Below are 45,443 nucleotides of genomic sequence, written 5' to 3'. Positions count from 1 at the left end.
CACGGGTTCAACTCCCGTCCTCGCTACTTAGAAGCTCCTAAATTGGGGCTTCTTTTCTTTGTATGTTCACCGTCTACGTACTTTATTCCTTCTCGGCCGATAGGCTGTACATCGGAATGACTTCCGACTTAATCACCCGATTCAAGTTCCATAACTACAAAGCTACAAAAGGCTTCACCACCATGTTTAGGCCTTGGTTCTGCATAGTGGTAGAGACATACCAATCCAAACATCTCGCTCGCAACAGAGAAAAATTCCTCAAATCCGGTAATGGTTGGTATAAAAGTAAAAGAGCCCTATCTCAAGGGCTCTTTTAACTATTAATAAGTAAGTCTGTGCGAAACTTACTTCACTTTTTCAACTACAGCTTTAAATGCGTCGGGATGGTTCATGGCAAGATCTGCCAACACCTTACGGTTTAACTCAATCTCGGCCTTTTTTAATAATCCCATCAATTGTGAATAGGAAACACCGTGCAATCTAGCACCGGCATTGATACGCTGAATCCAAAGCTTACGAAACTCACGTTTCTTAACTTTACGATCCCTGTATGCGTATTGTAATCCTTTTTCGTACTTGTTTTTGGCTACGGTCCAAACGTTTTTACCTCTTCCAAAGTAACCTTTGGTTGCCTTTAGCACTTTTTTTCTTCTAGCTCTAGAAGCTACTGCATTTACTGATCTTGGCATAATTTTTTAATTTTTGATACATGGTGCCTTTCGGACTTGCAAAACCAGGCATCCGGTGAAATAAATAACCTTTGTTAAATTTTGGATAATTAGATTCTCAGCATATCTCGCACTCGGCCTTCATCTGAGGCATGTACAAAGCCCATCTTCGTCAGGTTTTTCTTCCTTTTAGTGGACTTTTTAGTCAGGATATGGCTCTTGTAAGCATGCTTCCTTCTAATTTTCCCGGTTCCTGTTAAGGTAAACCGCTTTTTCGCACTTGATTTTGTTTTTACTTTTGGCATTACTCTATCTGTTAGTTGAAATTATTTCTTACCTGCTTTTGGGGCAACAAATATGTTCATCCGTTTCCCCTCCATTTTGGGAAGCTGTTCGACTTGTCCGTATTCCTCCAGTGCCTGGGCAAACTTCAGCAACAACATCTCTCCACGCTCTTTGAAGACAATGGTACGTCCTACGAAATGTACGTAGGCTTTTACCTTTGCTCCCTCCTTGAGAAAGTTAATGGCATGCTTCAGTTTGAAGTCAAAGTCATGGTCATCCGTATTGGGACCAAACCTGATTTCTTTCACTACCGTCTTTGCCGCATTGGATTTGATTTCCTTCTGCTTCTTTTTCTGTTCGTATTTAAACTTGGCGTAGTCAATCACCTTGCAAACAGGCGGTACTGCGGAAGGAGAAATTTCAACGAGATCAAGCCCATTTTCCTCAGCCAGTTTGATAGCTTTATCCGTTGGCATTACAGCGTTTCCGCCTTCCACGAAATCACCGACTACCCTTACTTCCCTGGCCCTGATTTTGGAATTAACTTTGTATGGCTCTTCTTGTCTCGGAGTGTAAGTTCTTTTTCCTCTCAAAATGTTTATGGTTGTTTTTAGATTTAAGCTGCAAATATCGAATAAATTTTGAATTATAAAAAATCCAACATTTTTTTTATCCCTTCTTTATTTGCTGAGTGAAGCATTGATAATGTCCTGAAAGTACGACACAAACTCCTCCGGAGTGAAGCTTCCCTGATCTCCGGCACCATGTTTTCTGAGTGAAAGCTTACGCTCTTCCTGCTCTTTTTCGCCCACAATTATCATGAACGGAATCTTCTTGACTTCCGCGTCACGAATTTTGCGGCCTATTTTCTCATCCCGGTTGTCAATAGTGCCCGTGATACCTTGCTCATCCAAATGCAGTTTAATCTCCTCGGCATAGTCCACGTATTTTTCGGAAATAGGCAGGATGATTACCTGCTCCGGTGCTAGCCATAGGGGGAAATTACCCGCACAGTGCTCAATCAGCACCGCCACAAAGCGCTCTAATGATCCAAAGGGAGCCCGGTGTATCATCACCGGCCTGTGCCGCTGATTATCCGCCCCCACATACTCCAGTTCAAAGCGGTTTGGCAACTGATAATCCACCTGAATTGTGCCCAATTGCCAGCTTCTTCCCAGCGCATCCTTTACCATAAAATCCAGCTTGGGTCCATAAAAAGCTGCCTCACCCAACTCTGTCACAGTAACTAGGCCACGCTCGTTCGCCGCTTCAATAATCGCCTGTTCGGCCATATTCCAAGCCTCATCCTCTCCGATATATTTTTGCTTATCAGCGGGATCTCTGAGCGAAATCTGTGCCGTAAAGTCATCAAATCCAAGTGCCTTGAACACATACAAAACCAAATCGATAACCTTTATAAACTCCTCCTTGACCTGATCTTGTCGACAGAAGATATGCGCATCATCCTGCGTGAAGCCCCTTACCCTGGTGAGCCCGTGCAATTCTCCACTTTGCTCGTACCTATAGACTGTACCAAATTCCGCATAACGCACCGGAAGCTCCTTGTACGACCTGGGCTTGCTCTTATAAATCTCACAGTGGTGGGGGCAATTCATGGGTTTCAGCAAAAACGACTCTCCCTCATTGGGAGTGGTGATGGGCTGAAAGGAATCTTTGCCGTATTTCTCGTAATGACCGGATGTCTCATATAAGGCCCTATGGCCAATGTGGGGCGTGATGACTTGCTGATAGCCAGACCTATCCTGTTCTTTCTTCAAAAAATTAACCAGCCGCTCCCGCAGTAGCGTACCTTTTGGAAGCCAAAGCGGCAACCCCATTCCTACTTTTTCAGAAAATGTAAACAACTCCAGCTCTCTACCGAGCTTTCTATGGTCACGCTTTTTGGCCTCCTCCAGCAGGGTAAGGTATTCTTGTAACTCTTTGGCCTTGGGAAAAGTAATACCATAAATACGGGTAAGCATCTTGTTCTTTTCATCCCCACGCCAGTACGCACCAGCAATGTTCAGGAGCTTGATCGCCTTGATAAAACCCGTGTGGGGGATATGGGGACCGCGGCAGAGATCTACAAAGTTTCCCTGCTCGTAAAAGGTGATGGTGCCATCTTCCAAGCCTTCTAGCAGATCCAGCTTATATTCATCACCCTTGTTTTTGAAGTATTCAACTGCCGCTGGCTTCGCAACGTCCTTTCGGACGTATTCGCTTTTCTGCTTGGCCAACTCAGCCATCTTGGCTTCGATTTTTTCTAGCTCGGCTCCGTCAAGAGGTTTATCTCCGAAGTCCACATCGTAATAGAAGCCGTTTTCAATCGGAGGCCCTATGCCAAACTTAATACCTGGATAGAGTGCTTCCAAGGCCTCCGCCATCAGGTGTGCAGAAGAGTGCCAAAAAGTGGACTTTCCCTCCCGATCATTCCAGGTTAGTAGTTCGATGGATGCATCATCTTGCAAAGGACGGGTAGCATCCCACACTTCCCCGTTCACTTTTGCTGCGAGCACGTTTCTTGCCAGCCCCTCGCTGATACTGGAAGCTATTTGTAAGCCGGTACTCCCTTTTTCAAATTCCCGAACGGAACCATCGGGAAAGGTAATCTTGATTTCTTGATCAGACATCTAACTTTTTGTTTTGGTAATAGCGTCCTTTACAAACAGGCGCCTTGAATCTTCCTGCAAAGATGGCAATTGCCTGCGGCTTTTAAAAGTAAACCCTACATCCCGGGATGGATAATACTGCTATTTCGGCGTTTCATTTGATCCAAAAAAGCTTTTCCGGTGTATTTGGGCATTCTTAACAATCTCCTGATACCAATGGTACCTCAATAACTGCTTTTCCGATTCCTCCAAAAAGAACCCTTCCGGTAATCTTCCTCTTAGTTTGGACAAAAAATCATACAGAAAAATTGATGCCGTAACAGAAATATTAAAACTCTCAGTAAATCCGTACATGGGAATGTGAATAAGCCCATCGGCTTCTTTAATCACTTCCTCGCTGACCCCTTCGTGTTCGTTGCCGAAGACCAACGCCGTTTTTCTATCAGGGAAATAATCCTGGATAGAAAGGCTCTCACTTCGTGGGCTGGTAGCCATAATTTGATATCCCTGGCTCCGAAGGTGCTCAAAACAGACACTGACCGCCGACCCGGCGGGCTCGGCATATCGGTGGATATTCACCCACTGGGCTGCACCCCGTGTCACGTAAGGGTTGACCTTATACCTATTAGCCTTCTCGATCACATGCACGTCTTGAATGCCAAAACAATCCGCAGTGCGTAATACAGCAGATGCATTGTGGGGCTTATAGATATCCTCCAAGACAACGGTAAAATACCGGGTTCGGGATGCCAGTACCTCCTCTATTCTACTTAGCTTGTGGGGCGTAATGTATTGCTTCAGGTATTCTGAAAACTGGGATTCTTTGGCGTCCATGATAATGCTGTGTCCGTCTATTAAAGCACAAAATTGGCAATTTTATGCCGATTTTGGCAGCTATAGCCCTGAAAATGGCAGCCAAAAGCACGTCAAACCTCCGTAAATCTGGCCAAAAATCATTTGCAACTGCTGGAAAAGAACAAGTTACATCCATCCGATAAACCCTGGACAAATTACCCTAATGTCCGGGAAAACGCATCTAAAAACCTGGATGGAGGCTATCAATCTATTGACTATACACGAATCGTTACCAGGCCTACTTGCCCGCTTGTTCGCCCGCACACGTCTACCAAAGAAAGTGCGTAAGTACACCCAACCGACATCTGGGCTAGGGGAATCGTGATCGTCAAGCCGGTACCGTCGCCGGAGGGAACCGGTGCGATTGTAGCCAAGGTACAGGACGCCCCGCCTGATTGGGGCAGAAATCGAGCCTCTCTGTACCAATTTAGGCCTATTCCTTCCAGAACAATCTCAGGATTGCCTGCCTCGCTGTATGAAAAGAATCGCTGCGTAAAGGTACGGACAGAAAGATCCGGAAATGAAGACACCGGATAGGAGTATTTTTCAGAGCTCTTCGTGGTACCCTCGACCACGGCCACAAAGTCCATCATATTGGAAAAACGCCCCGTACGAATCGGATCCGGGTCGCAACTCCCGTCTGCAAATTCAATCGGAATAACAAATTTATAGCTGCTGGCGCAATTCGTGGGACCGGTGGATTCTACCTTTGTCAGCGGCAAAAAGACTCCATTGACAAACAGCTTTACTTTTTCGTCTATTCCGGAACTGGCACCATACAGTCCAATACCAGGAATACTGATTTGATTCTCCAGTGCCTTTCCTGGTATCAAGCCAGCACCTTTAAATCCAGAATTGCTGTAGCACATATCGCTGATGTAGGGAATACCTAACAATTTAACTCGTTCTGAAACGGCTGTTCTCCCACCCACTGTCACACTGACCATCGGGTTGATTACGCCACAGGCTCTATTGTTGGAGGTTTCTGACGCGGGCTTATAAGGGACCTTGACCGTAAGCGAAGTATCCGTTGCTCTCAATACTGTGGCCTTTCGCCATCCGGTAGAGTCTGTTCGGTTATCGGAAGGACAACTTCCCAAGGAAGCAGTTTCGCTTTTTAGCCACACAAAATTATCCTCTAACTTACTGCTAAACCCTTTTCCGGTAAGTGTGAGCTCATCGCCCCAAAAGATAAATTCAGGAGAAGTAGTCGAAATTTCCAGGGCAGGTGTGGGAACCGGGTTACCTGGAGTATTGGGATTATTGGGGTTCGTGGGCGTAGTTGGATTATTGTTGGTCGGATTTTGATCCTGCTCTTCGGAACAAGACACCAAAGCTCCAACTAAACCCAAAATGATGACCACGGAAAGAAAACGACCGGCGACACCCCTTTTGGGAGTCAAGAAATAGATCGCATTGCAGCGCATTATACCAGGAAAAAGCATGTAGCAGAGATTTAGAAATTAGGGAATTTTTGCCTTGCGTAGCATGAAGACCACGCTCATTCTCCACTACCCTCAATGTACGAAATATACGAAAAATCATTTGTTTTGAATATACCGTCAAAAACAATTTTCTACCTAAAAAAACAAAAAAATAACCTCTATCTTATTCCAAAAAACGACCCATTAAAAATAAAAAACGCTGAGCGGGCAAACGTCTCCCACTCGGCGTAAATCCCCTCAGGCTTTGTTTCAAGAGTTAGAAAAGACCCAACTGATCATCGGTATCATCTTCTTCGTCTTTCTTGATTTTAAAATCCAAGGTTGAACCAACTTCCAATTCTTCATCCGCTTCTTCCGCGGCATCTTCCGAAGTGCTGCTGAGTAAAACTACGTCGTCCACCGGGTAAGAAGACAGTTTGTTTCCAATAGCCTTCCAGCCTTTTACGTCAATCAAGATATCCAGGTCATATTCCTGTTCCTCTACTTCTTTGCCTTTCTTCAAGACCACCTTAACCTGCGGCTGCTTATCGGTAGAAACAAGCTTTAGGTAAGACTGACGATGGTCAGAAACCACATTAAACTTCTTATTCATGGTGCTCGTTTCGATAAGGAAACGCTTCACGTAGAATGCCTTTGATGCACCATCATAATAAACCGCTGATATCACCTTGGCGGGATCAAATTTCTCGATCAGTAACACCTGTGCTGATTCATAGCGATTGGTAAGTTCAAAAGACGTAAGCTCATAATCTCCGTTCTTATAGAAAACCAGGATTTTATCCTCTCCCAGGAAATTACCGATCTTTTTACCGCGCTGATCGGTATTCAGGCGTCCAATTGACGCATCGTAAAAGATATCCAAGCCTCCTAAGGTGGATGCTCCCTGCATCTTGAATTGAATTTTCCGTACTGGGTACCTGGTAAGGATATTGCCACCGGCACCCCTACCCTTGATCTCAATGGTACTGAAGTCAAAGTCAAATACTTTCACCCGGGCCTTGGACCCTTGCGTCAGGCTTACGGTAACTATCTCCGCCTCCCCGTTTGGATTGGCGGTAAGGTACATCACTTTGGAGCCTTTCGTCCCCTTGGTGAGATCGTATTCACGGTCACGGGTCACCGCCAAAACCTGAAACCGTTTTACCATGCTCCTTCCGGAGGCACCATCCAAGTAAATCAGGTTATAAACCATGCGTTCATCTCCCTTGCGGAATATCCCTACATGGATAATGTCCTTTCCAACAAAGCCCTTTTCCTGAATTCGGGTCACCACGCATACCCCATCCCTCCGGATGACGACCACATCATCCAAATCGGAACAGTCGCACACAAATTCGTCTTTTTTGAGCCCATACCCAACAAATCCATCCGTGCGGTTGACGTATAGCTTGGCATTATTGGCAGCAACCACGGTGGCCTCTATGGTGTCAAACGCCCTGATTTCAGTCTTTCGCTCACGCCCTTTCCCGTATTTCTGAAGCAGGTTACGGTAGTAACTGACGGCATAATCTGTGAGATGGTTCAGGTGATGGTTTACTTCTGCCAATTCCTCCTGCAGCCGTCTCATCAGTTCATCTGCCTTGAAGGCGTCAAACTTCGAAATACGCTTGATCTTGATCTCTGTAAGCCGAACAATATCCTCCGTTGTGATCTCCCTGTAAAAATCGGGCTTGTAAGGGTCTAGTCCCCGATCAATCGTTTCCAAAACAGATTCCCACGTGGTACATTCTTCGATGTCCCTGTAAATCCGGTTTTCGATAAATATCTTTTCGAGGGAAGAAAACAGCAACTTTTCCATCAACTCCCCCTTCCGGATCTCCAATTCTCTACGTAGTAATTCTTTGGTTAACCGGGTATTGTAAGCGAGCATGTCGTTTACCGAAAGAAAAACGGGCTTTTCTTCAACAATCACACAGGCATTGGGTGAAATGCTCACCTCGCAGTCTGTAAATGCGTAGAGCGCATCAATGGTCATATCCGGAGACTGACCGGGTGCCAATTGAATCTGTATTTCTACATCTTTGGCCGTATTATCCACTACTTTCTTGATCTTGATTTTCCCTTTGTCGTTTGCACGTATGATGGAATCAATCAGGGAATTGGTAGTGGTCCCGTAGGGGATATCTTTGATAAGCAATGTCTTATTGTCCTCCTCTTCAATGCGGGCTCTGACTTTCACCCTACCTCCACGAAGGCCCTCGTTGTATTCCGAGAAATCCGCCAGCCCCCCGGTGGGAAAATCGGGCAAAATATTGGTTTTCTCTCCGCGCAAGCTTTTGATAGACCCTTCGATCAGCTCACAAAAATTATGGGGCAATATCTTGGTGGAAAGACCAACTGCAATTCCTTCTACTCCCTGTGCCAAAAGCAAGGGGAATTTGACCGGTAATGTCACCGGTTCCCGCTTCCGGCCATCGTAAGACAGCTGCCAATCAGTCGTTTGTGGATTAAATACGACCTCCAGCGCAAACTTGGAAAGCCGGGCTTCAATGTATCGGGCAGCAGCAGCACCATCTCCCGTGCGAACATCCCCCCAGTTGCCTTGGGTTTCAATTAATAGGTCTTTTTGTCCCAGATTCACGATAGCGTCGCCGATCGAGGCATCACCATGGGGGTGATACTGCATGGATTGGCCGATGATATTGGCTACTTTATTGAAGCGCCCATCGTCCATTTCCTTCATCGCATGAAGGATACGGCGCTGTACGGGCTTCAATCCATCCTCAATCGCAGGCACCGCTCGCTCTAAGATGACATAGGAGGCATAATCCAAAAACCAATCTTTGTACATGCCGGTGACCGGCACAGAATCGTGTAGACTCTCTCCTCCCTTGCCTTCTAGCTCATTTTGCTCTTCACTCATGTATATTTTCCAGTTTTGATGTAAGACGTAGGTCAGCCAGACCAAACGTACCTAAGTCCTATGCATTATCAATAAATTGCCTTCGGGATTGTGTATCTTCCCCACCCAACTTCGTCGTTGAAAGGTCTAGGCCGCTTCGCTGTCCTCTTCTCCCTGCACCTTCCTCGGGTCATCCAAGGCCAGATCTTTTTCTACTCTCAAGTTGTCTATGATGAAAGTCTGCCGATTGGGGGTGTTTTTGCCCATGTAAAAACTAAGCAATTCACTGATCTTGGTCTCCTTATTGAGAATAATAGGATCTAGCCTAATCTCTTCCCCTATAAAGGTACCGAACTCTTCCGGCGATATTTCACCAAGTCCTTTGAAACGGGTGATCTCTGCGCTTTTTCCCAACTTGTGGATGGCCCTCTGCCGTTCTTCATCGGTGTAGCAATAGATTGTCTCTTTTTTATTTCTGACCCGAAAAAGCGGTGTATCCAGGATGAATAGGTGGCCGTTTCGGACCAAGTCGGGAAAAAACTGCAAGAAATACGTCATGATCAAAAGCCGAATATGCATGCCATCTACATCCGCATCCGTCGCAATCACAATTTTTCGATACCGAAGTCCTTCTATCCCGTCCTCTATATTCAACGCGTGCTGAAGGAGGTTAAATTCTTCGTTTTCATAGACCACCTTTTTGGTCATCCCGAAGCAGTTTAACGGCTTACCTCGTAGCGAAAAAACGGCCTGCGTCTGTACATTTCGGGACTTGGTGATAGAACCGGAGGCTGAATCCCCCTCGGTAATGAACAGCATGGTGTTATTTCGCAGTTCTTCGTCGGCCTTCAGGTCATCGTAGTGCGCCCTGCAATCCCGTAGCTTTTTATTATGTAAATTAGCTTTCTTTGCCCGCTCGTTGGCCAGTTTTTTAATACCGGATATTTCCTTGCGTTCCCGCTCTGACTGAAGAATACGCTTTAGGAGTGCATCGGCCACCGAGGGATTTTTATGCAGGTAGTTGTCCAGCTCTGTTTTCACAAAATCGTTGACGAAGGTCCGTAGCGTCGGACCATCCGGACCCACGCTTTGTGAGCCTAATTTGGTCTTGGTTTGGGATTCGAAAACAGGCTCCTGAACCCTTACTGCCACTGCGGCAACCACCGATTGTCGGATATCAGAAGCATCGTAATCTTTCTTATAAAATTCCCGCAACGTCTTGACGATTGCCTCCCGAAAGGCAGCCAAGTGAGTGCCTCCCTGAGTGGTAAACTGTCCGTTTACAAATGAATAATATTCCTCGCCGTATTGATTGCTGTGGGTGATGGCCATTTCGATATCCCTCCCCTTCAAGTGGATCACGGGGTACCGAATCTGATCCTCATCCACCTTTCGCATCAACAGGTCATAGAGCCCCCGCTCCGAAAAGAACTTTTTCCCATTGTAATGAATGGTGAGGCCTGCGTTAAGGAAGGCATAGTTCCATATCTGGTTTTCGAGATACTCGGGTATGAAATGATAATTTTTGAACACAGTGGAGTCCGGGGTAAATACCACCTTGGTTCCATTTCGCTCGGACGTCTTTTCCAATGGGCGGTCTTCTTTCAGAATGCCTTTTTCAAATTCAGCAACCTTGGTTTCACCCTCCCGGAAGGATTGCACCCTAAAATACTCCGACAGAGCGTTTACCGCTTTGGTACCCACACCATTGAGACCTACAGACTTCTGAAAAGCTCCAGAATCGTATTTACCTCCCGTATTGATCTTGGACACACAGTCGATGACCTTCCCCAGTGGAATTCCCCTGCCGTAATCCCGTACTTCTACGAGGTGCTCAGAAATTTTTATGTCAATCGTACGCCCATACCCCATCATGTGTTCGTCGATACTGTTATCCAGCACCTCTTTGACCAAAACATAAATGCCATCGTCCTGCGCACTTCCGTCTCCCAACTTGCCGATGTACATGCCCGGACGGAGCCGGATATGTTCCCGCCAATCTAGGGATTTGATGCTATCTTCTGTATATTTTACATTTTCTGCCATTGCTGTTAGTTTTTTCTAGGATAATGCGGATCCAGACCTGACCTGCTTGATCTTGGCGGCCAATAGAACGAAGAGTGCCACAATCCAAGCGACAAATAAGAGCGGAACCAGGTAAAAAAAGACATTAAATTCCTCGCTTTTGATTTCATGTTGATTGGTGATACTGTGTAGGTAAAAAACAAATACCACGGTAGAAATATTTACAATCGCTGTAAAAGAGTAAATCCACGATAAAACCTGGTCCCTAAATGGATCCCCTTTCGGGAAAACCCGCTTCAACGCCAAGGTATATTGGGTCTCAACCAATTTTGCCGGAAGGATCAACAGGACGTTGGATACCAAAAACAGCGCTACCGTGAGGTAAAAGAAGGTATCCTTGCTGATTTGCTTCAGGGGCAATCCCCGATCTGACAGCTCATACGTGACAAACTCCGGTGAGGCGGAATACATATACAAAAAGGCAATCAGAAAGAATACGACACTGAGAAAGTAAAATGCCTTGGCTAATCTTGCGTACATAGTTTGAGGAATTAAGCCGCTAATATAAATATTAATACGTTTCCATGCGGCCCCCTTTGCCAAAGCTTCCACCAGGTGGCGCATTACCAGTGGTTTAGCGTCTGTATTTTTTTACCTAAAAGAAAGCACCCGGTCCTCCTGCTTGCCGATCCCCCTAATCTCAAGGCGATCAGCATATACATCCACCACTGCTCCCAACGCATCTGTAGGGGACTCCACCATCCCATAAAACGTCAAATGGTGCACCCCATCTGCCAAGATATAATTGCCTCCGTGGTGGTGCCCAGAAAAATAGGCAACCACTCCGGGAGAGTCTGAAATCAGCCGCAGCACTTCGTTATGATTGAGTAGCTGCAAGCCATTTTCCGGCAAAACAGGATAATGGCAAAACACGACAGTCTTCCATCCGTTCTTTTCACCCGATTTCAACACTTTTCTAAACCAGTTGAATTGCTTGGATCCGATGCCCCCGTTCCAAGGCTTGGCATTATTGGCACCGGCGGCATTCATATCTGCCAGAATAGCTTCTGCATGGGCATACCCCTTGGACCCCTCGCGGTGACCGTCCAAACTGATGTCCATCCCGTTCAGTACGACAAATTGTATATTACCCTTCGTAAATGCATGGTATCCCTTGGGATTTCCCAACAGTGTCGGTACCTTTTCCTTGTGTTCGTCCGCAATGCTGTAATCGTGGTTACCAAACACATGGTACAGCTTGGCTCGACTTTTCTCAAGCAACGCCATGGGTTTGTCATAACTCGCAAAATCTTCGTCAATAAGGTCGCCCAAGTTGACCGTAAAGGACAACTCATGCTTGTTGAGTTCGGTTACGGTGTTTTCTAGGGTGATCAGGGATCCTCGGTAATTGCGTAACCCCACTTGATTCTTGTCTGCATACTGAATATCTGTAATTACGCCAAAAGAAAACTGTGGAGATTCTGCCTGCTGGGTATACGCGGAAGGGCTCAAAACGACCATACTGACTAGCATGAAAATAATGGAAAGGAATTTCATCGGCTCAATTTTATCATTTGTTTGGCGTATCGCTTGCCCAATTTCAGCTGGCTTTTCGTATCAAAATGAACTTCATCGAACGTTTTCGTCCCCTTGGAAGAAGCTACTGCGGTATGACTGACCAAATCCGGTAACCTTCGGATCAGTTGATTAAATGTCTCTCTACCTGCTTGGTCTTCGGCTATTTCACCGGCTACGAAGGGTAGCTCGGGCAAACCCAAATCTGCTCGGATGTGAGCTATCAAGGTTTCTAAACTACCCAGATAGGTATCGAGCTTGCCTAGATCCGACTCTCCCTGATGCCAAATCACACCTTTGATAACGCCAAATGTGGATGCCTCCTGAGCCTTTTGTATCAGGTCACGATAAAAAGGTGTACCCGGCATCCATTCGGCAATTGCACTCCCACCCCGGGCATTTACTACCAATCCCAACTTTGTGTCAGCCTTCTTTGCCATACTACGTGCAAAGGAATAGGCCGGACTCAACCGCTGCATACTCTCCTCTTTCCTGATGGAAGAATACAGGTTGAGAGGATTTTTGGCAGGTAACCAAGGAGTCATATCATCCCCGGTAAACAGGAAAACTCCGGGCATTTCTCCTGTCAGCTTAGCTGGAATTTCGGCGCGTCCTGCCATATTGGATTGGCCGATTGCCAAATAAATATCCATAGACTGCTGAGCAATGCCCGTAATGACAGGCCCTAGAAGCAAGCAGATGACGCAAAGTGCCTTCAAAGTTCGCATGAATCGAAACCGTGTTTTTTTGAAAGATAGGTATATGCCTGTATATTTAAAAGAATTTTTCAAATCAGGTCTGTTATGAACCGTCCGCTGGCACTATTCCTTTCACGTATAGCCCACCCCCTAGTCATCCTGACGTTTTTTGTGTTTTACAGTAACCTGAGGCTCCAAGAATTAGATGCTGCGCTCTGGACCATCACCGCCATGTTGGCGATAACCATTGTCCCATTAATCGTTTGGAACTGGCTCAAATGGAAGCAGGGTGTGTATTCGAATTTCGACGTGTCCGTTCGGGAGCAGCGCTTTTCGATGTTTGGCTTTGTTTTTGTCCTGGCTGCAATTTTGATAGCTTTCTTGTTCCTAAGCAATCAACCACAGGAAATCCTCTTTGGCTCCCTTATCCTCATTCAAGTGATACTGATCACATTTTTGCTCAACTTTCGGCTAAAGTCTTCCTTACATCTCGCCGTATGCACCTACATAGCGATGGGCATGGTCCCATTGAATGGTCCAATGGCGTTGGGACTGATGTTGCTTACCCCATTGCTGGCTTGGGCAAGGGTGAGTTTAGGCCGGCACCAGTGGAATGAGGTCATCACAGGAAGTATGCTAGGAACAGGCTCTGGAATCCAGTTGCTCTACCTAACCGACTACCTGTGAGAGCTCGCTATTTTGCGTAGGCATCAAAATGTTTCGCAATTTCAGCCTGAATATGGTCCCCGCTATGTACCAACACACGGTATTTCAATTTGATTACCTCTCCTTTTGACAGGCGGGTCTCTTTATCATTTTCAGGCCAATACATCGGCGTGGGAGAGAAAAACCCGTAGTCTCTGGTAAACCAAGGGGATGGATACCATGCATTCGACGGGTGCTGCATAATCGCCATGCCTTCTATCCCGTTGCCTCGCTTACCATAAAAATCCATCCACGCGGATGGCTTCCCAAAGGTTTCCTTTTCGCCACTTTCTCCCTCCGCATTGAGGAGGGTTCCTCCGTTGGTAACAGCCAAGTCAGGGTCCATGCGGCCGCTAAAAAGCGAATGGTTTGTCTTCTCAATGATGACGTCTTCGAGCATCTCCATTTCTACCTCAAAGTCAATCTGAAATACTGAAGATGAGGGGCTGCTGATGGTGATCTTTCGCAAATCTTTGATGGGCGCATTCGCTCCCGGTCTGGTCCAGATAGTTTCATTGTGAATGACCACGTGATCATCCGTCTTTTGGTCAATTTCTGCCCGCAGGGTCACAATTTGCCCCCTATCCAGCCCTTCCTGCCAATAATTGCCCCCATTGACTTTGTCACAACCGAAAAAAAGCGAACTGTGGTGGGGATAGGTACCGTTGCGCTTGGAGGTCACGGATGCGCCTGAAGGACCATTTACAGGATAGAAAAAAGGATATTTCTCGTTGGAGGCAAAATGATAACTGGTAAAGAATAAATTACCAATATGAATGTCTATTCTGTCACCAATTTTCTCTGCCCTGACTTTTTGCTGGGAGAAGGAGGGCGAAATAGCGACAAAAAGAGCGAATAGAAGCAGATGAAGTTTTTTCATGGGTAGATTGGGATTTAATAAGCCGCCCAAAAATAACAATTATTGCATGGGGAGAAAACCTGATTGAAAAAAAATCCCTAGATGTGCCTGGCTTCAAAACATACGGCGAATGAATCCCACAGCGCACATTTCCCCAAAACAAGCTTTCGCTGAAATACGACTGCCCAAACCCTGAAGCTTAAGAACATTATTTGGTTTAAAAACTAACCTATTTTTTACAAAAAGATACTTTTTTGAAAAAAATAGGTTTAAAAAAAGGGCACAAAAAAAGGAATCTCTGTCAAGATTCCTTTAGGCTGGGTTTATTATAACTGACTAACAGCTATTATTATTTCGTTATTATTGATTTTATTATTCGTTTTGAAGACTAAAATCGCTTAAACATAGTAAAAATATGGCACTATACAATAATATCGGATAAATATTTCTCCAAGTTTGGTTTTTGATTTAGACAACGAATCTCGTAGTTCTTTATATTTTTTTTCATCTCATGAAGTAGCATATTTTGCATAATCCGGTAATTTTATGGCCCTAAACTTTCAGGTTTCCGTTTGTACTTAGAAAATACACCAAACCGCTCATGAGCCTTCCAAATTTTACCCGCCCATACCATCATCCTGGTTGCAAAATGATTTACGTGGGTCTTTTTCTTACCATAATCCTTTTTTTCTCTAGTTTCAAACAAAACCAAGCACAAACGGATATTAGCGGAAGCTGGGAGGGAACCTTAGACTTGGGATTTCAAAAACTACCCTTGCTGTTTCATTTTAATAGAGAGTCCGGAGACTGGCAGGGAAAAATGGACAGTCCAAGTCAAGGCGCGCAGGGAATTGAGGTGTCCAAGCTCTTGTTTGACGGCATGATGCTACTTCTTGAAATCGATGCATTAAACGTCTCGTTTGAGGGCTTGTTGCAAGAGGGGGTTTTTCAGGGTCAGTTTACGCAGGGAGGATTCAAGCTTCCGCTTAATCTATCAAGGAGCAGCGGGGAATCGGTAAAGTCCATGACCTCGGATCGACCGCAAGAACCCAAACCTCCCTTTCCCTATGAATCCATGGAGGTAACATTCCTTTCTGGACCCGAAAAAACAGCCCTGAAAGGCACGATTACCAAGCCTTCCGGAAGTGGTCCCTTCCCTGCTGTCGTATTGGTAAATGGCTCGGGACCTCAAGACCGAAACGGAGAGCTGCTTGGACATAAGCCTTTTTGGGTAATGGCTGACTTTCTTACCCGAAGGGGTATCGTGGTCTTCCGCTACGACGAACGGGGCGTAGGAAAATCAGAAGGGAGTTTCCAGGGCACTACCAGTCGAGGATTTGCGGAGGACGCAAGGGCAGCTTTGGAAAGACTGCCCTATTACGAGTTCGTGGACAACACACGTATTGGCCTTATCGGACATAGCGAGGGTGGGCTGATCGCTTGGATACTTGCCGCAGAGCAACATACCCTACCAGCCTATGTCCTTGCCCTTGCTCCCCCGGTAGTACCCATTGCAAACCTTATGGAAAGGCAAACGGAGGATGCAATTCGGGCGACAGGTGCTCCTGAAGAACTGGTTCAATCACAAAAAGTCTTCAATAGAAATCTCTACCAAGCCATCGCCACGGCTGATGATAGTACCGCCGCTGCAAAATCATTGGAACAGGTACTGCGGCACCATGGAGAAAACGCAGGACTCTCTGGTACACCGCTCCAGGAACAGATAAAAGAACAACTGGCTGGCTACCGACAATTATTGGATCCTTGGTTCTTTCACTTCATCCGTATGGATCCCCGAATACTCATCCAACAGGCTCAAGTACCCATTTGGGCAGGATTTGGAGCCAAAGACGTACAGGTCAACGCCCTAGAAAATCATACTGCGTTAGAAAAAATCCTAGGCAATAACCCGCTCCATACCGTAATCACCTACCCTGATCTGAACCACCTATTTCAAACCGCACAAACTGGAGCGGTATCAGAGTATGCCGACATAACAGAAACATTCAACGAGTCTGTGCTCCATGACATGGCAGAGTGGATCCTGGAAAGAAACTAACGCATGGCCACACGGATCAACAAATACCTCAGCGAAATAGGTTTCTGCTCACGGCGGGAAGCCGATCGATTGATCGGAGAAGGAAGGGTACAGATTAATGGTCAGGTACCTGAAATGGGAACCAAGATTCAAGCTGGCGATCAGGTGACAGTAGACGGACTACATGTGAACCCGCCCGATGAGGAACATGTGTACCTGGCTCTGAACAAACCCGTCGGGATTGTCTGCACCACCGATACCGAAAATGAGAAAGACAACATCATCGACTTTATTGGTCATCCACGAAGGATTTTCCACATCGGAAGGCTAGACAAGCCCAGCGAAGGGCTGATTTTGCTCACCAGCGACGGAGATATTGTAAACAAGATCCTCCGGGCTGGCAACAACCATGAAAAGGAATACATTGTAACGGTAAACCGCCCCATTGATAGCAACTTTATCCGCCAAATGAGCGGGGGCATACCCATTCTGAATACGGTAACAGCGCCCTGCCAAGTGCGCCAGTTGGGTAAAAAAACCTTTAATATCGTACTTACCCAAGGCCTAAATCGACAGATCCGGAGAATGTGTGCCTACTTGGGCTATGAGGTAGTCAAGCTGAAACGTATACGTATTATGAACATCCGACTCGACCTGCCAGTGGGCAAATGGCGCAATCTAACCCCCCCGGAGCTTTCGGAAATCCGAAGCCTTTTAGTAGATTCAAAAAAAACTCCGTGATACCATTGGCAAGTGGCCAGGATACCTATCGAAATATTTCGATGTTGCCAGAAGTTACGTTGCCCTTTATGGTATGCAAAGCTCCGTGGTCGACCAAGAGCGTTCCGGAGGTTTGCCTCTCGCCCAACCGTACCTTGCCACTACCAGACGAAAGCTCGAAATTGTAATCCTCAAGTTGGGAGGTGGTATGCAGGTTGATGTTGCCCGAACTGGCTTTTAGGTTGGTATTGGGAGATAAACCAGATGAGGTAATACGGATATTGCCTGAGGTTGCTTTTAATGCCCCCAAGTGGTCGGCACCCGCTATCCGGATGTTTCCTGACACGGTGTTAGCATCTACCATGCCTCGTATAGTTGTCAGACGTATGTTGCCGCTCGTTGTTTTTGCCGATACATCCCCATCCAAATCAATCAGCTCCAGATTTCCTGACGCTACTTCCATTTCCAAATCTGAGCAAGCGCAAAACAGACCGACATAAACTACTATAAGCGCCGAAGCCGCCTTCCTAGCTCCCACCCTTTTAGCGGGTTTAACAAACGTCCAAGTTATCATAGTTTGATTTTTTTATCATTGACAATCCAAAGGGCCGAGCCCCTTACTTCCACAAATAAAAAAACTTAGCTAACCACCTATTTTTCTGTCTCACCGTGGAAATGACTTCGGACCTGCCAATCCAAACGATATGCCAAGTAACACCATTGGCACCAGAAGGCTATTCGGCTGCATTTCCGCACTATGAAACCTTATTTAATGTCCGCATCCGGACATAAACTTGGTACAGGCGTCCACCCTTGAGTCTTAATTCGGAATTGCGAAATTCACTGCAAAACGCTACTTTTAGGCATGATTGCTCGCACTCCATCCCCTCCCTATTTTGCCGTAATTTTCACCAGTATAAAGCGGCCCAATGACATTGGATATTCCGAAATGGCCAAGCATATGGAAGAACTTGTGGTAAAACAACCAGGATACATGGGTCATGAGTCCGCACGGGACGGACTGGGTATTACCGTAAGCTATTGGGAAAGCTTGGAGGCGATCGCCGCTTGGAAGGCGCTCAGCGACCATAAAACCGCTCAGAAACTGGGGAAGGAAAGCTGGTATTCCAACTATGCCGTCAGAATTTGTAGGGTTGAAAAAGCATATGTATTCCCTTGAAATCCCCCTTCAACCTGCCAGATCAAAAAGCGATCACGTTTGTATTGATTTTTCAGGGATATTTTTTATACATTAGAAACCTGAAATCAGTCTATTAACACGCAAACAATACCAATGAAAAAAGACAATTTGCCCGAAAATGGCAACCCTCGCAGAACCTTTCTAAAAACTTCTGCGACGGCGTTGGCCGGTTTTTACATTGTACCCCGCCATGTATTGGGGGGTCCGGGATTTAAGGCTCCCAGCGACAAATTACGCATAGCCGGAATAGGTGTGGGAGGTAAAGGCTACTCTGACATCAAGTCCTTCTACGATAGTGGAAATGCCGAAATCGTGGCACTCTGCGATGTGGATGACGAAAGAGCCTCCAAAAGTGTGGCTGATTATCCCAAAGCCAAATACTACAGGGACTATCGGCAGATGCTGGAAAAGGAACACCAAAACTTCGATGCAGTATCTGTCTCTACCGCAGACCACAACCATGCCGTGCAAACACTGGCTGCCATGCAACTGGGCAAACATGTGTACGTACAGAAGCCCCTAACCCACGACATCTACGAGGCCCGTATCCTGACCCAAGCAGCCGAAAAATACAAAGTGGTCACACAGATGGGTAACCAAGGCGCTTCCGGCGACGGTGTCCGAAAAATGCGCGAGTGGTATGCCGCCGGATTAATCGGCGAAGCAAAAAGTGTATGGTGCTGGACAGACCGGCCTGTATGGCCACAGGGGGTAGAATGGCCAAAAGCCAGTGCGCGAAAAGCACCTAAACACCTGGATTGGAATCTATGGCTAGGTACCGCCCCCAAAAAAGATTTTACAGAAAACATACACCCTTTCAACTGGAGGGGCTGGTGGGATTACGGAACCGGAGCATTGGGTGACATGGCCTGTCACATCATGGAGCCTCCCTACCGTATCCTAGATTTGGGATATCCAACCGAAGCGGAGTGCAGCGTGGGATCCGTATACGTAGGAGAGTTCACCAGAGGCTATTTCCCAGAAAGCTGCCCTCCTTCCTCCCACATTACCTTGAAATTTCGTCGACCAAACGGCTCCCTGCTGGATTTTCACTGGATGGACGGCGGCATCAAACCCAGCCGACCGGACGAATTGGGTGCCAACGAGCAAATGGGAGATGGAGGTAACGGGGTTATCATCGAAGGTACTCGCGGCAAGATGATGTGCGACACGTACGGATTAAATCCACGCCTTTTGCCGCTTTCACTGAATGATAGCATCAGTGTAAAAGAAACGCTGCCTAGAGTGGCCGGAAATATCGGTGGTCACTATGCACAGTGGGTAAATGCCTGTATCGCAGGCTACGGTTCAAAGGAATTCCAGGAATTAAGCTCTCCGTTCTCCATCGCCGGGCCGTTAACCGAGACAGTATTGATGGGCAACTTGGCCATCCGAAGCTACGACTACAGGGAGCCCCGTGCAGACGGAAAGGGTTATACCTATCCTGGCAGGGACATCAAACTCCTTTGGGATGGGGCCAACATGAAGGTTACCAACTTTGATCCGGCCAACGAATTTGTGAAGCGAGAATACCCTGCGGGGTTTGAACTGGCTAAAATCTAATCCATAAGCCGCCTACACCTAATCATCAGCCACTCGGTAGCCGATCATTTTGACCAGTTACCGAGTGGCTTCTTTTTTGAAGACTGCGCTAGCCATTAGGAATTACTACCCGCGTTGTTCCTACCACTTACCCTAACCCAGTAAACCAGCGCCACGGTCAGAATCACTATCCCCACCATCCAAAAGCGAAGCCTTTCTGCCCAGCTTTCCTCAATCAACAAGGGCTGCACACTACCCAAAACAATGCTTCCGCCCCAAAAATACGGCAGTGCCTGCATACGGTCATCTCCCTGTAGCATCTTGAGTTTTGCTTGTCGAAGGGCCTCATCCATTGGAATGCCTTTAACCACTTGCTGGTAAAAATTCTCTGTAAGGGAATACGTAGCACGGGAATCAATTTCCCAAAGTGTCGTGACGCTGGTAGGTATTCCTGCTGCCGCAAAGCCCCGGGCCAAACTAAACACTCCCTCACCCTGCCGGTTTGCACCTGTACCCGTATTACATGCCGAAAGAATGATCAACTCCGTGGGTAGGGCATCGAGAAACTGTAGGTCAGAAACCTTCAGTCTTTCGTCGTGAAAGTACAAATAGGCTTCCTGATTAGCCGTATCGGCCTCGGCATGGGTGTATAAGACCACCATGGCGTGGTCGTTTATTTTATCCATAAACGTTCCTTTGGTGGCATCGCTTTGCACAAAAAACTCACAACCGGAGAGAAACGTGTTTAACTTACTGAGGGAAAAATCGGCTCCTGCCAACGTGGGAAGTTGCAAATGGTCCTGATAGCTCACTGGGGCAAAGCCCAGCAGGGTTGGCTTTACAGCGAGATTTCCTCTATGGGATTGCCCGAGTAATCCCGCCGAATAGGTGTAACTAACTGCGTGGTCATATAGCAAAAAGCTTCCGCTCAGACTTTTGTCCCTGACAAGAAGATCCAAGGGTAAAAGCTTATCGTCCGGAGACACGATCAATCGCTTCTTCAAAGTGCCCAAGGGCTCTATTAGCTGTTGGTACAAGTCGTACCCGAGTGAAATAAACATGCCAAAATTCCTATTGAGCAATTCCTTCGAAGCCGCTAGCCGCAAAAACTGATCTACCCGATCCTTGTATTGCCCCATGGGAATTTTTACGAACCTCTCGTCCTCAGGATGTATCACGAGCGCATAGATATATTGATCGCCCTGCTGGTCGGCCACTCCATTGAAGAAAGCCACATAACTTAGCTCACCTTCACTCAATAGCTGGCGCAACGCTGAAAGAGGTCTCACGGAGGCTCCATATTTTGCCTCCACATACTGCGGATGCTTGGATTCGAGTGCTTTCACAAAGGACCTATACGACTCACGCTGACGGATCAACTGGGCTTGTAGTTCTCGGTAGCCAGTTGTACCTTCATCCATATCCTTGAGTCTTTGTGAAAGCGAGGCAACCTCAACTCTCAATTGCTTTTCTCGTGTACTTTCTTCCTCAGAAAGAAAACGCCTGGCTTCCTGATCATTTAGCCGATCCTGTAGCATAACCGCCCGGCTCTTTTCAAACATTTGGTAGCCAGATGCAGCATCGTTTAGCTGGTAACATACCTCTAACGCCTGGGTAAATGTTTCCTTCGCCTGTTCCCGCCAATATAACTTTGATTGATCGTATTCGTGGCTCCACCTTACTCTGTCAGTTGCTGCGATAAAAGCGTTGAAATGCGAAAGTGCCGTCCTTAGATGGGTTGAGTCCCCGGTGCGTTTATATTTCATTGAAAAAGACCTACCCAAGTCTCCTTGAAGCATTCCAGCCAATAGGTCATTGGTATATCCATCCAACGGTTCGACCGCATCCGGAGGTGAGATACGCAATCCTTCAAGCGCCTCCTGCAAATAGGAAATGGCGGTATCGTAATCACCAACTTCCAGCGAAGTTAACGCCAAACTATTTAGTATTCGGGGCTTTAGATCAATTCGGTTTACCCGCTCGAGGGTTTTTAGTCCCTCTTGGAACACCTTCATAGACGCGGGCAAATCTTTAAGTTCCACCGAATATAAATTGCCTAGTTTTAGCAGATTTCTGACCACTCCCTCGTAATCGCCTGCCCGTACATACAATTCAATGGCTTCTTTATACCTTCTTTCAGCCAACTCAGGACGACCAATCTTCAATTGGTAATGTGCCTCAACAGACTTCACCAACCCCTCCAAATCCGGGTCATCTTTTAACAATCTATGACTCTTTTCCAATGCAGCGGCAGCCTTAACATACGTACCAAGTTGGTCCGGCAGGGCCAGTCCTGCTTGTGCGCTCTGCAAGTACAATAGTCCCACGTACCGATCCTCCACGTTCGCCGCCTGAATCCCCTGCTCGGCTTTGGCTAGACTGTTGGTGTAATCGCCTATATCATAATAAAAAGTAGCAAGTTGTTCATACATATGAATACCAATGTACCGCTTTTCTGTATATACTTCGCTAAAATGGATACAGCTATCGGCATAGGCCCGGAACTCTGGAATCAATCCCAACCCCAAATGAAAAAAAGCTAGGTTATAAAAGGAATTCACCACCATGGAAGGATCCTCCGAATGCGGAAGTCTATGCGCAACCAATGCTTGGTCAAAAACCAGAAAAGCCTCCTTAAACCTACCTGCACGTCCCAAAGAAGTGGCAAGCACGTGAGATAACTCACCAAAATAGCCTCCATCGGAACCGACCTCTCCTACGTATCGGATGCGTAGGCGCTCCAGCTGAGCAAGCTTTTCGTCCGCATCTTTTAGTGCCATGACCTTCTGCAGTGCCAATCGCCAATCTGGTTCAATTTGCTGTTGCCCGAAGGAACAATTACTACACCCCGGCCATAAGACCGTACACAAGCCAACTAAATACAAGTACCTGGCGCATCTACAGACGATCATAGCCCACTTGCGTTTTGGGCAAGATTCAACACCCGCCCACCAATGATACCGTCTGCCAGTTCCGGATATACCAAAAAGGTAGATTGACTATCGTATTCCAAAAATCCTTGCTTCCCCCTACTTTTTCTATTTAAATACAACATTTCCGGAAGCCTTGACGCCAAAAACCCCGTTGTAATCGCAGCAGCGATAGACCCTCCTTGCTGATAGTACAATTCGCCATTATTGGTTTTTAATGGCAGTTCAAATAAGTAGTGACCATGTTCTTCCTTGTCACAGGGAACCCCAAAATCCACATAGGTTTTGTCACTCACTTCAAAAGGAGACACAGTAGAGTGATCTTGAGAAACAGTAACCGCTACCAATACACCCAAGGGGTGATTCCCTGCCCTATCTCCAAATTTTGCTGGAAAAAAATGTTGATTGGCAGATTCGTTGTCCTTATTACCGGATACCGTGACGAGCAGTGTGTTTTTTTCAAAAAATGCCTGCTGTATCCCATCCCTTAGAATACTATAACTCTCATTCATATTTGCAGGAAATACCCAGCTAGCATGTATAAAATCTGCTTCATGGTACCTCGCAAAGTGGATAGCCCGATAGATATCTTCCAAATTTCCGGTACCATCTGATTTGTGGGTTTTCAAACACATGATTTTTACCGCATACTCCGAATCACGAAACTGATTGATGATATAGGCGCACATCATGGTGCCATGCAGCAGTGGATAGTCGTCGGTAATATCCAAGTTTACCGGATCTCTCAGGACCATTTTGCCGAACTCGTCTTTTACAGGTGATTCCGATTCCGAAACAAAGTTTCTACCGTAGACTCCATTCTTGACATTATCCAGAAAGTCCCCCTCCTTTTCAACAGAAGGATCTTCCCACAAATACTCCTCTGGGATAAGCCCTGGGACAATTCCGGTGTCCAAGACCGCAATTACAATCTGCTTTAGCTTTCCTTCATTCATCCTCTTATCCAAAGGCTGAAAATCGGTTGGACTTAGCCTGTTTAATTCCCTTCCCACAACATCTAAGCAGCATTCCCCCTTTCCAAATGCACAAGCCTTAAACGAATATTGGTAATGCAGAATCGAAGATCTTTCCGCAGGATCTCCCTTGAAATTTACTAAGCTACTATAAGATCCTGAATTGGTTTTTAATAAAAGTAAATCATCGGGAAAATATTGGCTTTCCAAAAAAATCAGATCTAAAGGATCCATTTTACCTTTCTCTGTCCAACTATATTGTATCTCTGCAGCCTTTATCTTCCTAGCCAGGGATACAGACTGATGGATATTCGCAGGATTCAATCTAAAATGGATCAGGTTTTTGAACAACTCGGAAGAACTTCCTCCTTTTGGGTCTAGGTTTTGAGTAGTAGGCATGGTAGAAGGGTTTTAGGGTTAGTGGGAAATCTCACCATAGATAACCAGTATCTGGGGTGAAACGCCCAATTAGTGTTGAATATGGATATTTTTTTTATTGTTTACAAATTTTATACTTACATTTTGAGTTTTTTCGATATTTTTATTCAAATAAATTACCATAAAATATAGTTTTATATTGTATTTCTTGAACCTTCAAACTCAATAAACTCGGGACAATGGTGGATGTGGTAGTTATTGCTGTTCGGACAGCAATTTTGCTTCGTTAGGCTCTCTGTTGGTAATCCAAGTAGGAGTAGTATAACTCTAGCTATCAATTACCCATAAAAGCAGCTCTGGATAATGCTCTCCGGGTCCACTTAGTAGCTCCAAGGCAAGTAATCCATCGTTTATCCAAGACACACCATACCGGGAATTTCTATCCCAGCCCATACCAGGCAACTGGTACTGCCTGCCTCTAGCATCCACGAGGATCACTTCGCAGCGCGATCCCTGCTGCAAGCCCGAATGCGTTAACTTGATATGTATCACGGCATGCTGCTGAAAATCCACCTCTCTGACGACATATACCTGCCTTCTCGGGGTTGAATTACGTGTACTGATGTTCATAGCCTGTGCGCTAAAAACAGGTATGGCCGGTAACATTCTCGATATCTCATCCAAGGTGGACTGCGTCAGCAAACTATGTTCCCGGTACTGACCATCATCCGGCATACAGGAAACAATAATCCCCATACCTAGCAGCGTCAGTAAAAACCTGAATGTGTTTTGAACGGTATTAGACTTGGATTTCATAGCTTATTTCTTTTTGGTTTATTCTCTTATTGCACCGATATATCCATTGTGTACTATTTGTGTTACCCCTAATCCAAAACTATTTTTGAATAGGCTACATTTTTTTGCTCCGAAACAATGAGCAAACCTGGCGGTAATTTCTACAATCCAAATCTTCCGGTGTGGATTCCACGGTCATGGTCAGTATTCTGACGGAAACGGCCCACTCCGAATACGAGTCCTGTACACTCGGTAATACAAAAATTCTTGCCCAACCGGCCGCATAGGCGCTATATACCCGGTAGTATGCCTTGCCCTCCGGATCCTTACCCGGAGCTGCGGACCAGGTGCCGGATGTATGGAAAAATAACCTGAATTGGGTTCTGATGAATGATTCGGGATCCATGGGTATGTTAAATTCGAACTTTCCTGTGCTTCGGAAAGAAACGGGAGTAAAGGTATACATCCGGATGCCTGAATGGGTACGTGATATTTCGACGGAAACTGGAGGCCTAATTCCAAAACGTGCATGTTCTGTTAAGCTAAAAACCATTTCTTCATCTTTGCTTTTTTCCTCGCCTTCCAACCTTGTCGCTGATGCCAAAACATTCGTCTTAAACCTATCTAAGCTGACGGTTCTAAAAAAAGTCATTTCGACTACTTTTATCCATTTTAACATCGCTATCGCTTGTAATTGGTTGCTCGGTACGTTTACCAGACGGATCTATGTATATTTTTCCGGATGGGTCCTCTAGCGTTAGAAAAACTACATTTCCCGGAATCCCCGTGTAGACCTCATGTTGCTGTGGGTATGCTTTTCATAATGAATCGGGTTTGGCACACTATTCCGCACAGGCAGATAAGTCGGTGCGGCGGTTGCAGTTGATCCAAAGCTGGTATTGAGGTAAATGGCTTCTGCGCTATTTAGACAGTCTCCAAACCACCAAAACCCCACCAGCAACATGACTGCTACCAAAATCATTTCTGTTAGAAAAGCTCTGCAATGAAGTGTCATGTGATACCTGTGTCAATCAGTTATGCTCTTATATCCGAAACTTGACTGATTGTTACCTTAAAACTTCAAAAAATTCAACCTACCAACCTGGGGCGTTAAACGAAAAAAATGAACCCAAAAATTGCAGGCCATACAGCCAACACGTACTATAGACAAGCAAAAAAGGCCACCCTTTCAAGGCAGCCTCATTGACCATTCTTTTTATAGAAAACTTATATCATTGGTACGTATGCAATTATTCAGCTATGAACAGGGCTTAGCTCAGCAGATTCCCCGACCATGCCATACAGCACATCTCTCCCAATCGTCTTGTGCCGCCAGACCGCAGCCATACTGCCCTGTGCCAGCCCCATCTCGGGGTAATTTTCTCTGAATGCAGATAACATGATGTCTGCTGAGGCTTTGTCCCGCAATAGACCGTACCGATTAACGTCAACGGAAAATGCGGCACCAGCTAGCCAACCGAGCTGGACCAAAATACTATGGCCCGCTGACTGATGCACGATGTCATAACCTAAAAATTCAAAATCTGCTTCCGAAAGGAGCCCTTCATCCGTTGACTGATGAACAACGGTAACCAGCAAATTAAAACCTTGAGGAAAATCCAACGCAGAGGTCAGGCCTGCCGAAAGCTCTCGCGTTAGCGTAACGACACCCTCCATTAGATCGCCCAGCGTATGATATGTAGCCTGCAGACCGTTAATCGGAACGTTAAAATAGGGATCCAAGGAAACCAACTCCTCGAGCTGCGTCAAACCGCTCCATGCCACAAACTCTCCCCACGAAAGGTCTGCACGATTACATGCAGGACCAAACACTTCTCTCCCTGTAACAATTACCTTCATGACTTTTTTCTTAATTTCAACTCCCCAGATTCCAATTTTTTCCTGTAAAGAATAGCTAACTACGTAAAATTATACAATGTTTACAATGATATGCAAAAATAAATTTTCACACGAAACCTTCGAAAGTTCAATGCTTAACATTGATAAGTGAAAGAAATCTTTCTATAAACATATATTTTAGTTCTTCACATCTGTATACAATCAAAATCCAACCTACATTTTCGTGTCTTGAAAACTCAAATAACACTATTCAATCCACCATAAACACTAAAATCCCCTCTCCAAAATCACTCCATTTATACGATCCAAAAGGCACTTCGCAATCTCACAGACGGGCTGTTTTCTCTATTAAACTACACATACAATGCATCACTTTAATTTCTTAAGCCAAGCCTCCGCCTGCACTTTCCCAGGTTGATTTCCCAACACGATCTCCTTCAATACTCCTTCCGCTTTTTCCGAGTCGCTGGGTTCATTCCGCAATAAAAGCGTGATTGCTTGAAGCAGAAGTCCATCGTTGACGAATAAATCGGGAATACGACTATATTGATCGAATGCATGCAATGCAGATGCATAATCCTTCATTGCAAGGTAACTCAACCCCAGGTTTTTCAATGCTTCGCTATTTTCGGGGTCGCGATCCAAAACATCTGTAAAAATAGCTACAGCCTCACGATAGTCTCCCTGATTATAGGCAGCGATTCCTACCTGTATTCCTTCTTCTGCCAACCCCATGGTTTGGCTAAGGGTCACGTAGTTCTCCGCATAATACGTAGACACTTCTTGAGAAATATCTTTCGATACGGTCATATACAACAGATAGACGCCGGTTAGCAAGAAAAAAACAGCCGCAACACCTTTTAACACCGGAGACAGGAAAAGATGCCGGGAAGTCTTGTCTCTACGTGAAATGATGAAATCCTCATTTAACCTATTCAGTGAATCCTTCAGACCCCTTTCCTTTTCCGATGAGCGATACGAGGCATTCATTTCCGCTTCGATTCGACGGTAAATCATGAAATCCTTCTTTAACTCCGGATCATCACTCAGTTTCATTTCAAAGGTTGTCCGTTCTTCTGTGGACATATCTCCGATCAGATACCGTTCAAAATCGTTATATCTATCCGTTTCCATGAATTACCATTTTAACTTTGTGTACTCTGGTGACTTCTTGACCAACTCTACCACCCTACCTAGGCATTCGGATTTCTTTTTCCTGGCATATCCGTACGTATAATTCAACAGCGACGCCACTTCTTCCATGGATTTGCCTGACCAACTTAACCGTAATAATTCCCGGCACGCCTCCCCTAGCTCCTTAATTTTCTCCTTGAGCAATTGAAGCCTCTCTTCATCTTCCAATGTTTCCTCAGCGAGCCTGAAACTATCCTCTCCGGGTATATATCTTTGGTCCTCTTCGATTGTTACCGTCGGATTGGATTTTCTTTTTGAGAGCACGTTCAGCCATCTTTTTTTACATACCATATAAAAATAGGCATCAAAAGGGCATGTCAAAACAAAGTCTCCCTTTAATGCCCGTCGGTATATAACTATCAGACTTTCTTGTATGATATCACCGGCATCTTGCTCCGAGCCGTTGTTTTTCAATACCATCCACTTGATCTTTGCAGAGTAGTTGGCGTATAGCTCTTTCAGTACTTTTTGATCGTTCGTCAAAAGCGCATCGATGTATTTTTGATCCGGGTGAGCCATTTCGGAATATAATTTTTTATTTTGACAAAATAAAAAAACCCAAAATAAATAAGGCGATTTATCAAAAAAAATCCCTCGTCTGTAGGCCAGTTGGGACTTGACCAAACGAAGGATTTTAATAAGTAGGAAACTGAAAACGAATCAGGACCCGTAAATGCTTTTGGGACCAAATTCCAACAAGAATGGCTAACGCATCAACAGCCTCCTAGCTAGGGTTCACCATAGTGGGAGCAGGTGCTAGTTTTCGTTTGGAGTAGAAATTATTCAACCCAAACGCCATAACTACCACAAAGCAGACTACAGGCACCCAGTAAGACATGCCGATGCTACCGGTAGTGTCTGATACCTGACCTTGGATGGCCGTAATCACTGCACCTCCTAAGATAGCCATGATCAATCCGGAACCGCCTAGCTTCGTGTCATTACCAAGACCCACCGCAGAAAGCCCATATATTGTCGGAAACATCAACGACATACATACCGACACCAAAACCAGGGAAATAACTCCAACCATCCCGCTGGAATAAATGACCATCAAACTACATAAAGTAGCTGCTAAAGCAGATACCGCCAGCAGCAGCGACGGCTTAAAATATTTCATCAACGCAGTGAACACAAACCTACTGGCTGCAAACAAAATCAAAGAAAGCAAATAATAATCGGAGGCATCACTTTCATTCATATTTAACTCCACCATGACATACCGGATCGTAAAAGACCACACCCCAATCTGCGCACCCACATAAAAAAACTGGGCCATAACCCCCAAGGTGTAATTCCTGTTTTTCAACAACCTGCGGAACCCTGAAATCACGCCATCCTTTTCGACTGTCTCTGAAGCAACAGGCATACGTACAGCCTTGATCACAAACCACACCAACACCAAAAACAAGGCCACCCCGACGTAAGTCCCCATTACACCAGCCAACTCTTCGGTCTGAATGGCCTTTAAGCTTTCCGGGTCCATAGAGGTTCTGTCAGAGGCTTCTGCGGTATTTAATTTAGAAAGTATAAACACCTTACTCATGTAAACACCCAATATGGAGCCAATGGGATTGAAAGACTGGGCCAAATTAAGGCGTTGCGTGGCCGTCTCTTGGGGACCTATAACCAGAATATAGGGATTTGCGGCAGTCTCCAATACCGATAGCCCACCTGCGAGGACGTAAAGTGCAAACAAGAAAAAACCATACGACATCAGGATGCTCGCGGGATAAAATAGCAAAGCCCCAATGGCAAAAAGACCCAAGCCCAATAGAATCCCGGACTTGTAGGTATACTTGCGAATAAACAAAGCTGCAGGCAGCGCCAAACAAAAATACGATCCGTAAAATGCCAACTGAATCCAGGAGGTCTGAAAATCAGTCATACTCATGATCCGCTTAAAAGCTGCTAGCAGCGTATCCGTCATGTTATGAGCAACTCCCCAAAGGGCAAAGAGCATGGTAAGCAATAAAAACGGCCAGAAGTCCCTTTTGGAAATCAAAGCGGCTTTTGCAGGTTGTGTAGATTGTGGCATGTACGTTTCAAGGTTATATGGTTTATAGAAAGCTAAAATCAGGCAGCAATTCGGAGGATTTCATTTCTTGCCAAAAAGCGGCGGGTAAAGGGTGCTGAGTGGCTTGAAAGTTTTCTACTACACGATTCTCATCCACAGTACTTAACGCTACGCTGTTGATACCCGGCACCGACATGCCAAACTGTATACAAGCATGCGAGGGTTTCACATCGTGCTGATAGCAAATCCGATGAAATGCTCGTCTCCATCTTAGCTTCTCGACATCATTGGGATTATTGGGGTCTAGGAGTTGGTAATTGTATCGGTCTCCACCTACTAAAAATCCTCCGTTAAAAACGGCTGCATTGATCACCGCTACACCCTCACGTTCAAGTCTTCCGATAAATGCAAGCAGCTCGTCAGGGTGTTCATACAACGTTAGGCTATTTGCCACCATGACCCAATCTAGCTCCACGTGTTGGTAGATTTCCGGAATCACTCTCCAGTTCTTGGCACCTACACCTATGCCAGCGATCCTTCCTTCCCGCTTGAGATCTCCCAAGGCTCGGTAGGCTTCTAATATATCTTCAAATCGATGATTTCTGACTGATTCTGTAGGGGCGCTGTCCAAATACTCATCTGGGTCATGGACACTTACAAGTTGGGGCACGTAGTGCTTGAGCAGCTCATTGCCCTCTTCAAAGCAGTCTATGATTCCACGATAGCCTATTTTTTGTATCGCATCGTACTTTAATCCCTTCCAGATGCCGGGCTCAAACGTGGGCTCCGGTCCCTTTAAGGGTGTTCTAACCCAACCCAGCTTGTTACTGATAACCACTTCATTTGCCGGCACGCCCAGTTGATGCAGACACTCTCCGATCACTTCCAATGCCAATCCAGCACCATATTTCCCTGCTGAATCAAACACGGTGTGGGAACCCGTTAGGGCCAAACATTGGCGGATAATTCCCAATTTCTGGTCTAAGGGCATTTCACGATACAAATTACCCAGATCGCTACTGCCGAAAACCATACGGGGTAATGACAACCCAGTCCTGCCAAACGGAAACAGTGGTATCTCTCCTTTTCTATCCATCACCGATCCAGAAGCGTAGGGTTAGCGTTTGTTTCGTTTGCCGAAGTGACGGTCCCTCTCGAAGGTATCCAAATGACGGTGTTTCTTCGTATCGTAAATATCGGCGATGGTCAACAGAATCCCGGTTTCCTCTACGGCACCAAACTCGTAATTCATACTCGTACCGAAGGTTTTCATGGTGGAAGAAAGATTCATATACGTATTGATGAGAGGGGGGATATTTTCTCCGAGGTTTCGAACCGTTGTATTGAGCAGTTTATACCCTTCTTTATAGGGAAGACTTTCAAACATCCCGTCAATGTGTGAAATGTCTCCCTTGTAACTTAGCAGGTCAATTGGCTCAACCAGACGCTCCTGATCGGGAAAATAATGATTCATAAAATAAATCAACACATCCCTAGCCTCGGTATTGTAATGTGGATACATGGTCACCTTTCCAAAGAGATACTTTACATCTGGGTTCATCATGACTACGGCTCCCAATCCATCCCAGAGATTGTCCAAGGAAAACAATCCCTTCCGATTATCTATGCTTGGTTGGTAATTTGGCTGAACCCACGAACGGCCCAACTCAATGGTATACGGCAAATAGTCCGATTTAAACTTATCTGAAAACCGGAACAAATGGGCTGTGGAAAGGTTAATCTCCCCGTGATCATTATACCCCGCATCCAAGCACTTGATTAACCGGTATCCTGCAATGATTTCTTGGTCCTCTGGATTCCATGCAAGCAATTGATCGTAACAATTTTCACAGGTATCGTTGTCGTCTATATCAAAAGGCAAACCAGTACCTCCTCCCGCAGACCGAAAGGAAACCTCCCGCAAGCGCCCGATCTCCAGCATCACGTTTGGGGCATTATGGTGGTTGACCAGGTAAATCTCGTTTTCTCCGTTATTAACGTACCGCAAAAACCTTTCTGGTGTCAGTTCCTTATGTATTAGTGCTCTATCTACCGGAGCTATAATCTCTTGCATACATGTCATTTATCTTGGGCGATGTCGTAAACCATTTTTTTAACTTCTTCCGCCCAGTACCTGTCACTTTTCGAATCATCAAAATACTGGTAAGAAATGGGTTTTCCTATATGGACGGAGATTTTTTTGTTTCTCTGAGCAAACATCTCGTCGGCTAGATAAAACATCTCCACGTTGGCCTTGATCCCCAGTTTTTTCCTGTAGTCTGCAAGACCATAGAAAAAAGCGGAGTTTTTACCATCCATATAGACAGGGACCACGTCTTTTTTGTATTTCTTGGCTTTGTTGATAAAGCTCTTTTTCCACTCCAAATCCTTAATTCCTAACTCTTGCTTGCGGGAGACCAAGCCTGCGGGAAAAATCAAAACCGCCTCATCCGAAGCATAAGTACGCTCGATAAGCTCCACTCCCCGTTTTCCATGTCCCCCGTGTTTATTGACCGGAACAAACAGCCCATCAAAATTGGGGATGTTCAGCAGGATGTCGTTTACCAGAAATCTCAGATCCCTTCTGTATTTTCCCAGCACATGCATCAGCACGATCCCATCCAAGCCACCGAGCGGGTGGTTTGAGGCAAAAATCACCGGTCGGTCCTTCGGTATGTTTTCGGCACCATGGAGGGATGTCTGAACACCAAACTCTCCGATAAGCGCATCCACAAAATCTAACCCCTGAAGATGACCGTGTTTAGACATAATATTGTTGATGTCATTTTCGTGCACGATCCGTTTGATATAGGACAGTACAAACCGCGGCATCCATTTGAGCAACGCCGGGTTTTTTTCGCCAATGACCTTCTTTATGTCTATAAATTTTTTGCTGTCTTCCACGTTGGAACTCCTTCAATAATGCCCCTGCCATCACATTGCGTATGCCTACAAACGACTGACTTATACCGTTCTAATCCAATAGGTGGATACTTCAATCTGCTGATGCTGGGTGAAATGGTAAAATTTTATAGGACAAAAATAGAAAAAAATAGCGTATCGCCGGCTTTTTTAGGCATACCGGCTGGAATTTACGCTGCTAATCTCACCAAAAAACTTCCGCATACACCGTTAAAAAAAACCTGCTTAAATCCCACAGGTAAAAAAACTTCGTCCGCAGGGGGACCATCCCAGCCCGCACACTACCTATGAAATCGAGAAAAATGTATGCAAAACGAACAATATCAAGAGTTATCCAGTTAGTAACCGTAAACAAACCCGTAAACACCCCTCTCTATGAATATTGTCATCACCGGATGCACCTCCGGGATTGGTGCTGAAACCGTCAAAGGTCTCAGTGATAAATGCGATCGTTTATTTTTGCTTGTGAGAAATCAGAAGAAAGCCGAATCTCTCCTAGCCGATCTTCCGGCCGACTTACCGAAAGACCGCTTTGAAGTAGTTTTTTGTGATTTAGAGGATTTGAAATCGGTAGCTGCGGCAGCTGACTACGTCCGAGAAAAAGTCACTTCCCTGGATCTATTGATCAACAATGCCGGAGGTATCTTCCCTAAAGGTACAATCACCCGCGACGGATTTGAAACCACGTTTCAGGTAAACCATTTGGGACATTTCCTATTGACCCAAAAATTGCTCCCCTTGTTGCTTAAAACACCTACCCCGCGTATCATCAATGTAAGCTCGGAAGCGCATAGGGCGGCAAATCCAAAACTTAATGAAGTTACCAACGCAGCCAACTACAGTTCCTTTCCCGCATACGCCAATGCGAAATTATACAATATCCTATTTTCCAAATCCCTCCAAGAGAAGTACGGTTCCCAAGGTCTTGGTACATTTTCCCTGCACCCGGGAGTAGTAAAGACCAACTTTGGTGGAGATTTTACTGGCGTGTTCAAATTATTGATCAAACTTTCCCAACCTTTTATGATTACAGCCAAAGCTGGGGCACAGACCACTCTTTTTCTAGCCACATCCGCTATCAAGAAAGAATGGAATGGGGCATACTTCAAAAAAAGTAAGCCAGTCACTCCTTCCAAACTGGCGAACTCAAAAAAACTGAGGGAAGATCTTTGGGAAAAAAGTGCAAACTGGGTAGCAGACCTTTCTTGACACAGCGAAAAATCACTAACTTGCATTGGCTTTTGGTCTGCTCCTCTAGCGGACGAGCCCTCTAAACCAATCCGAACCCAAAGCTGGTAATCGGAACGAAACTTTTTATCTTAAAATGGTAAGAAACTTTATCTATGTGTTACTGACCCTCTATATTGGGATATCCGGAAAGGTACTGGGACAGCAACAAGCGTTGGATTTGGCAGCGGTATTGGAAATGGCGATGGACAACAACCCCGTGCTAAAGCAATTTGAAAACCAACGGTCCATCACCGATCATCAGGTTAAATCTGCCCTTTCTGGCTGGCTTCCGCAACTTGGCATGATTGGGGATTATAACCGGTATTTTAGCCAACCTGTGGCCATATTCCCTGATTTCAATAATCCAGAGTCAGGAGAGTTTCAGGAGGTGCGCACGGGTGTTCCTTTTAATTCAAGCCTGAGTTTCTCTGCAGACCAACAATTGATCAACAACGAATTGATCAGGGATCGTCAGCAGTCAAGCGATCAACGCAAACAAGCAGATCAATTACTGGAAGAATTAAAGATTGACCTGACGGTGGTCGTTACCCAAACGTTTTATGAGGTGCTATTGGCCCAAGAGCAGGTAAGCCTCACACGGGAAGATCTTCGGCGGCAACAAAAACAACTGGAAGATGCCGAACTGCTCTTTGAAGCTGGTCTGACCGATCAGATAGACCTCAAACGGGCTAAAATGACGCTCCAAAACACCCAAGCGTCCCTCTATCAGTATCAGCAGGACATAGAAATCCGAAAAGCACAGCTTAACGCCCTGCTAGGTAGGCCGGCCTCTTCCGATCTGAAGCTACAGGCTTCGTACGAAAACCTGCTTATGGAAATCCATGCGGATACCCTCCAGGGCTTTCAACCCGAACAGCGTATCGAGTACCAACTATTGCAAACTCAACTTGCGCTACAGGATGTTGCATTGAAATATGAGAAGCGCAGATTCCTACCGACACTATCCGCTTTTTACAATTACAACATACTTTTCCTTAGTCCTGTGGGAAGTACGCTATACGAACAGGCCTATCCCTATTCGCTTATGGGAATTCGCCTTACCTATCCACTCTTTCAAGGTGGTAAAAGACATCACGATTCGAGGATCGCCGCGCTGAGACTCCGAAATCTGGAACTGGAGAAAACCGACCTAACCAATTCCATCAGCACGGAACTACAGGAAGCACTAAGCACCTACAAAAAGCAACTTTACCAACTCAAAACACAAGAAGCAAACAAACAGCTTGCTGAAGAGATTTACGAAATCCTCAGCCTACAATACGAGGAAGGAATCAAAAATTTTCTGGAAGTGATCGTAGCCGAAACCGACCTACGAACTGCAAGAATCAATTACTACCGCTCCTTGTTTGGAGTTTTGACCAGCAAGGCCTCCCTGCAACGGGCTAGAGGCGAAATCCAACTAGAACCATGATTGAAACCACCAAAAACCTAGCGATATTCCTTTGCCTACTGAGCTGTTTGAGCTGCACAAAGCAAGCTCCCAAGGAAGAAAAACCTACCACTGTCACGGTAGATTTGGCAAAACTGGAAACCGTGAAGGAGGAAAACACCTATCCGGGAACCATAGTCGCACTGAAAGAGGTAGAGCTTCGTGCAGACGTAGTAGGTTATGTGATCGACATCCCCGTAAAAGATGGGCAGCAGGTAACCAAAGGCCAGGTACTATACCGCATAGATCAAACGCGATACACTGCCTCGCTGAATCAAGCCACCTCCCGCCTTCGGATAGCGCAATCAAACCATGAGCGAGTTCAGCGTGACCTCTCACGGTACGAGCGATTGAAAGAAGGCAATGCGGTAGCTGCCCAAATATACGACGATGCACGCACCGCCATGAGCAATGCCGAGCAAGAATTGATCAGCGCACAGGCAGAGGTAGACAATGCGAAGGTGAACCTTGACTATGCCACCGTAAGGGCTCCCTTTGATGGTACCATAGGATTTTCCTCTGTCAGGTTGGGGGCGTTGGTAAATCCCGGACAGACCGCATTGAACGTAATCAGCTCCAATGACCCGATAGGTCTTGATTTTTTTGCAGACGAGAAGTCTCTCCCCTTTTATTTTGAAATGGAAAAGAATGAAGAACTGGCAGCAAGAGACTCCGTATTCCAGCTCACCATGGCAAACCGGGAAGCCTATCCTTTTCCCGGAAAGATTGAAAACATCGACCGCGCAGTAGACCCCGGTACCGGGACCATTCAAATTAGGCTTAGCTTTCCCAATCCGGACGGCCTACTCAAACCCGGAATGAGTACCCGGTTGACGGTGCGAAAACCAGTGGAAGGGCAGAAAATCACCGTCCCCCACAGGGCCTTGGTGGAGCGATTGGGAGAAATCTATGTCTTCGCGGCGGCAGAAGGAAAGGCCGAGCAAAAAAGAGTTAGAACTGGCATTCGAACAAAAGATCGAATTGTAATAGAAGATGGCCTGGAGGAAGGACAACAAGTGATCGTTGCGGGAATACAACGCCTGTCAGATGGTGATCCCATTCAACTAAAAAGGGAGGAAAATCAATGATTTCAGCTTTTTTCATCGACCGGCCCAATGCCGCGATCGTTATTTCCCTGTTCATACTTCTTTTGGGCACCCTGGCGATCGTGAATCTCCCCGTATCCCAATATCCGAGGATAACCCCACCAGTAATACAGGTCTCTGCCACCTACACTGGCGCTGACGCAGAGACCATCGAACAAACGGTAGCAACTCCCTTGGAAACCCAGATCAATGGCACTCCAGGTATGGCTTACATGGAAAGCACCAGTAGCAATGAGGGCCTTCTGACCATCAGCATCACCTTTGAAGTGGGTACAGATATCAATGCCGCAGCCGTTGAGGTACAAAACCGAATAAACGTGGCCGAACCCCTATTACCGGAGGAAGTAAGGCGGTTGGGTATCACCATTCGCCAACGAAATCCAAGTTTGCTTTTAATCGTCTCTCTTTTTTCTCCCGAAGGTAGCCACGGGATCGACTTTTTAAATAACTACGCCAATATCTATGTAAAGGACGAGCTGCTGCGGGTACCGGGTGTCGGAGATATTTTTACCCGTGCACAGGATTTCAGCATGAGAATTTGGCTGCAACCAGACAAACTTTTTCAATTAGGTATTACAGCCAGTGAAATTACCGATGCCCTAAGGCAACAAAATATTCAGGTTGCTGCAGGTTCCATAGGAACCCCACCCCAACAGGGATACCAAGCGTTTGAATACACCCTATTTACCAACGGGAGACTGGAGACACAGGAGGAGTTTGAAAATGTAATCCTCAAGGTATCAGAAAACGACGGCCGCATCGTATACCTGAAAGATGTGGCTCGCGTAGAACTTGGAAGGTTCGATTACAGCGTCAACAACTTTACCGATAAAAAACCAGCTGCCTACCTCATCGTGTTTCAGACGCCGGATAGCAATATTCTAGACGTAGAAGAAGGGATTATTGAAACGATGAGTAGGTTGCAAGAATCTTTCCCTAAGGACGTCGATTACGTAATTCCTTTTGAATCGGCATCGGTGGTTCGGGTTTCCATTGGAGAAGTGGTAGAAACGCTGATTTTGGCACTTTTGCTGGTATCCTTTGTGGTGTATTTGTTTCTCCAAAACTGGAGAAGCACGCTGATCCCCATACTGATCATTCCGGTTTCGATCATTGGCACTTTTGCACTCTTCTTACCACTGGGCTTTTCGATCAATAACCTGACCCTGTTTGGGTTTGTGTTGGCGATAGGCATTGTGGTAGATGACGCCATCGTGGTCGTGGAGGCTACCATGGCCTATATGGAGCGAGAGGGCCTATCCGCAAAAGAGGCCGTAAAAAAAGCCATGGGGGACATTGCCGGACCGGTCATCGCCATGTCACTCATCGTGGCGGCTGTATTTATTCCGGTAGGATTCATCCCAGGGATCGTAGGGCGGCTGTACCAGCAGTTTGCGATGGCAGTGGCTGCATCCGGCCTTATCTCCGGCTTCGTGGCGCTTTCCCTAACCCCGGCGCTTTGTTCGCTGATTCTAAAACCCATCACAATCAATGAGAAATCCCGAGGCATCGATCGATTTTTCAATTGGTTTAACCGAAAATTTGACGCGGCCAACCTCCGATACGAGAAGCTGGTAAGCAAAAGCTACGCGTATACGGGTGTATTTATGGTTGGATTGGCAGTATTGGGAGGACTTACTTGGTTCCTTTTCAGCCAAAAACCAACGGGATTTATACCCAACGAGGACGAAGGCCGCCTCTTTGTTACGTACGAGCTGCCAGAGGGTGCCTCCACCGCACGCAGTTTGGAAACCATCAACAAACTGATGGATATCCTAGGAGAAGAGGAGGATATCTTTCACTTCACGGCCGTTACAGGTCTTAACGCGGTGAACTTTTCAAGCAAATCAAACAGCGGAACAGTATTCTGTCAATTGAAACCTTGGAGTGAACGGAAGGGCGAAGGGCAAGGGGCTTTTGAAATCCGAGACCGATTGCTGGAAGAACTGGGAGAGAAACTTCCCGAGGCATCCATTGTTATTGTGGCGCCGGCGGCGATCCCCGGACTGGGCAGTACCTCGGGCTTTAGTGTGGTATTGCAGGAGATGGAGGGTTCTCGAAGCATACAGGAATTTGAAACCCAACTAAAAGATTTCGTTCGGCAACTCAACCAATCCGACGAAATATCCAATGCGTTTAGCTTTTTCAGTGCCTCAACGCTCGCCTACAAGGTCAAACTGGACCGGGAAAGGGCCGCCCGTCAAGGAGTAAATATCGGAGAAGCCTTTATGACCCTCCAAACCTACCTTGGTAGCATCTATGTCAACGACTTTATCTTGTACGGACGGAATTACCGCGTGGTGGCCCAAGCAGACACCATGTACCGTGAAAGTCTTCAATCGCTTAGCAGCTTTTTTGTAAAAAACAATCAAGGACAAATGACACCTATTAGTAATTTGGTGGAAACAGAACTAGTGGAAAACGCGCCCTTGATCAGTCATTTTAACTTGTTCCGATCGGCCACCATCAATGGGGATGCCGCAAGTGGCTATAGTTCCGGTCAGGCGATCCAACAAATCAGGGACGTAGCCTCCACCCTACCAGGAGGCTTTGACATTGATTTCTCAGGAATCAGTCGTGAGGAAATTAAATCCGGTAGCAGTACGCTGATCATTTTTCTATTATCCATCGTGTTTGTTTTTCTATGCCTCACTGCTTTGTATGAAAGTTGGTCTGTACCCTTCTCGGTGTTACTGGCTGTACCATCGGGGGTCTTTGGAGCAATGGTAACCCTTTCGTTATTCCCTTCGTTGACCAACAACGTCTATGCGCAGATCGGTCTACTTACCCTAGTGGCGCTAGCGGCCAAAAATGCCATTCTCATCGTGGAATACGCCAAGGAACGGGTGGACAGGGGTGTGCCTATCAAGAAAGCCGCTACCATTGCCGCAAAACTCCGGTTAAGGCCCATCTTGATGACCTCATTTGCTTTTATATTGGGCGTAGTGCCTTTGGCTTTTGCAGGTGGTGCAGGATCTGTAGCCAGACAAACTATTGGATGGACGGTTCTCGGCGGGATGCTTACAGCTACATTCTTCACCATTACCCTAGTGCCGATCTTATTTGTTTTGATCACCAAAATGGCCTACTCGAAAGAAGAACTTCGGCAATTGAAATCCGCCAACCAAGGAGAGGGTATTTCCTAGTCATTCTAGCGGAATGGTCAATGTCTCGGTAAGTACGGGAGCTACTACGAAGTACCCTTCTACGCGCCCGGTCCCTTGCACCAACCGAATGTTCGAGCGGGGATTTTGGGGTGGAGGACTGAATAGTCCTCCGTCGTTGAAAAGTAAGTTGACCAGATCGTTCAGGTAATTGTAGGCGGATCGGTTTAGCCGAAAGAGCTCGAGCTTGACCTTATCTCCCGCCTTGAATGCAAATCCCCCCAGCTCAAAACCATTGTCCAAAATGGAGGTCCCAAAGGTGTCATCGAACAATAAGTAATCCTGCCTTCCGCTAAGAAGGGTGTCGTTTCGGGTAATCCTTACACGGTAGTAATTATCGGTATCAAAGGGGATTTTACCATAGACTGTCAGGTAATACCCTTCCTCTGAAAACAACCTTTCTTCCCTAAACTGATAGACAATGCTATCCAGCACCGGTGGTTCTAAAAGCATGCCCTCCGATTCATATACTTGGTCACCGAGAAGCACCTCAAGCCTATACATATCTCCCCTCCTTCCGGAAAAATACCTTCTGGGAAGGTATCGTTGAAAATCCTCTGAAAAACCAAAAGGGATCTCTTCCCCGGTTGAAAGGTTGGTGATCGTAACCATCGCCTCTTTCTCTAACTCGTTGGAGGCGGTATCGTAATAATCTCTGCTATAGCTTATCTTCACGCGATTTAACGCGGGGTTATCGGTCCAGAAGGCCTCGATGACCGGTACGCGTTCCTGATTTCGAAGGTCCAGGTAAACTTCCTCCTGACAGGAAAAAAGCGCTACCAATCCAAAAAGAAAAAAAAAGTTCTTCATCTTAAAACTCAAAATTATAGGTTATTGACGGGAGAATTCCGAACAGGTAAGTCATGACCACTCCAGGTCTAACAGAGGAGATTTCCTCTCCAGAAGAAGGGCTGACTCTGAAATCATCGTTGTAAATATCCGTAAACTGATAAGAAAACGGGTTCTTGCGATTATACACATTGTACACACTAAAGTTCCAGCTTCCTTTCCACCATCTCCCTTTATCCTTGTTCTTAAGGTTCAAGGAGATATCCATACGGTGGTAGTCTGGAAATCGATCCTCATTCCTGCGTGGGCTGTAAAGAGGTACACGTTGGTTGTCCACCATATAAGAACCTACTGGGAAGGTAACTGCAACCCCACTGCTGTATACAAAGGTCCCGGACAGCTCCATGCGTTTGTTGAGCCGGTGGTTCATGACGAGGCTTACATCATGGGGGCGATCAAATCTGGGATTGAAGGGGCGATTTTCGTTGATTCCGTCGATCTGACGAAAGACGCGGGACCACGTATATCCTAGCCATCCGGTGGTATTCCCCATGTTTTTACGCAGCAAAAACTCCACGCCGTAGGCCCAACCTCTTCCTGAAAGGATCTCTGTTTCCAAATTATCGCTAAATAAAATATTCGCCCCCTGCTTCAAGTCGATCACCTGGTCGAAATCCTTGTAATAGCCCTCAACGGAAAGCTCAAATCGGTTATTATCCAAGTTTTTAAAGACTCCTAGGGAGACTTGATCGCTCCTTACCGGTCTGATGTATGTCCCGGCCGGCGTCCATCGGTCTATGGGTAGGCCTGCTGAATTATTGGTGGCAATCTGCACGTACTGGAAGTTACGGTTGTAGGCCGCCTTTAATGACGTGCTTTCTCCCAATAGATAGCGCAGCGCCAATCGAGGTTCCCACCCCTGATAGGTCTTCATGTGCTGTCCGAATCGAAAGGCGACGGTATCGATCACAGCCCCATTAACAGGATCTTCGTCCTCATAGAGGTAGTCTGTACCCGGTCCGATCTGCTGATAGTGGCTCCAGCGTAGCCCCCCTTCCACTGAAAAAAGCTCAGACACTTCTTGGGTCCAGTTAATGAAGAGATTACTCTGAAAACCGTTCTTGGGATTGGTTCTAAGCGCGTCTATTACGCTTTCCGGTCGAGGTTCTAGTCTAACTGGAGAGAAATTGTATACTTGACTGTGCAATCCCACGTAAAGATCCTTTCCCTCTCCCGGTATATAATGAAGCTCCCCCCTCAAGCCCGATTCCGAAAGGCTGTTCGTCCAGTCAAACCCAATATCCGGATCGGTAAAAGCAATCTGGTAGTTATAAAAACTGTGATAGGCCTTGACATCGAGAAATAGGTTTTCCTGAATGGTACGCGTCCAATTAACTGAAGAAACCCAATTGGTCCAGCCCAACCCAAACTGCCCTCCAGCCCCTAAGAAATCTGCTCCGTAATAGGTGGCTAAAGTTATCTTATCCCGGTCCTTTATTCGCCACATGAACTTTCCGCTGGTGTCGTAAAAATACAATTGGTTATTTCTCACGTTCTCATTGGGAGAAAGCTTCAGAAAAAGATCCGCATACGTCCTTCGGCCAGAAACAATAAACGAAGAGTTGTTTGAAAAAAGCGGTCCGTCTACGGTAAGCCGGGAACTGATGCTACCAACACCCCCCTCTCCCCGAACGCGCTGTGTATTGCCTTCCTTTAAGGAAATATCGATAAGGGATGATAACCTACCCCCAAAGCGCGCGGGAATATGTCCTTTGCTAAGAGACACATCGTCCAACGCGTCGGGATTAAAAACTGAGAAAAACCCGAAGAAATGGGATGGATTGTATATAGGTGCACCATCCAATTGGACCAGGTTTTGGTCTGCCGAACCCCCGCGCACAAATAGCCCAGTGGTCCCTTCACCTGCGGTATTTACACCAGGTAAAAACTGCAAACTACGAAGTAGATCTACCTCTCCAAATAGCGCTGGAATACTTTTTATGACCGAGGCTGGAAGGCTCGTTTTACCCATTTCCACCCCGATTACGTTGTTGTTCTCCCGTATTTCACTCACCACCACCTCCGCAAGGGACATTTCCTCCGCACTCAGGAAAATCTTTAATTCCCTGTCGAAGTCTTTATCTGTGATAGTTCGCCTGACCGGCTCGTAGCCTATAAAGGATACAACAAGCTCTGCGGGAAGGGATACTGAGGGTAAAACGAAGGTGCCGTCAAGCTCACTGACCACCCCCCTGCTTACTGCCTGCGTCCAATACACATTCGCTCCGGGCAATACTTCGTTAGCGGACTTATCCATTACCACCCCTCTTAAGACCCCCGGGTTTTGTGCGTAGATCGCACCGGTAAACGCAAGTTGAAAAAGAACACCCAAAAAGAGTACGTGAATAACCTTCATGTATAAGCAGCTAAATTTTGGCCTGAAACGAGCAGATCAAACATCCATTGTAAAGGCACCGGTGTTGGTTTAATTTTTATTGACTGAATTGTAAACGATAGAATTTGCAGGAAGTTCACCCTCACTGGTTTTTTTGTGGCAGACCCCGGAAACGGTTGCGCCACCAATTCGCCTGAGGTAAATTTGAATTTGGAATAATTAACGCGGGCAACTTTCGTTTTACATATAATTACGTAATTTCAGGGCATGATTTGGGCATATCCTAGTAGTGAACTTTCTATATTATTGATCGGTTTATTCACGTTTTTGTACGGTATTTACCTTTACCGTTTTTGGCGCATCAACCAACGCTTGCAGGTGAAAAAACGCAGCTTGGTATGGAAATGCGTGCTCAGAACGCTGTATTTCGCCTTATTTTTGATAGCGTTAGCCGGTCCTTCCATAGGAAGTGCGCTGAAAGAGATCAAGCAGGAAGGAAAAGACATCTTTCTGGCAATAGATTTATCCCAATCCATGAATGCCCAAGACATCAACCCCAGTCGTCTACAGCGTGTAAAGTTTGAGATGAAAAATCTGGTAAAAAATTTCAGTTCAGACCGGATCGGAATCATTATTTTTTCGTCAGAGGCATTTATACAGTGCCCCCTAACCTTTGATCAAAATGTTATTCAGCTTCATTTGGACGGACTGAATACAAACCTCGTGCCTAACTATGGCACAGATATCGCTGCGCCACTTAATATGGCTTACCAGAAATTCCAAAACGAAAATGATCAGGAGAATACCTCAAAGGCCATTATCCTGATCAGTGATGGAGAGGATTTTGGCGAAAACCTACCACCTATTTTGGATAAACTGGCAGAGCAAGGTATCCGTGTTTTCGCCCTTGGCGTAGGAACGGAAGAGGGGTCTACGATTCCCAGAGGCAACAGTGTGGTGATGGATCCGCAGGTAAACCGCCCCGCTATTACCCGATTGGATGCTACCAACCTAAAAACCATTGCTACACGCACAGATGGTGCCTATTTCGAAATCAGTGATCTCGCCATGGAGATACCTCAATTGATCAACGCAGTGGAGCGCTTGGAGGGCACGGTAATGGCCAGCCGAATGGTAGAGGCCTCCGCTAATAAGTATTTCTATTTTCTTGCGGCGGCGCTGGTTTTGGCCTTGATTGACTTGATGCTTCCGCTTCGAACGATTTCGATCTAATTAAACCATTTAAACCATGACCCTAACTATACGGATGCTGCTTTTCACATTCCTTTTGATTCCTTCGTCTTGGAAGAAAATCGGTGAACGCAACCGTGCACTGGAGGCGGCAGAACAGGCGTATACCTCCACAGACTTTGAGGAATCTGTTCGCAGGCATTTGGCGTTGATCAGCGAACAGCAACTTTCAGACCCGCAAGTGAAATTTAACTTGGCCCTGAGTTACCAAAACAATGGTCAGGAAGAAGAAGCTCTAAAGACCTACTCGGAGATCTCCTTGTCTCGGCAGTCAGTGATCGCTTCCTTCGGTGCCAATCAGGCTGGTGTATTGGAAGGTCGGGAAAGTAACTATAAGGAAGCGCTTGCGTACTTTAAGACAGCATTGCTAAAAAATCCCTATAATGAGGTCGCTCGATACAACTATGAGCTGCTAAGCAGGTGGCTCGAAGAAAATGAGGAAGAGGAAAAAGAACAGCAGGACCAGGAAAACGAAGAAAAACTGGAACCTTCCAATTACGCCAAACGCATGAAAGCGCAGGCTGATAGCTTTTTGGACCAATTCCGATTCAAAGAAGCCCTGGAGACGATGCAAAAAGCCATGGAAATAGACGAGACGGTGCGGTATTATCAAGGGTATATCAACAACCTAAACGACATCAATGAAATCGATGAAAACTAGGACACTATTGGGGGCCGTGATGGCTGTTTTAATGGCGATCACCCAAGCGCATTCCCAGTCGGAAGCGGACTATTTCAATCGCGCTGCCAAGCAGTACGTGAATGAAGACCTGCCAGGTACTGGGCAGATTCTGGCGGAGGGGCTACAAAAATACCCCAATGACCGGAAATTGAACGCGCTGCTGGAAAAGCTTCAGAAGGACCAGCAAGATCAACAGAAAAAAGATCAACAGCAGCAAAACCAAGATCAGGAGGACCAAC

At 46.1% G+C, this 45,443-nt stretch carries 40 protein-coding genes (1 of these 40 only partly in view); 13 read left to right on the top strand and 27 right to left on the bottom strand.

Annotated elements, in window-relative coordinates; translation table 11 throughout:
• The first annotated feature begins 62 nt into the window (after window positions 1-62).
• Window positions 63-317: a GIY-YIG nuclease family protein gene (locus tag JJU34_RS12015; protein WP_228692617.1), complete on the top strand. Its 255-nt coding sequence runs from the start codon at window positions 63-65 to the stop codon at window positions 315-317.
• Between the two features lie 27 nt (window positions 318-344).
• Here JJU34_RS12015 and rplT read toward each other — a convergent pair whose 3' ends face one another.
• The 11 genes from rplT to JJU34_RS11960 form a co-directional block, all read right to left on the bottom strand.
• A complete protein-coding gene (gene rplT / locus JJU34_RS12010) occupies window positions 345-689 on the bottom strand; it encodes a 50S ribosomal protein L20 (RefSeq protein WP_228692616.1) in 345 nt (114 codons plus the stop codon).
• An 89-nt stretch (window positions 690-778) separates the two neighbouring features.
• Window positions 779-973 carry a 50S ribosomal protein L35 gene (gene rpmI / locus JJU34_RS12005; RefSeq protein WP_228692615.1) on the bottom strand — a complete coding sequence of 65 codons (195 nt, stop codon included), beginning with the start codon at window positions 971-973 and terminating at the stop codon, window positions 779-781.
• Between the two features lie 21 nt (window positions 974-994).
• Window positions 995-1,546, bottom strand: coding sequence for a translation initiation factor IF-3 (gene infC, locus JJU34_RS12000; RefSeq protein WP_209330346.1), 552 nt, complete (start codon window positions 1,544-1,546; stop codon window positions 995-997).
• A gap of 87 nt (window positions 1,547-1,633) precedes the next feature.
• Window positions 1,634-3,583 (bottom strand): threonine--tRNA ligase, encoded by a 1,950-nt coding sequence (thrS, locus tag JJU34_RS11995; protein ID WP_228692614.1) that lies wholly within the window; start codon window positions 3,581-3,583, stop codon window positions 1,634-1,636.
• A 120-nt stretch (window positions 3,584-3,703) separates the two neighbouring features.
• Complete coding sequence (locus JJU34_RS11990; protein WP_228692613.1) at window positions 3,704-4,396, bottom strand: RNA methyltransferase; 693 nt, start codon at window positions 4,394-4,396, stop codon at window positions 3,704-3,706.
• 236 nt (window positions 4,397-4,632) lie between these two features.
• Window positions 4,633-5,862, bottom strand: a complete 1,230-nt coding sequence (locus JJU34_RS11985; protein WP_228692612.1) for a hypothetical protein — start codon at window positions 5,860-5,862, stop codon at window positions 4,633-4,635.
• Between the two features lie 256 nt (window positions 5,863-6,118).
• Window positions 6,119-8,725 carry a DNA gyrase/topoisomerase IV subunit A gene (locus JJU34_RS11980; protein WP_228692611.1) on the bottom strand — a complete coding sequence of 869 codons (2,607 nt, stop codon included), beginning with the start codon at window positions 8,723-8,725 and terminating at the stop codon, window positions 6,119-6,121.
• Window positions 8,726-8,851: 126 nt separating this feature from the next.
• Complete coding sequence (locus tag JJU34_RS11975) at window positions 8,852-10,750, bottom strand: DNA topoisomerase IV subunit B (RefSeq protein WP_228692610.1); 1,899 nt, start codon at window positions 10,748-10,750, stop codon at window positions 8,852-8,854.
• Between the two features lie 15 nt (window positions 10,751-10,765).
• Window positions 10,766-11,269 (bottom strand): DNA topoisomerase IV, encoded by a 504-nt coding sequence (locus JJU34_RS11970; protein WP_228692609.1) that lies wholly within the window; start codon window positions 11,267-11,269, stop codon window positions 10,766-10,768.
• Window positions 11,270-11,380: 111 nt separating this feature from the next.
• Window positions 11,381-12,286 (bottom strand): metallophosphoesterase, encoded by a 906-nt coding sequence (locus JJU34_RS11965; RefSeq protein ID WP_228692608.1) that lies wholly within the window; start codon window positions 12,284-12,286, stop codon window positions 11,381-11,383.
• Window positions 12,283-13,032 (bottom strand): sialate O-acetylesterase, encoded by a 750-nt coding sequence (locus tag JJU34_RS11960; RefSeq protein WP_228692607.1) that lies wholly within the window; start codon window positions 13,030-13,032, stop codon window positions 12,283-12,285. Before JJU34_RS11960 ends, JJU34_RS11965 begins: the two co-directional genes overlap by 4 nt.
• Before the next feature lie 75 nt (window positions 13,033-13,107).
• Here JJU34_RS11960 and JJU34_RS11955 point away from each other — a divergent pair, with 75 nt between their 5' ends.
• Window positions 13,108-13,689 carry a hypothetical protein gene (locus JJU34_RS11955; protein ID WP_228692606.1) on the top strand — a complete coding sequence of 194 codons (582 nt, stop codon included), beginning with the start codon at window positions 13,108-13,110 and terminating at the stop codon, window positions 13,687-13,689.
• 7 nt (window positions 13,690-13,696) lie between these two features.
• Here the strand turns inward: JJU34_RS11955 and JJU34_RS11950 are convergent, their stop codons facing one another.
• Window positions 13,697-14,587 carry a PmoA family protein gene (locus tag JJU34_RS11950; RefSeq protein WP_228692605.1) on the bottom strand — a complete coding sequence of 297 codons (891 nt, stop codon included), beginning with the start codon at window positions 14,585-14,587 and terminating at the stop codon, window positions 13,697-13,699.
• A gap of 580 nt (window positions 14,588-15,167) precedes the next feature.
• Here JJU34_RS11950 and JJU34_RS11945 point away from each other — a divergent pair.
• Window positions 15,168-16,625 (top strand): alpha/beta fold hydrolase, encoded by a 1,458-nt coding sequence (locus JJU34_RS11945; protein WP_228692604.1) that lies wholly within the window; start codon window positions 15,168-15,170, stop codon window positions 16,623-16,625.
• Between the two features lie 3 nt (window positions 16,626-16,628).
• On the top strand, window positions 16,629-17,345 hold the full coding sequence (gene rluF, locus JJU34_RS11940) for a 23S rRNA pseudouridine(2604) synthase RluF (RefSeq protein WP_228692603.1): 717 nt from the start codon (window positions 16,629-16,631) through the stop codon (window positions 17,343-17,345).
• A gap of 25 nt (window positions 17,346-17,370) precedes the next feature.
• Here the strand turns inward: rluF and JJU34_RS11935 are convergent, their stop codons facing one another.
• Window positions 17,371-17,898, bottom strand: coding sequence for a DUF4097 family beta strand repeat-containing protein (locus JJU34_RS11935; protein WP_228692602.1), 528 nt, complete (start codon window positions 17,896-17,898; stop codon window positions 17,371-17,373).
• Between the two features lie 291 nt (window positions 17,899-18,189).
• Between JJU34_RS11935 and JJU34_RS11930 the strand changes: the two genes are divergently transcribed.
• Window positions 18,190-18,504, top strand: a complete 315-nt coding sequence (locus JJU34_RS11930) for an antibiotic biosynthesis monooxygenase (protein WP_228692601.1) — start codon at window positions 18,190-18,192, stop codon at window positions 18,502-18,504.
• A gap of 114 nt (window positions 18,505-18,618) precedes the next feature.
• Window positions 18,619-20,088 (top strand): Gfo/Idh/MocA family oxidoreductase, encoded by a 1,470-nt coding sequence (locus JJU34_RS11925; RefSeq protein ID WP_228692600.1) that lies wholly within the window; start codon window positions 18,619-18,621, stop codon window positions 20,086-20,088.
• A gap of 95 nt (window positions 20,089-20,183) precedes the next feature.
• Here JJU34_RS11925 and JJU34_RS11920 read toward each other — a convergent pair whose 3' ends face one another.
• The 12 genes from JJU34_RS11920 to JJU34_RS11865 form a co-directional block, all read right to left on the bottom strand.
• The gene (locus JJU34_RS11920) at window positions 20,184-22,865 is read right to left on the bottom strand and encodes a CHAT domain-containing tetratricopeptide repeat protein (RefSeq protein WP_228692599.1); all 2,682 of its coding nucleotides are present in this window, start codon (window positions 22,863-22,865) and stop codon (window positions 20,184-20,186) included.
• A 110-nt stretch (window positions 22,866-22,975) separates the two neighbouring features.
• Complete coding sequence (locus JJU34_RS11915; RefSeq protein WP_228692598.1) at window positions 22,976-24,370, bottom strand: S8 family serine peptidase; 1,395 nt, start codon at window positions 24,368-24,370, stop codon at window positions 22,976-22,978.
• 306 nt (window positions 24,371-24,676) lie between these two features.
• Window positions 24,677-25,165 (bottom strand): hypothetical protein, encoded by a 489-nt coding sequence (locus tag JJU34_RS11910; protein WP_228692597.1) that lies wholly within the window; start codon window positions 25,163-25,165, stop codon window positions 24,677-24,679.
• A gap of 94 nt (window positions 25,166-25,259) precedes the next feature.
• Window positions 25,260-25,796: a hypothetical protein gene (locus JJU34_RS11905; RefSeq protein ID WP_228692596.1), complete on the bottom strand. Its 537-nt coding sequence runs from the start codon at window positions 25,794-25,796 to the stop codon at window positions 25,260-25,262.
• A gap of 114 nt (window positions 25,797-25,910) precedes the next feature.
• Window positions 25,911-26,159, bottom strand: coding sequence for a hypothetical protein (locus JJU34_RS11900; protein ID WP_228692595.1), 249 nt, complete (start codon window positions 26,157-26,159; stop codon window positions 25,911-25,913).
• A 239-nt stretch (window positions 26,160-26,398) separates the two neighbouring features.
• Window positions 26,399-27,004 (bottom strand): hypothetical protein, encoded by a 606-nt coding sequence (locus JJU34_RS11895; protein WP_228692594.1) that lies wholly within the window; start codon window positions 27,002-27,004, stop codon window positions 26,399-26,401.
• Window positions 27,005-27,373: 369 nt separating this feature from the next.
• Entirely contained in the window at window positions 27,374-28,138 is a 765-nt protein-coding gene (locus tag JJU34_RS11890; RefSeq protein WP_228692593.1) for a tetratricopeptide repeat protein, read from the bottom strand.
• 3 nt (window positions 28,139-28,141) lie between these two features.
• Window positions 28,142-28,717: a sigma-70 family RNA polymerase sigma factor gene (locus JJU34_RS11885; RefSeq protein ID WP_228692592.1), complete on the bottom strand. Its 576-nt coding sequence runs from the start codon at window positions 28,715-28,717 to the stop codon at window positions 28,142-28,144.
• A 205-nt stretch (window positions 28,718-28,922) separates the two neighbouring features.
• Window positions 28,923-30,236: an L-fucose:H+ symporter permease gene (fucP, locus tag JJU34_RS11880; RefSeq protein WP_228692591.1), complete on the bottom strand. Its 1,314-nt coding sequence runs from the start codon at window positions 30,234-30,236 to the stop codon at window positions 28,923-28,925.
• A gap of 22 nt (window positions 30,237-30,258) precedes the next feature.
• The gene (locus tag JJU34_RS11875) at window positions 30,259-31,311 is read right to left on the bottom strand and encodes an aldo/keto reductase (protein WP_228692590.1); all 1,053 of its coding nucleotides are present in this window, start codon (window positions 31,309-31,311) and stop codon (window positions 30,259-30,261) included.
• 21 nt (window positions 31,312-31,332) lie between these two features.
• Complete coding sequence (locus JJU34_RS11870; protein ID WP_228692589.1) at window positions 31,333-32,289, bottom strand: GNAT family N-acetyltransferase; 957 nt, start codon at window positions 32,287-32,289, stop codon at window positions 31,333-31,335.
• A gap of 5 nt (window positions 32,290-32,294) precedes the next feature.
• Window positions 32,295-33,119 carry a 1-acyl-sn-glycerol-3-phosphate acyltransferase gene (locus tag JJU34_RS11865; protein ID WP_228692588.1) on the bottom strand — a complete coding sequence of 275 codons (825 nt, stop codon included), beginning with the start codon at window positions 33,117-33,119 and terminating at the stop codon, window positions 32,295-32,297.
• Window positions 33,120-33,512: 393 nt separating this feature from the next.
• On the opposite strand from JJU34_RS11865, the gene JJU34_RS11860 reads away from it, so the two are divergent.
• The 4 genes from JJU34_RS11860 to JJU34_RS11845 all read left to right on the top strand — a co-directional run bounded on the left by JJU34_RS11860 (window position 33,513) and on the right by JJU34_RS11845 (window position 40,069).
• Window positions 33,513-34,346, top strand: coding sequence for an SDR family NAD(P)-dependent oxidoreductase (locus tag JJU34_RS11860; protein ID WP_228692587.1), 834 nt, complete (start codon window positions 33,513-33,515; stop codon window positions 34,344-34,346).
• Between the two features lie 115 nt (window positions 34,347-34,461).
• Window positions 34,462-35,799: a TolC family protein gene (locus JJU34_RS11855; RefSeq protein WP_228692586.1), complete on the top strand. Its 1,338-nt coding sequence runs from the start codon at window positions 34,462-34,464 to the stop codon at window positions 35,797-35,799.
• Window positions 35,796-36,905 (top strand): efflux RND transporter periplasmic adaptor subunit, encoded by a 1,110-nt coding sequence (locus tag JJU34_RS11850; protein ID WP_228692585.1) that lies wholly within the window; start codon window positions 35,796-35,798, stop codon window positions 36,903-36,905. The genes JJU34_RS11855 and JJU34_RS11850 overlap by 4 nt, the downstream gene beginning before the upstream one ends.
• Window positions 36,902-40,069, top strand: a complete 3,168-nt coding sequence (locus JJU34_RS11845) for an efflux RND transporter permease subunit (RefSeq protein WP_228692584.1) — start codon at window positions 36,902-36,904, stop codon at window positions 40,067-40,069. The genes JJU34_RS11850 and JJU34_RS11845 overlap by 4 nt, the downstream gene beginning before the upstream one ends.
• Here the strand turns inward: JJU34_RS11845 and JJU34_RS11840 are convergent, their stop codons facing one another.
• Both JJU34_RS11840 and JJU34_RS11835 read right to left on the bottom strand, forming a co-directional pair.
• Window positions 40,070-40,897, bottom strand: coding sequence for a DUF4249 family protein (locus tag JJU34_RS11840; RefSeq protein WP_228692583.1), 828 nt, complete (start codon window positions 40,895-40,897; stop codon window positions 40,070-40,072). It lies immediately after the preceding gene.
• A gap of 1 nt (window position 40,898) precedes the next feature.
• Window positions 40,899-43,292 (bottom strand): TonB-dependent receptor, encoded by a 2,394-nt coding sequence (locus tag JJU34_RS11835; RefSeq protein ID WP_228692582.1) that lies wholly within the window; start codon window positions 43,290-43,292, stop codon window positions 40,899-40,901.
• Window positions 43,293-43,538: 246 nt separating this feature from the next.
• Here JJU34_RS11835 and JJU34_RS11830 point away from each other — a divergent pair, with 246 nt between their 5' ends.
• The 3 genes in view from JJU34_RS11830 to JJU34_RS11820 are tightly spaced (at most 16 nt apart) and all read left to right on the top strand, a layout consistent with a single transcriptional unit that may run on beyond the window.
• Window positions 43,539-44,504 carry a VWA domain-containing protein gene (locus JJU34_RS11830; RefSeq protein ID WP_228692581.1) on the top strand — a complete coding sequence of 322 codons (966 nt, stop codon included), beginning with the start codon at window positions 43,539-43,541 and terminating at the stop codon, window positions 44,502-44,504.
• A 16-nt stretch (window positions 44,505-44,520) separates the two neighbouring features.
• A complete protein-coding gene (locus tag JJU34_RS11825; RefSeq protein WP_228692580.1) occupies window positions 44,521-45,183 on the top strand; it encodes a hypothetical protein in 663 nt (220 codons plus the stop codon).
• Window positions 45,173-45,443 carry the 5' end (the start) of a hypothetical protein gene (locus JJU34_RS11820; protein ID WP_228692579.1) on the top strand. It continues 344 nt past the right edge of the window, so the window shows 271 of its 615 coding nt (coding positions 1-271); the start codon lies at window positions 45,173-45,175; its stop codon lies off the right edge, out of view. Before JJU34_RS11825 ends, JJU34_RS11820 begins: the two co-directional genes overlap by 11 nt.

This window comes from Lunatimonas sp., from assembly GCF_020832325.1.
GTDB lineage: Bacteria > Bacteroidota > Bacteroidia > Cytophagales > Cyclobacteriaceae > Lunatimonas.
Note: the sequence above shows the minus strand (reverse complement) of the source record. Positions and strands in the feature narration are given on the sequence as shown.

Bases quoted from the DNA above. Each gene is read 5' to 3' on its own strand.
- JJU34_RS11855 (WP_228692586.1), top strand. From the start codon at position 34,462: ATGGTAAGAAACTTTATCTATGTGTTACTGACCCTCTATATTGGGATA.
- JJU34_RS12015 (WP_228692617.1), top strand. From the start codon at position 63: ATGTTCACCGTCTACGTACTTTATTCCTTCTCGGCCGATAGGCTGTAC.
- JJU34_RS11885 (WP_228692592.1), bottom strand. From the start codon at position 28,717: ATGGCTCACCCGGATCAAAAATACATCGATGCGCTTTTGACGAACGAT.
- JJU34_RS11890 (WP_228692593.1), bottom strand. From the start codon at position 28,138: ATGGAAACGGATAGATATAACGATTTTGAACGGTATCTGATCGGAGAT.
- JJU34_RS11950 (WP_228692605.1), bottom strand. From the start codon at position 14,587: ATGAAAAAACTTCATCTGCTTCTATTCGCTCTTTTTGTCGCTATTTCG.
- JJU34_RS11825 (WP_228692580.1), top strand. From the start codon at position 44,521: ATGACCCTAACTATACGGATGCTGCTTTTCACATTCCTTTTGATTCCT.
- JJU34_RS11935 (WP_228692602.1), bottom strand. From the start codon at position 17,898: ATGATAACTTGGACGTTTGTTAAACCCGCTAAAAGGGTGGGAGCTAGG.
- JJU34_RS11830 (WP_228692581.1), top strand. From the start codon at position 43,539: ATGATTTGGGCATATCCTAGTAGTGAACTTTCTATATTATTGATCGGT.
- JJU34_RS11895 (WP_228692594.1), bottom strand. From the start codon at position 27,004: ATGAAGGTAATTGTTACAGGGAGAGAAGTGTTTGGTCCTGCATGTAAT.
- JJU34_RS11835 (WP_228692582.1), bottom strand. From the start codon at position 43,292: ATGAAGGTTATTCACGTACTCTTTTTGGGTGTTCTTTTTCAACTTGCG.
- JJU34_RS11965 (WP_228692608.1), bottom strand. From the start codon at position 12,286: ATGAAATTCCTTTCCATTATTTTCATGCTAGTCAGTATGGTCGTTTTG.
- JJU34_RS11900 (WP_228692595.1), bottom strand. From the start codon at position 26,159: ATGACACTTCATTGCAGAGCTTTTCTAACAGAAATGATTTTGGTAGCA.
- rpmI (WP_228692615.1), bottom strand. From the start codon at position 973: ATGCCAAAAGTAAAAACAAAATCAAGTGCGAAAAAGCGGTTTACCTTA.
- JJU34_RS11840 (WP_228692583.1), bottom strand. From the start codon at position 40,897: ATGAAGAACTTTTTTTTTCTTTTTGGATTGGTAGCGCTTTTTTCCTGT.
- JJU34_RS11925 (WP_228692600.1), top strand. From the start codon at position 18,619: ATGAAAAAAGACAATTTGCCCGAAAATGGCAACCCTCGCAGAACCTTT.
- JJU34_RS11930 (WP_228692601.1), top strand. From the start codon at position 18,190: ATGATTGCTCGCACTCCATCCCCTCCCTATTTTGCCGTAATTTTCACC.
- JJU34_RS11975 (WP_228692610.1), bottom strand. From the start codon at position 10,750: ATGGCAGAAAATGTAAAATATACAGAAGATAGCATCAAATCCCTAGAT.
- JJU34_RS11980 (WP_228692611.1), bottom strand. From the start codon at position 8,725: ATGAGTGAAGAGCAAAATGAGCTAGAAGGCAAGGGAGGAGAGAGTCTA.
- JJU34_RS11960 (WP_228692607.1), bottom strand. From the start codon at position 13,032: ATGCGAACTTTGAAGGCACTTTGCGTCATCTGCTTGCTTCTAGGGCCT.
- fucP (WP_228692591.1), bottom strand. From the start codon at position 30,236: ATGCCACAATCTACACAACCTGCAAAAGCCGCTTTGATTTCCAAAAGG.
- JJU34_RS11905 (WP_228692596.1), bottom strand. From the start codon at position 25,796: ATGACTTTTTTTAGAACCGTCAGCTTAGATAGGTTTAAGACGAATGTT.
- JJU34_RS11870 (WP_228692589.1), bottom strand. From the start codon at position 32,289: ATGCAAGAGATTATAGCTCCGGTAGATAGAGCACTAATACATAAGGAA.
- JJU34_RS11860 (WP_228692587.1), top strand. From the start codon at position 33,513: ATGAATATTGTCATCACCGGATGCACCTCCGGGATTGGTGCTGAAACC.
- JJU34_RS11945 (WP_228692604.1), top strand. From the start codon at position 15,168: ATGAGCCTTCCAAATTTTACCCGCCCATACCATCATCCTGGTTGCAAA.
- rplT (WP_228692616.1), bottom strand. From the start codon at position 689: ATGCCAAGATCAGTAAATGCAGTAGCTTCTAGAGCTAGAAGAAAAAAA.
- JJU34_RS11910 (WP_228692597.1), bottom strand. From the start codon at position 25,165: ATGAAATCCAAGTCTAATACCGTTCAAAACACATTCAGGTTTTTACTG.
- JJU34_RS11990 (WP_228692613.1), bottom strand. From the start codon at position 4,396: ATGGACGCCAAAGAATCCCAGTTTTCAGAATACCTGAAGCAATACATT.
- rluF (WP_228692603.1), top strand. From the start codon at position 16,629: ATGGCCACACGGATCAACAAATACCTCAGCGAAATAGGTTTCTGCTCA.
- JJU34_RS11845 (WP_228692584.1), top strand. From the start codon at position 36,902: ATGATTTCAGCTTTTTTCATCGACCGGCCCAATGCCGCGATCGTTATT.
- JJU34_RS11915 (WP_228692598.1), bottom strand. From the start codon at position 24,370: ATGCCTACTACTCAAAACCTAGACCCAAAAGGAGGAAGTTCTTCCGAG.
- JJU34_RS11955 (WP_228692606.1), top strand. From the start codon at position 13,108: ATGAACCGTCCGCTGGCACTATTCCTTTCACGTATAGCCCACCCCCTA.
- JJU34_RS11875 (WP_228692590.1), bottom strand. From the start codon at position 31,311: ATGGATAGAAAAGGAGAGATACCACTGTTTCCGTTTGGCAGGACTGGG.
- JJU34_RS11970 (WP_228692609.1), bottom strand. From the start codon at position 11,269: ATGTACGCAAGATTAGCCAAGGCATTTTACTTTCTCAGTGTCGTATTC.
- JJU34_RS11850 (WP_228692585.1), top strand. From the start codon at position 35,796: ATGATTGAAACCACCAAAAACCTAGCGATATTCCTTTGCCTACTGAGC.
- JJU34_RS11985 (WP_228692612.1), bottom strand. From the start codon at position 5,862: ATGCTTTTTCCTGGTATAATGCGCTGCAATGCGATCTATTTCTTGACT.
- thrS (WP_228692614.1), bottom strand. From the start codon at position 3,583: ATGTCTGATCAAGAAATCAAGATTACCTTTCCCGATGGTTCCGTTCGG.